The 57,671-nt window shown below is 71.9% G+C and carries 44 protein-coding genes (2 of these 44 cut by a window edge); 23 read left to right on the forward strand and 21 right to left on the reverse strand.

All coding sequences use genetic code 11. The features are described 5' to 3' along the window. From ABEB03_RS17065 to ABEB03_RS17080, 4 genes are all read left to right on the forward strand, one after another. Positions 1–1,725, forward strand: the 3' portion of a protein-coding gene (locus ABEB03_RS17065) for an AMP-dependent synthetase/ligase (protein WP_345649018.1). 102 nt of this gene lie to the left of the window's left edge; 1,725 of the gene's 1,827 nt are visible here — the last part of the coding sequence; its start codon lies beyond the left edge, outside the window; the stop codon is at positions 1,723–1,725. Between the two features lie 186 nt (positions 1,726–1,911). Beyond that, the gene (locus tag ABEB03_RS17070; RefSeq protein WP_345649021.1) at positions 1,912–3,165 is read left to right on the forward strand and encodes an ABC transporter substrate-binding protein; all 1,254 of its coding nucleotides are present in this window, start codon (positions 1,912–1,914) and stop codon (positions 3,163–3,165) included. Positions 3,166–3,187: 22 nt separating this feature from the next. Then, positions 3,188–5,884, forward strand: coding sequence for an ABC transporter permease subunit (locus ABEB03_RS17075; RefSeq protein ID WP_345649024.1), 2,697 nt, complete (start codon positions 3,188–3,190; stop codon positions 5,882–5,884). Further along, the gene (locus tag ABEB03_RS17080) at positions 5,881–6,717 is read left to right on the forward strand and encodes an ABC transporter ATP-binding protein (RefSeq protein WP_345649027.1); all 837 of its coding nucleotides are present in this window, start codon (positions 5,881–5,883) and stop codon (positions 6,715–6,717) included. Before ABEB03_RS17075 ends, ABEB03_RS17080 begins: the two co-directional genes overlap by 4 nt. Positions 6,718–6,792: 75 nt before the next feature. Here the strand turns inward: ABEB03_RS17080 and ABEB03_RS17085 are convergent, their stop codons facing one another. After that, positions 6,793–7,578 carry a heparin lyase I family protein gene (locus tag ABEB03_RS17085; RefSeq protein WP_345649030.1) on the reverse strand — a complete coding sequence of 262 codons (786 nt, stop codon included), beginning with the start codon at positions 7,576–7,578 and terminating at the stop codon, positions 6,793–6,795. A gap of 354 nt (positions 7,579–7,932) precedes the next feature. On the opposite strand from ABEB03_RS17085, the gene ABEB03_RS17090 reads away from it, so the two are divergent. Together ABEB03_RS17090 and ABEB03_RS17095 are read left to right on the forward strand one after the other, a co-directional pair. Continuing rightward, positions 7,933–8,724: an aldo/keto reductase gene (locus ABEB03_RS17090; RefSeq protein ID WP_345649526.1), complete on the forward strand. Its 792-nt coding sequence runs from the start codon at positions 7,933–7,935 to the stop codon at positions 8,722–8,724. A 205-nt stretch (positions 8,725–8,929) separates the two neighbouring features. Further along, positions 8,930–9,622 carry a glycoside hydrolase family 75 protein gene (locus tag ABEB03_RS17095; protein ID WP_345649033.1) on the forward strand — a complete coding sequence of 231 codons (693 nt, stop codon included), beginning with the start codon at positions 8,930–8,932 and terminating at the stop codon, positions 9,620–9,622. Between the two features lie 81 nt (positions 9,623–9,703). Here ABEB03_RS17095 and ABEB03_RS17100 read toward each other — a convergent pair whose 3' ends face one another. Next, entirely contained in the window at positions 9,704–10,405 is a 702-nt protein-coding gene (locus tag ABEB03_RS17100) for an SDR family oxidoreductase (RefSeq protein ID WP_345649036.1), read from the reverse strand. 329 nt (positions 10,406–10,734) lie between these two features. Between ABEB03_RS17100 and ABEB03_RS17105 the strand changes: the two genes are divergently transcribed. Next, a complete protein-coding gene (locus ABEB03_RS17105) occupies positions 10,735–11,148 on the forward strand; it encodes a hypothetical protein (RefSeq protein ID WP_345649039.1) in 414 nt (137 codons plus the stop codon). A gap of 27 nt (positions 11,149–11,175) precedes the next feature. On the opposite strand, the gene ABEB03_RS17110 is transcribed toward ABEB03_RS17105, so the two are convergent. From ABEB03_RS17110 to ABEB03_RS17120, 3 genes are all read right to left on the reverse strand, one after another. After that, positions 11,176–12,093 carry a class I SAM-dependent methyltransferase gene (locus tag ABEB03_RS17110; RefSeq protein WP_425589253.1) on the reverse strand — a complete coding sequence of 306 codons (918 nt, stop codon included), beginning with the start codon at positions 12,091–12,093 and terminating at the stop codon, positions 11,176–11,178. Between the two features lie 212 nt (positions 12,094–12,305). Then, entirely contained in the window at positions 12,306–14,021 is a 1,716-nt protein-coding gene (locus tag ABEB03_RS17115; protein WP_345649042.1) for a glycoside hydrolase family 6 protein, read from the reverse strand. 34 nt (positions 14,022–14,055) lie between these two features. Further along, positions 14,056–15,534, reverse strand: a complete 1,479-nt coding sequence (locus ABEB03_RS17120) for a cellulose binding domain-containing protein (protein WP_345649045.1) — start codon at positions 15,532–15,534, stop codon at positions 14,056–14,058. Between the two features lie 252 nt (positions 15,535–15,786). Between ABEB03_RS17120 and ABEB03_RS17125 the strand changes: the two genes are divergently transcribed. Further along, positions 15,787–18,702, forward strand: a complete 2,916-nt coding sequence (locus ABEB03_RS17125) for a glycoside hydrolase family 48 protein (RefSeq protein ID WP_345649050.1) — start codon at positions 15,787–15,789, stop codon at positions 18,700–18,702. 134 nt (positions 18,703–18,836) lie between these two features. Next, positions 18,837–21,512 carry a cellulose binding domain-containing protein gene (locus ABEB03_RS17130; protein ID WP_345649053.1) on the forward strand — a complete coding sequence of 892 codons (2,676 nt, stop codon included), beginning with the start codon at positions 18,837–18,839 and terminating at the stop codon, positions 21,510–21,512. 91 nt (positions 21,513–21,603) lie between these two features. On the opposite strand, the gene ABEB03_RS17135 is transcribed toward ABEB03_RS17130, so the two are convergent. Together ABEB03_RS17135 and ABEB03_RS17140 are read right to left on the reverse strand one after the other, a co-directional pair. Next, entirely contained in the window at positions 21,604–23,478 is a 1,875-nt protein-coding gene (locus ABEB03_RS17135; RefSeq protein WP_345649056.1) for a rhamnogalacturonan lyase, read from the reverse strand. Between the two features lie 88 nt (positions 23,479–23,566). Further along, entirely contained in the window at positions 23,567–24,511 is a 945-nt protein-coding gene (locus ABEB03_RS17140; protein WP_345649059.1) for a helix-turn-helix transcriptional regulator, read from the reverse strand. A gap of 138 nt (positions 24,512–24,649) precedes the next feature. Between ABEB03_RS17140 and ABEB03_RS17145 the strand changes: the two genes are divergently transcribed. Both ABEB03_RS17145 and ABEB03_RS17150 read left to right on the forward strand, forming a co-directional pair. Continuing rightward, complete coding sequence (locus tag ABEB03_RS17145) at positions 24,650–25,183, forward strand: hypothetical protein (protein ID WP_345649532.1); 534 nt, start codon at positions 24,650–24,652, stop codon at positions 25,181–25,183. Further along, positions 25,180–25,650, forward strand: coding sequence for a hypothetical protein (locus tag ABEB03_RS17150; protein ID WP_345649062.1), 471 nt, complete (start codon positions 25,180–25,182; stop codon positions 25,648–25,650). Before ABEB03_RS17145 ends, ABEB03_RS17150 begins: the two co-directional genes overlap by 4 nt. A 12-nt stretch (positions 25,651–25,662) precedes the next feature. On the opposite strand, the gene ABEB03_RS17155 is transcribed toward ABEB03_RS17150, so the two are convergent. From ABEB03_RS17155 to ABEB03_RS17165, 3 genes are all read right to left on the reverse strand, one after another. Further along, a complete protein-coding gene (locus ABEB03_RS17155; RefSeq protein ID WP_345649065.1) occupies positions 25,663–26,388 on the reverse strand; it encodes a class I SAM-dependent methyltransferase in 726 nt (241 codons plus the stop codon). 5 nt (positions 26,389–26,393) lie between these two features. Continuing rightward, complete coding sequence (locus tag ABEB03_RS17160; RefSeq protein ID WP_345649068.1) at positions 26,394–26,699, reverse strand: 4a-hydroxytetrahydrobiopterin dehydratase; 306 nt, start codon at positions 26,697–26,699, stop codon at positions 26,394–26,396. 759 nt (positions 26,700–27,458) lie between these two features. Next, positions 27,459–28,577 carry an ADP-ribosylglycohydrolase family protein gene (locus ABEB03_RS17165; RefSeq protein WP_425589254.1) on the reverse strand — a complete coding sequence of 373 codons (1,119 nt, stop codon included), beginning with the start codon at positions 28,575–28,577 and terminating at the stop codon, positions 27,459–27,461. 165 nt (positions 28,578–28,742) lie between these two features. Here ABEB03_RS17165 and ABEB03_RS17170 point away from each other — a divergent pair, with 165 nt between their 5' ends. Continuing rightward, a complete protein-coding gene (locus ABEB03_RS17170) occupies positions 28,743–29,615 on the forward strand; it encodes a helix-turn-helix domain-containing protein (protein ID WP_345649071.1) in 873 nt (290 codons plus the stop codon). Between the two features lie 12 nt (positions 29,616–29,627). Here ABEB03_RS17170 and ABEB03_RS17175 read toward each other — a convergent pair whose 3' ends face one another. Continuing rightward, positions 29,628–30,044 (reverse strand): hypothetical protein, encoded by a 417-nt coding sequence (locus tag ABEB03_RS17175; RefSeq protein WP_345649073.1) that lies wholly within the window; start codon positions 30,042–30,044, stop codon positions 29,628–29,630. 1,131 nt (positions 30,045–31,175) lie between these two features. Here ABEB03_RS17175 and ABEB03_RS17180 point away from each other — a divergent pair. From ABEB03_RS17180 to narI, 7 genes are all read left to right on the forward strand, one after another. Further along, entirely contained in the window at positions 31,176–31,508 is a 333-nt protein-coding gene (locus tag ABEB03_RS17180; protein ID WP_345649075.1) for a hypothetical protein, read from the forward strand. Between the two features lie 135 nt (positions 31,509–31,643). Then, entirely contained in the window at positions 31,644–32,507 is an 864-nt protein-coding gene (locus ABEB03_RS17185) for a helix-turn-helix domain-containing protein (RefSeq protein ID WP_345649078.1), read from the forward strand. Positions 32,508–32,546: 39 nt separating this feature from the next. Further along, the gene (locus ABEB03_RS17190; protein ID WP_345649081.1) at positions 32,547–33,359 is read left to right on the forward strand and encodes an SAM-dependent methyltransferase; all 813 of its coding nucleotides are present in this window, start codon (positions 32,547–32,549) and stop codon (positions 33,357–33,359) included. A gap of 78 nt (positions 33,360–33,437) precedes the next feature. Then, the gene (locus ABEB03_RS17195) at positions 33,438–37,136 is read left to right on the forward strand and encodes a nitrate reductase subunit alpha (protein ID WP_345649086.1); all 3,699 of its coding nucleotides are present in this window, start codon (positions 33,438–33,440) and stop codon (positions 37,134–37,136) included. Continuing rightward, complete coding sequence (gene narH, locus ABEB03_RS17200) at positions 37,136–38,728, forward strand: nitrate reductase subunit beta (RefSeq protein ID WP_345649089.1); 1,593 nt, start codon at positions 37,136–37,138, stop codon at positions 38,726–38,728. Before ABEB03_RS17195 ends, narH begins: the two co-directional genes overlap by 1 nt. Beyond that, complete coding sequence (gene narJ / locus ABEB03_RS17205; RefSeq protein WP_345649092.1) at positions 38,725–39,375, forward strand: nitrate reductase molybdenum cofactor assembly chaperone; 651 nt, start codon at positions 38,725–38,727, stop codon at positions 39,373–39,375. The genes narH and narJ overlap by 4 nt, the downstream gene beginning before the upstream one ends. After that, a complete protein-coding gene (gene narI / locus ABEB03_RS17210; RefSeq protein WP_345649095.1) occupies positions 39,372–40,094 on the forward strand; it encodes a respiratory nitrate reductase subunit gamma in 723 nt (240 codons plus the stop codon). The genes narJ and narI overlap by 4 nt, the downstream gene beginning before the upstream one ends. A gap of 102 nt (positions 40,095–40,196) precedes the next feature. On the opposite strand, the gene dnaK is transcribed toward narI, so the two are convergent. From dnaK to ABEB03_RS17230, 4 genes are all read right to left on the reverse strand, one after another. Next, positions 40,197–42,071, reverse strand: a complete 1,875-nt coding sequence (gene dnaK, locus ABEB03_RS17215; RefSeq protein WP_345649098.1) for a molecular chaperone DnaK — start codon at positions 42,069–42,071, stop codon at positions 40,197–40,199. A 221-nt stretch (positions 42,072–42,292) separates the two neighbouring features. After that, positions 42,293–42,718: an OsmC family protein gene (locus ABEB03_RS17220; protein WP_095937620.1), complete on the reverse strand. Its 426-nt coding sequence runs from the start codon at positions 42,716–42,718 to the stop codon at positions 42,293–42,295. Between the two features lie 244 nt (positions 42,719–42,962). Then, entirely contained in the window at positions 42,963–44,699 is a 1,737-nt protein-coding gene (locus ABEB03_RS17225) for a vWA domain-containing protein (protein WP_345649538.1), read from the reverse strand. A gap of 65 nt (positions 44,700–44,764) precedes the next feature. Further along, positions 44,765–45,826, reverse strand: a complete 1,062-nt coding sequence (locus ABEB03_RS17230) for an ATP-binding protein (protein ID WP_345649104.1) — start codon at positions 45,824–45,826, stop codon at positions 44,765–44,767. Positions 45,827–46,117: 291 nt separating this feature from the next. Between ABEB03_RS17230 and ABEB03_RS17235 the strand changes: the two genes are divergently transcribed. Next, positions 46,118–47,740 carry a DUF6345 domain-containing protein gene (locus ABEB03_RS17235; RefSeq protein ID WP_345649107.1) on the forward strand — a complete coding sequence of 541 codons (1,623 nt, stop codon included), beginning with the start codon at positions 46,118–46,120 and terminating at the stop codon, positions 47,738–47,740. A gap of 123 nt (positions 47,741–47,863) precedes the next feature. On the opposite strand, the gene ABEB03_RS17240 is transcribed toward ABEB03_RS17235, so the two are convergent. Together ABEB03_RS17240 and ABEB03_RS17245 are read right to left on the reverse strand one after the other, a co-directional pair. Continuing rightward, positions 47,864–49,939, reverse strand: coding sequence for a phage holin family protein (locus ABEB03_RS17240; RefSeq protein ID WP_345649110.1), 2,076 nt, complete (start codon positions 49,937–49,939; stop codon positions 47,864–47,866). A 105-nt stretch (positions 49,940–50,044) separates the two neighbouring features. Further along, positions 50,045–50,440, reverse strand: a complete 396-nt coding sequence (locus ABEB03_RS17245; RefSeq protein ID WP_028801830.1) for a hypothetical protein — start codon at positions 50,438–50,440, stop codon at positions 50,045–50,047. Between the two features lie 246 nt (positions 50,441–50,686). Between ABEB03_RS17245 and ABEB03_RS17250 the strand changes: the two genes are divergently transcribed. Together ABEB03_RS17250 and ABEB03_RS17255 are read left to right on the forward strand one after the other, a co-directional pair. Beyond that, positions 50,687–51,460 carry an MBL fold metallo-hydrolase gene (locus tag ABEB03_RS17250; protein ID WP_345649113.1) on the forward strand — a complete coding sequence of 258 codons (774 nt, stop codon included), beginning with the start codon at positions 50,687–50,689 and terminating at the stop codon, positions 51,458–51,460. A gap of 82 nt (positions 51,461–51,542) precedes the next feature. Continuing rightward, positions 51,543–52,166 carry a DedA family protein gene (locus tag ABEB03_RS17255; RefSeq protein WP_345649116.1) on the forward strand — a complete coding sequence of 208 codons (624 nt, stop codon included), beginning with the start codon at positions 51,543–51,545 and terminating at the stop codon, positions 52,164–52,166. Positions 52,167–52,345: 179 nt separating this feature from the next. Here the strand turns inward: ABEB03_RS17255 and ABEB03_RS17260 are convergent, their stop codons facing one another. From ABEB03_RS17260 to ABEB03_RS17275, 4 genes are all read right to left on the reverse strand, one after another. Continuing rightward, positions 52,346–53,533, reverse strand: a complete 1,188-nt coding sequence (locus ABEB03_RS17260; RefSeq protein ID WP_345649119.1) for an MBL fold metallo-hydrolase — start codon at positions 53,531–53,533, stop codon at positions 52,346–52,348. Next, positions 53,530–54,777: an aminotransferase class I/II-fold pyridoxal phosphate-dependent enzyme gene (locus ABEB03_RS17265; protein WP_345649124.1), complete on the reverse strand. Its 1,248-nt coding sequence runs from the start codon at positions 54,775–54,777 to the stop codon at positions 53,530–53,532. Before ABEB03_RS17265 ends, ABEB03_RS17260 begins: the two co-directional genes overlap by 4 nt. Positions 54,778–54,907: 130 nt before the next feature. Beyond that, entirely contained in the window at positions 54,908–56,071 is a 1,164-nt protein-coding gene (locus tag ABEB03_RS17270) for a hypothetical protein (RefSeq protein ID WP_345649128.1), read from the reverse strand. Positions 56,072–56,275: 204 nt separating this feature from the next. After that, the gene (locus ABEB03_RS17275) at positions 56,276–57,001 is read right to left on the reverse strand and encodes an ANTAR domain-containing response regulator (RefSeq protein WP_345649131.1); all 726 of its coding nucleotides are present in this window, start codon (positions 56,999–57,001) and stop codon (positions 56,276–56,278) included. A gap of 127 nt (positions 57,002–57,128) precedes the next feature. On the opposite strand from ABEB03_RS17275, the gene ABEB03_RS17280 reads away from it, so the two are divergent. Next, on the forward strand, positions 57,129–57,671 hold the 5' portion of the coding sequence (locus ABEB03_RS17280) for a PAS domain-containing protein (protein ID WP_345649134.1). It continues 585 nt past the right edge of the window; the window shows 543 of its 1,128 coding nt (coding positions 1–543); it begins with the start codon at positions 57,129–57,131; its stop codon lies beyond the right edge, outside the window.

Consider the following 57,671-nt stretch of genomic DNA (forward strand, 5'->3'; position numbering starts at 1 on the left):
CTCGGACGCAAGGACGACCAGGGTCAGTGGCGCGACGTCACGTCCGCGGAGTTCCGCGACGAGGTGCTCGCGCTCGCCAAGGGCCTGCTGGCCCACGGCATCCGCTTCGGCGACCGGGTCGCGATCATGTGCCGCACCCGGTACGAGTGGACGCTCTTCGACTTCGCGCTGTGGACGATCGGCGCCCAGGTCGTGCCCGTCTACCCCACCTCCTCCGCCGAGCAGGTCTTCTGGATGCTGCACGACGCCCAGGTGTCGGCGATCATGGTGGAGCACGAGGACCACGCGATGACCGTCGCGACGGTCGTGGACCGGCTCCCGCAGCTGCACCAGCTCTGGCAGCTCGACGTGGGCGCGGTCCAGGAGCTGTACGAGGCGGGCGCGCACATCGACGACGAGGTGGTCCACCGGCACCGCCGGGCGGTCACACCGGAGTCGATCGCGACGATCATCTACACCTCGGGCACCACCGGGCGTCCCAAGGGCTGCGTCCTATCCCACTCGAACTTCATGTTCGAGGCGGACACGGTCATCGAACGCTGGGAGCCCGTCTTCCACTCCAAGCGCGGCGACCAGGCGGCCACCCTGCTGTTCCTGCCGCTCGCGCACGTCTTCGGGCGCATGGTGCAGGTCGCCGCGTTCCGCGGGAAGGTCAAGTTCGGCCACCAGCCGCAGCTGAACGCGGCCGCCCTGCTGCCCGACCTGGCCGCCTTCCGGCCGACGTTCTTCCTCGCCGTCCCGTACATCTTCGAGAAGGTCTTCAACGCCGCCCGCCGCAAGGCCGAGAAGGAAGGCAAGTCGGGGCCGTTCGAGAAGGCCGTCGAGGTGGCGGTGCGCTACGCCGACGCGATGGAGGCGAAGGCGTGGGGCATCGGCCCCGGGCCGTCCGCGAGTCTGCGGATGCAGCACCAGCTCTTCGACAAGCTCGTCTACTCCAAGGTGCGGGCCGCGATGGGCGGGCGGGTCAAGCACGCCATGTCGGGCGGCTCGGCGATGGACCGGCGGCTCGGACTGTTCTTCGCGGGCGCCGGCGTGTTCATCTACGAGGGATACGGGCTCACCGAGTCCACGGCCGCCGCGACGGCCAACCCGCCCGAGCGCACCCGGTTCGGCACCGTCGGGCAGGCGATCCCCGGCACGACGGTGCACATCGCCGACGACGGCGAGATCTGGCTGCACGGCGGCAACGTCTTCCAGGGATACCTGAACGACCCCAAGGCCACCGACGCCACCCTGCACGACGGCTGGCTCGCCACCGGCGACCTGGGCTCGCTCGACGAGGACGGCTACCTCACCATCACCGGGCGCAAGAAGGAGATCCTCGTGACCTCCGGCGGCAAGAGCGTCTCGCCGGGGATCCTGGAGGAGCGGGTGCGCGACCACCCGCTGGTCGCGCAGTGCATCGTCGTCGGCAACGACAAGCCGTACATCGCCGCGCTGGTCACTCTCGACTCGGAGGCCGTCGAGCACTGGCTCGGGATGCGCGGAAAGCCGCAGTTGTCGCCCGCCGAGCTGGTGCGCGATCCCGACCTGGAGACCGAGGTGCGGCGCGCGGTGGTCGCCGCGAACACGCTGGTCTCCCAGGCGGAGTCCATCCGGACGTTCCGGATACTGGCCCACCAGTTCACCGAGGAGCACGGGCTGCTGACGCCGTCGCTGAAGCTGAAGCGGAAGGCGATCGAGAAGGCGTACTCGACCGAGGTCGAGGCCCTGTACCAGGCGTAGACCGATCCCCCGGCGGGCCGCGACCTCGTACCGGCGAGGCCTGGGCCCTTGCGCGCCCCTGCCCGGGAGGGCGTCCGTCGCACACCCTCTCCTTTCTGACGGTTCGTCATTTGCGGATGCGTCAGATATTGACGGTCCGTCAGATTCCACGGACACTTTCGGTCATTCCCAGGAGGGGGACCGACCGTGTCGCGACCGATCCGCACCATGACCGTCGCCGTGGCCGCACTGCTGCTCGCCACCGCCTGCAACTCGGCCGCCGGCGGCGGGAGCTCGGACAAGGCGGGCGGTTCCGTCCGCGGGGTGACCGCGGACTCCGTCAAGGTCGGCGGGATCGTCTCGATGACGACCGCCACCGGGTACTCGAAGAAGGACACCGACCTCGGGGCGAAGGCCCGCTTCGACCGCGCGAACGCCGAGGGCGGAGTCAACGGCCGCACCATCGACTACCTCGGGGCCGAGGACGACGGACAGGACCCGGCCAAGAACCTCGCCGCGGCACGCAAACTCGTCCAGCAGGACAAGGTGTTCGCCGTCGCTCCGATGAGTTCGACGACCTTCTCCGGAGCGGACTTCCTCCAGAAGGAGAAGGTCCCCACCTTCGGCTGGGGCACCCTGCCCTCCTTCTGCGGGCCGACCTACATCTACGGCTTCGGCGGCTGCATGGTGCCGATGCCCGGCGGCACCATCTCGCAGACCTGGCCGGAGGGGCTCAAGCAGGTCACGGGCGGCGCGCGGGGCAAGTCGGTGGCGATCCTGGCCAACGACAGCGACGCCGGCACCTTCGCCATCCGCACCTACCGGCAGAGTTTCGCGTCGGCCGGCTACAAGGTCACCTTCGCTAAGTCGTCCGTGCCCGCCGGGGCCGTGCCGAGCGACTGGTCGGCGTACACGAAGGAGATCCTGCGCAGCGACGGCGGCAAGGCCCCCGACGCGGTGGTGTCCGTGATGCAGACCCCGTACAACATCGGCCTGTTCACGGCTCTCAAACGGACCGGGTACGACGGGGTGCTCACCGATCCGACGGACTACGACCCCTCTCTGCTCGCCAAGAGCGCCACGAAGCAGGCGCTCGACGGGGTGCACATCCTGCTGTCCTTCCAGCCGTTCGAACAGGACACGCCGGCGATGGCCCGGTTCAAGGAGGACATCAGGAAGGCGGCGGGCAAGGACGTCCCGCTCAACATGCACATGATGACCGGCTACATGTCGGCCGACCTCTTCCTGGCCATCGCGGAGAAGGCGGGCAAGAACCTGACGGTGGCCTCCTTCCAAAAGGCCGCGAACTCCTTCTCGGACACCGGCACCATGGTCGGCGACCGGGCCGAACCCAGAGGCCGCAAGGAGTCGTTCGGCTGCGGGGCCCTGGTCCAGCTGAAGGACGGCCGGTACGTCGTGTCAGCGCCCTTCAAGTGCTACGCGCCCATCCCCTTCAAGTAGCCGACGCAGAGGGGGGTTGGGAATGTCCGACCTGCTGGGGTTCGTCCTGAGCGGGCTGGTCTCCGGGGCGCTCTACGCACTGCTGGCCACGGGACTCGTCCTGTCGTACTCGGCTTCGGGGCTGTTCAACTTCGCGCACGGCGCCACCGCGTACCTGTGTGCGCTCACCTTCCACGAACTGCACTCCGGATTCGGCTGGCCGGCCGTGCCCACGGCCCTGCTGCTGGTGTGCGTCCTCGCCCCCGCGCTGGGCTGGGGCCTGGACCGGCTGATGTTCCGCAAGCTGGCCAGGGTCGGCGAGACCGCCCAGATCGTCGCCACCATCGGACTGTTGGTGGCTCTGCCCGCCCTCGGTCTGTGGATCGTCGAACTCCTGGCGGACGCGGGCGTGTCCGTCGCGCCCGCGGAGAACCAGTTCGGGCTTCCCGGAGTCGGCCCCAGCCCCGCGAAGTCCTGGCAGCCGGTCGACGGAGTCGGTGTCGACTCGGACCAGTTGATCACCTGGGTGACGACCGCGGCGGTCGCCGTCGGCCTGTGGGTCCTCATGCGGCACACCTCGCTCGGCCTGCGGCTCCGCGCGACGGTGGACAACCGCTCGCTCGTCGAACTGCGCGGCATGAGCGCCGACCGGTTGTCGTCGGTCGCGTGGATGCTGTCCTCCGCGCTCGCCGGACTCGCCGGCGTCCTCGCCACCCCCCTGCTCGGCCTGTCCGCCCACGACTTCACCCTCTTCCTCTTCGTCTCGGCCACCGCCGCGGTCCTCGGCCGCTTCGCCTCCGTGCCGCTCGCCTTCGCGGGCGGCCTGGGCCTCGGCGTCCTGCAGAACCTGGTCGCCGGATACGCGTCCTTCGCCGACGGCATCACGGGATTCCGCACGGCCGTCCCGTTCCTGATCCTCTTCGCCGGGCTGCTGGTGCTGACCCGGCGGCAGCGGACGGCGGGCACCGCCGCCGCCGACGCGCCGCCCGCCGACTATCTCGCGGGCCGCTCGTGGGCGCGGCGCTGGGGCCCGTGGACCGTCGCCGGGATCCTGCTCGCCGTCTCCTTCTACACGGTCACCACCCCGTTCTGGAGCGGCCTTCTCGCCCAGGGCCTCGCCCTCTCCCTGGTGTTCGTGTCCTTCACGGTGGTGACCGGGCTCGGTGCGATGGTGTCCCTGGCGCAGGCCACGTTCGTGACCGGGGCGGCGCTCGTGGCGGGCCTGCTGATGAGCCACGGTTGGCCGTTCGCGGCGGCCCTCGCCGCGGGGACCTGTGCCGCCGCCGTCCTCGGCGCCCTGGTGGCCCTGCCCGCGCTGCGCCTCGGCGGACGTGCGCTCGCCCTCGCGACGCTGGCGCTGGCCTTCCTCGCCGACCAGGTCCTCTTCCAGACGGGTCTACTGCGCAACGGCGACACGGGGTGGGCGGTTCCCCGACCGGTCGTCGGCCCGGTGGACCTCGGCGACGACCGGGCGATGGGGGTGGCGATGACCGCGCTCGTCGCCCTGGCCGTCGCCGGGCTCAGCGCACTGCGTCACTCGCCGTCGGGGCGCGCGATGCTGGCCGTGCGCTCGGCGCCCGCGGCGGCCATGGCCTCGGGCGTGTCGGTGATCCGCACCAAGCTCCTGCTGTTCACCCTGTCGGCCGGGATCGCCGGGTTCGGCGGAGTGCTGTACGCGTCGTACAGCACCCGCGTCACGGCGACCGACTTCACCGCGATGACCGGACTGATCTGGCTCGCGGTCGTCGTGGCGGCGGGCGTCCGGCGCCCCCAGTTCGCCGTCGTCGCCGGGCTCGTCTACGTCGTCGTACCGCATCTGCTGGCGGACCACGTCACCGAGTCGGCACAGCTGCCGGTGGTCCTGTTCGGTCTGGCGGGTCTGGCGCTCGCCAACGACCCGGACGGGTACGCGGCGGCCGTGTCCACCCGTCTCCACCGCAGGCGCACGGCCGCGGCACCCCCCACTCCGGCCGGGTCCGCTTCTCCCCCGTCGCCCGGTGCCGTGCTCGAACTGCGCGACGTCCGGGCCGGATACGAGGGCGCCGCCGTCCTGCACGGCGTCGACCTCGCGGTGCGCCCCGGCGAGATCCTCGTCCTGCTCGGCCCCAACGGTGCCGGGAAGAGCACCACGTGCGGCGTCGCCGCCGGACTGCTGACACCGTTCACCGGCTGGGTGTACGTGGCCGGGGTCGAGGTGACGCGGGAACGGGCCCTGGGACGGTCGCGGGCCGGGGTGCTGCTGGCGCCCGAGGGACGCGGGATCTTTCCGTCGCTCACCGTCGAGGAGAACCTCGCGCTGCACCTGACGGCGAAGGAGGCACGCGAGGCCGTGTACACGCGCTTCCCCGCCCTCGCCGCGCGCCGCGGCGTCGGCGCCGGTTCCCTCTCCGGCGGTGAGCAGCAACTGCTCGCCCTCGCACCGCTGCTGCAGAATCCGCCGCAGGTGCTGATCGCGGACGAGCCCTCGCTCGGACTCGCCCCGCGCCTGGTCGCCGAGGTGTTCCGGCTGCTGACCGAACTGAAGGAGCGGGGCACCGCGGTCCTGCTGGTCGAGGAGAAGGCCTCCGAGGTCCTCGACGTCGCCGACACGGTCGCCCATCTGAGCCAGGGGCGGGTGACCTGGTGCGGTCCGCGCGAGAAGGTGCGGGCCGACCGTCTCACCGAGGCCTACCTCGGGGCCGCCGCACCGGAGGCCGGCAGGACGCCCCCGACCGACGCCGAGGAGGTGCCCCGGACATGAACGCCCCGGTACTCGAAGCGGTCGGCATCGGCGTCCGCTACGGCGGTGTCCGCGCGGTCGACGACGTCGGCCTCACCCTGCGGCCCGGTGAGATCTGCGGGCTCATCGGGCCCAACGGCGCCGGGAAGACCACGCTCTTCGACGCGCTGTCCGGGATCCGCCGCCCCCACGCGGGGCGCATCCTGCTCGACGGAGCGGACATCACACGCCGGTCGCCGGTCTGGCGGGCCCGTCACGGCGTGCGCCGCACCTTCCAGCGACAGCAGCTCTTCGGCCGGCTCACCGTGGCCGACAACCTTCTGGTGGCGCAGGAGTGGCACGGCGGGGGCGGTGGCCTGGCGGCCGATCTGCTCGCGGCGCCGACGCGCCGCAGATACGAGATGGCCCGCCGGGAGCGCGCTGCGGCCGTCCTGCACGAGTGCGGGCTCGACGACGTCGGCGCGGTGTACGCGGGCACTCTCCCGGTGGGCCGGGCCCGGATGGTCGAGCTGGCGCGTGCGATCGTGGAGCCGCCCCGGGTGCTGCTGCTGGACGAGCCCACCAGCGGGATGACCGCCGGCGGGGAGGACCAGCCGCCGGACGGCGGGCGTCCGGCGGACGGCACCGGTCGGCCGGTGCCGGACGTGCGACTTCTGACGTCGGTGGTCCGCCGACTCGCGGAGGAGGGCGCGGCCGTCCTCCTCGTCGAGCACGACGTCGGTTTCGTCATGGATCTCTGCTCCCGTGTCGTCGTGCTCGACCTCGGGCGGGTGCTCGCCGAGGGTACGGCCGCCGAGGTGCGCGCCGACCCGAGGGTCCGGGACGCGTACCTCGGCACCGCGACCACGCACTGACCTCCCGTCACCGGACGTTCCTCGCACGGAGATTCCCGGCAGGCGTGCACTCTGTGCGTACAAGTGACGCCGCGCTCAGACCAGTTGGTAGCCGCGCAACTTGGTGAGCAGCAGGTAGCAGTCCTGGAGGGATCCTGAGGTGTCGCCGAGGGAACGGTAGATGCCCCACTTGGGCCGCACCCGGTCGGCGAGGAAGGTGTCGACGCCCGCCCTCGACGCGTCGACGACCGTGGTCGCGCCGTTCTTGAGGATCCAGCGCACGGAACCCGCCGAGCCGTTGCCGACCTTGATCTGGAAGTCGACGTCGATCCACCGGTTCTGGAGCGGCTCCAGGTCGGTCCGGCCGACGAGGACGTCGGCGACGGCCAGTTTGAGCTCGACGGTCTGCACGCCGTTCACGCGCCGCAGGGACTGGACGACGATGGGCGAGGTCCCGTTGCCGGGCTGCTTCATCTGCATGATGTGGGTGAAGGTGGTCGTCGCCTTGAGCGAGCTCGGGATGTACATCGAGTACGTGACCCGCCAGGTCTGGCCCTCCTGCCACGTGAGGTAGTTGCTGCCGCTCGTGCGCAGTCCGGTGACCTCGTGGCGCTGCCGGTCCGTGGAGGTGTCGCGGTCGACGGTGTGCATGGTGAACCGCCAGTTGTCGCCGCTCGTCCGGATGTGCGGCCGGCCTGCCGGGTGCGAGTCGGCGCGGTCGTCCTCGACGGTCTCGAAGGCGCCCAGGCCGTCGGCGCTCGCCGACGGGGACCACTTCAGCTGCCAGGAGGCGGCGTGGGCGGTGCCGGCGGGCAGGCCGGCCGCGGCCGCCGCGGTGGTGCCGAGCGCCGCGCCCAGCAGGGCTCTTCTGGATGTGCTCATGACTGACTCACCTCGTCCTGAGTGGGGGTGTGCGCGTCGGGTCGGGCCCGGACGCACGCGAGGGTCGTTCACATGCATGCACGTTGTTCGCCGACGTGTTCAGCGATGCGTACAGAGTCGCGGGATGACGGGTTCCGGTCAATGGTCCGGACCGAGGGACCGGATCCCTTTCCGGCCAACCTCCGCCGACGCGCGGCACCGGCACCCGGCCCGCACCATGGATCCACAGGGAATCCACGGGTCAGGAATGCATCACGGCGCGTGATCGTTGACCATGGGAGTACCACCCGACGACTGAAGGATCGAGAGCTCGTGAGCAAGGTCCCCCCGATCATCCTGAACAACGGCGTCGAGATGCCGCAGCTGGGCTTCGGCGTCTGGCAGGTGCCGGACGACGAGGCGGAGCGGGCTGTCGCCACCGCGCTGGAGGCCGGGTACCGCAGCGTCGACACCGCCGCGATCTACGGCAACGAAGAGGGCACCGGCAAGGCCATCGCCGCCTCCGGCATCTCCCGCAAGGACCTCTTCGTCACCACCAAGCTCTGGAACGGCGATCAGGGGTACGACGCGACGCTGCGCGCCTTCGACACGTCGCTGGAGAAGCTCGGCCTGGAGTACGTGGACCTGTATCTGATCCACTGGCCGCTGCCGTCCCGGGGCACGTACGTCGACACGTACCGGGCCTTCGAGAAGATTCACGCGGACGGCCGCGCGAAGGCCATCGGTGTCTCCAACTTCCTTCCGGAGCACCTGGAGAAGCTGATCGAGGCGACGTCCGTCATCCCGGCGGTCAACCAGATCGAGCTGCACCCGCACCTCCAACAGCACGCGGCCCGTGAGTACCACGCCGAGCAGGGCATCGCCACCGAGGCCTGGTCCCCGCTCGGCCAGGGCAAGGGCCTGCTGGAGGTCCCGGCGATCGTCGCGATCTCCCAGAAGCACGGCCGCACTCCGGCTCAGATCGTGCTGCGCTGGCACCTCCAGCTGGGCAACATCGTGATCCCGAAGTCCGTGACCCCGGCCCGGATCGAGGAGAACATCGACGTGTTCGACTTCTCCCTGGACGCCGAGGACATCGCCGCGATCAGCGCGCTCAACGAAGACCGCCGTCTGGGCCCCAACCCGGCGACGTTCGACATGGGCTGAGCCGTCCCGGAACACCTGTCGGCCCGGACGCGCACCGTGCGTCCGGGCCGATGTTCTTTCCAACTCCCCCGCCCTCCGGGCGCTTTGAGTCATGGCGGCTTGGACCGGACCAAGTCCCCCGCAGGGGTTGACGCGGTCATGCAAGCGGGTCCACCTTGTACGGCAACCCGGTAAGGAAAGTTTCCTAACAGAAGGGTCCCCCACAGTGCGTTCTCGAACACTGACCCTCGCCGCGGCCGCGGGCGCCGCGCTCCTGGCCGCCGCGGCACTCCCGGCCAGTGCCTCCGGCACCACCCCCCGATCGGCGCAGGAGGGTTCGGTCAGCGCGGCCGACCTGCTCGCCAAGGTGACGTCCTGCTCGCAGATCTCGAACGGCAAGTACCGGACCGACGAGGAGACCTCGGCCACCGTGCCCGTCTGCGGCAAGAACGGCGCGGTGTTCTGGAAGGCCGACATGGACATCGACTGCGACGGCCAGGTCACCACCAAGTGCAACGGCGACACCGACCCCTGGTTCCAGGACGACACCGCCTTCCACCAGTCCGACGGCAAGCCGCTGCGCGCGGACTCGCTGCCCTACGTGGTGGTGCCGAGCTCCAGCAGCATCTGGAAGTACACGAGCGCGGGCATCAAGGGCGGCGGCGTGGTCGCCGTCATCTACAACAACAAGGTCGAGTACGCGGTCGTCGGCGACACCGGCCCCACGCAGATCATCGGCGAGGCCTCGTACGCCACCGCGAAGGCGCTCGGCATCGACCCGGACCCGGAGACCGGGGGCACCGACTCCGGCGTGACCTACATCCTCTTCAAGAACTCGCAGGTGTCCCCGATAGAGAGTCACAGTGCGGCCGTGTCGCTGGGTGACTCGCTGGCGAAGCAGTTCCTGCAGAACAACTGACCTGCCCTGGAAACGCGTCGGGGGGAATCGCGGGCCGTGCGCGGCCGGTCGCGCGATTCCCCCTGACGCTCGCGCGGCGGGTCAGACGGGCTGGCCGACCGGTCGTACGACCACGGTGTTCACATCGACACCGCTCGGCTGCCTCATCGCCCAGACGATCGACTCGGCGAGCTGGTCCGCGGTGAGCAGGTGGCCCGGCGGCAGGCTGCCGTAGGCGTCCCAGAACGGGGTCTCCACGCGGCCGGGCGAGATCAGTGTCACGCCGACGCCGTGTTCGGTGACCTGCCGCCTGGTGTTCTCGGCGAGTCCGGTCACCGCCCACTTGGTCGCGCCGTAGATGTTGCCGGGCGTGAAGACGTGTCCGGCGACGCTGCCGATCAGCACGATCCGGCCCTTGCTCTCCTTCAGCGCCTCGATGGAGGCCCGGATGAGGAGCGCAGGACCCAGCACATTGGTCAGCACCATCTCGGGCCACCCCGCCGGGTCGCCGTCCGCGACCGTGTCGTGCGTGGCGAAGCCGGCGTTGGCGACGACGGTGTCGAGCCGCCCGAATTCCTTCAGCGTCGCCTCGACCGCCCCTGCCACGTGCTCGTAGTCGGACGCGTCGCCGGGAATCGTCAACAGGCTGTCGGGGCGCCCGAGTTCCTCGGCGAAGGCGTGCAGGCGCTCCTCGCCGCGGCCGGTCACGGTCACCCGCCGCCCGGCGTCGAGCAGCCGCCGCGCGACCGCGGCGCCGATACCGCTCCCGCCCCCGGTGATGAGCGCGGCAGGAGAGTCGGTCATGGTTACCCCCATAAGAGTTCGGTGAACGCCGCGAGTTCATCACTTGGAGCACTCTCGAAGTCAAGGCCCCCAGCCCCGGCCCGGCGCCGGACGACTGGCCCGGCGTGCACACGACGCAAGGCCCCTCGTGGCGCCGCACACCTCAACACGTCCGCCGGAACGGCACGTCGGGCAGGGCGTGACGGCACCCTGTGGCGCGACGAGGCGGTCACGTACGACATGGCGCGGCGCGACCTGCCGGACCTCTGGGCGACGCTGGCCGGTGCCGACGCCGTGCACGGCCTGTACCGGCCCGGCGCCGGGTGTGGTCGCTGCCGGATCCCGGTTCGGTGCGCGGGCTGCGCGACCTGGCCCTGGACCGGGGGCCCGTCGCCTCGCACACCCTGTACGGCACGGAGGTGCCCGCGGAGGTGATCCGGGCACGCATGCTGGCGACTCCCCGCATCGTGGCCGTCCGCGACCCCGCGGGTCAGCCGCTCGACGCGACGCCGGGCGAGGCCGTCAAGCGGCGGACCCTCGCGGCGCACTTCGTGGAGTGCGGCACACGGCGGGTGCGGGGCGCGCGGATCACGGTGTTCGCCCGCCCCGGCCGGTGCCCGGGTCGTGTCTTTCGGATCAGGTCGGGTCAGCCCGCGGCGTCCGGTGCCGTGCATCGCAAGGCCGAGGAGGGAGTCCATGCGGAGCATCGGCGACTGACGAGAACGCCGCGAGGTGCGGTGCCGGGCGTCGCGGGCCCGGCATGATCCGACAGACACGGCCCAGTCCCGTGATCACGCGGGCTTCACGCCGACGTGGACGGTCATCGCCGTCAGCAGGAACGCGTCGGGGCGGTGGTGCACGCTCGCCTTGTCGTCCGGGTCGACCAGCCGGTCGAGGGTGGCGACGTCGTCGGCGTCCAGGGCCTCGGCGAGGCCGTCGCGGCGCCGGGTGAGGGAGCTGACGACGAAGGCGCGGGCCTCGTCGGAGAGCGGGGCGGGCAGGTCGAGGAGGAATGTGCGGGTCGCCGTGTGGCGCAGCCCGGCGGCGGTCAGCAGCGCGGGCCAGTCCTCCGTCTCGGTCACCGCGCCGGGCAGGTCGGCCCGCATCCTCGCGAACCACTCCTCCTGCGCCGCGTCGACCCGGGCCTGGAGACCGGGTCGGCCGAGGCCGAAGTCGCGCGGCAGGAACCGGCTGGGCAGGCCGCCTTCGAGGAGGGCGAGCACGCCGCCGGGCGCGAGACCTTCCGCGAACCCGGCGAGAGCGGCGCGCTGGTCGCCCACGTGGTGCAGCGACCTGCTGGCCCACACCAGGTCGGCCGGGTAGTCCAGGAAGCCGAGCCCGTCGGCGAGTTCGGCCTCAACCGTGCTGAACCGGTCGGCGACACCGAGCCGCTCGGCGCGGACGCGGGCCTCCGCCAGCAGGGATCCGGCGACGTCCACGGCGACCACGCGCGCCGCCGGGAAGGCGTCGGCGAGGAGGCAGGAGATGACGCCGGGGCCGCTGCCCGCGTCCACGACCAGTTCCGCTCCGGGGCGCACCTCCCGCAGCCAGGCCGCGGCCTCGACGTAGGCCGGGGCGTACAACTCGGCCTCCTGCACCAGCAGCGGGAGCATGTCGGCGAAGTCCACATGGGTGTGGTCGTGCGGGGCGTGCCCGTGCGAGCTGTGGTCGTGGTGCTGTGGCATGGTCGCAGGCCTCTCGTTCGGCATGCCGACAGCGTGCGCCACCGCTCCCGGAAACGGCCAGGCGTATTGCTCGAACGGCAAAATCCCGGTCCGCCCGTCCCCCGGCCGTCCGGGGCTGCCCCATGAGTGGCGGCGCGGTGCGGCGCCGCGTCTCGGAGGACCACCGCGGTGGGTGTGCGATCCACCGGGGCCCGGCCGTCGCGGCCCGACCCCGGCGGATCATCCGTACGCCGGAACTACAGCGCCGGGTAGGCGTTCGCCATCAGCTGCTGGAACTGCGCGGAGAACCAGTGCCCGGACAGCGGGGCGTTCGGCAGGGCGCCGGACAGGTTGTTCCCGTTGCGGGCGTTGCCCGTGTACGTCGGGTCGCACATGCGGTCGAAGCCCTTGCCCTCGTCGTTCGAGATCGCCGAGCTGGAGCCGTCGGACTCACCCGGGGGCTTCATCCACACGTAGGCGTCGATGCCCGTCGCCGGGGCGGCCTGCGGACGCTCGCCGAGGCCGGCACCGGACTGGTTGCACCAGTTGCCGATGTGGATGCGACGGTCGTAGCGTCCGCCGTCGACGTAGGTGTCCACGCTGGTCGTCGCGCCGGGACCGGTGGGCCGTGCGCTGCCGCCCCAGCCGTTCCTGGAGGTGTCGATCAGCATGCCGATGCCGGAGTTGAAGCCGACCGAGACGAGCTGGTTGCGGAAGGCCTGCGCGTAGGACAGCTCGTCGACGTACCGGTTCCAGTCGACCCACTTGGACTGGCGCACGGTGGTGCCGTTCACCGAGTCGTTGACGGTGAAGTTGTTCTCCTTGAGCGCGCTGTAGTTGGCGGTGTTGGTGATGAAGCCGTGCACGTCGTCGACGGTCGCGCCCTCACTGGTCGCCGCCTGCTTGAACAGGGTCGCGGACGGGCCGAAGTTGTCGTCCCAGCCGAGCCAGCCGTGGTGTCCGGCGTCGATGTAGTTGTAGACGTTGGGGATCGCGCCGAGCTTGGCCAGGGCGTAGCCGACGCCCTTCACGTAGTTGCCGTTGGCCTGCATGGTGTCGCACTGCGGGGTGGCGGTGGCGCGGCTTCCGGTGTTGGTGACCAGGTTGGGCAGCGAGTCGATCTCGATGGTGGTGACGATGCGCAGCGAGGCGTACTTGCTGTCGGAGAGGATCGCCGCGATCGGGTCGATGAACTGCGTCTTGTACTTGTCGATCTCCGTCGGGCCGAGTTCGCCGTTGGACGCGAGGGCCGCGCAGTCACGTCCGGGCAGGTCGTAGACGACGAGTTGGACGACCTCTTCGTTGCTGCCCTTCTGGGCGAGCGCCGCGTCGAGGTGGGCGCGCAGGCCCATGCTGCCGCCCGCGCCGTCGATGGCGGCGATCCGGTCGAGCCAGACGCCCGTGGGCTGGTTGGAGATCCGGCTGCCGCCGGGTTCGGCCGCGGCCTTCGCGGACCACTCGGGGTTCACGTACACCTTGGCGCCGGCGTAGGGGTTGTCGACCCTGCCGGAGGGGTCCGGACCAGGGTCCGGGTCGCCGCCGCCTCCGTCGTCGACGTTGCAGGTCACGCCGTCGAGCGTGAAGCTGGTCGGCAGGGCGTTGGTGCCGCTGTAGGAGGCGTTGAAGCCGAAGCTGACCGAACCGCCGCTCGCCAGGGTGCCGTTGTAGCTCTCGTTGGCGGCGGTGACGGCCGTGCCGCTCTGGGTGATCCTGGCGTTCCAGCCGGAGGTCACCTTCTGGTTCCCGGCGTACGACCACTTCACCGACCAGGACGACTTCGCGGCCGAGTTGTTGGTGACGGTGACGGCGGTGGTGAAGCCGGTGTCCCACTGGTTCTGCACCTTGTAGTCCACGGTGCAGGGGACGGCTGCGATGCCGGGCTCGGGGGCGACGACGGCGGCGGCGGTGCCGGTCGTGGTCGCGCTGCCGAGGAGGACCAGGCTCGCCAGTAACGCTGTTCTGGTGCGACTCATGAGTGCGGGTGTCCTATCCGTTGACGTGTGTGTCTCATCCGTTGAGGGCGCGCAGGTGGTCGCGCAGCCCGATGCCGTACGAGGTGGGGGTTCCGTCGTAGTCGGAGATCAGGGAGGGGCCCGAGGAGCAGTCCCAGGTGTTCCAGGTCCAGCCGAGGTAGGAGAGGTTCCGGTCGTCGAACCACTTCATGACGGTGTCGACGAAGCCGTGGGAGCAGGTGTTCTCGCCGATCTCCCCGGCCACGAGCGGGACCTGGGCCGCCACCGGGGCGAGTGTCGAGTTCCAGCAGCTCTCGCTCGCACAGGTGTTGAAGTTGTAGACGTGGTAGGCGGCGACCAGATTGCCGGTGGGATCGGACGGCCTGTACGTGAGCCACTGGCTGAGGTCGTTGGAGTACGCGAGACCGCCGGCCAGGATGATGTTCCTGGCGCCGGTGCCGCGGACGGCGTCGACCAGGTCCTGCATCCCGGCGACCTCGTAGGAGATGCCGGGGCAGGTGCCGCCGTCCCGCCAGCAGGTCCACGCCTGGGTGGTGGTGGACGTCGCGCGGTCCGGGTAGGGCTCGTTGAACAGGTCGAACGCGACGGCCGGGTCGTCCTTGAAGGTGCCTGCGACCGAGGACCAGAACGACGGGGTGTACTGCGCGTCCGGCATCGGCTTCTGGCAGGTGGCGTGCACGTCGGAGCAGCCGGCGGAGTTGCCGGTGTACTGGCCGTAGCTCCAGTGCAGTTCGACCAGCGGGGTCATGCCGTGCGCCTCGACCTTGGCCACCAGGTCCTTGACGGCGGCGATGTAGTCGGCTCCGCCGTACTCGGGTTTGATGTTGGACAGGCCCAGCCAGCACTCCTCGTTCAGCGGGATGCGGACCGTGTTGGCCTTCCAGTCGGCGATCGCCTCGACGGCGGCGTCGTCGACCGGCCCGTCGAAGATGCCGTAGCCCTGGACGCACATGAACTCGCCGCCGGAGCGGTTGACTCCGAGCATCCGGCGGGTGGCGCCGCCGGCGTCCACGAGCTTGTTCCCGGACACGTGGAGCTTCGGCGCCTCGCCGGTGGGGGATGGATCGGTGGGCGGCGGATCGGTGGGGGTCGGCTCGCCGTCCACGTTGCACGCCGTGCCGTTGAGCTTGAATGCGGTCGGTGCCGTGTTGCTCCCGGACCAGGAGGCCAGGAAGCCGGCGCTGACGCTCGCGCCGGAGGCCAGCGAGCCGTTCCAGCTCTCGTTGGCCGCGGTCACCGACGTGCCGGACTGGGACCACTCGGCGTTCCAGCCCTGGGTGACCTTCTGGCCCTGGGCGAAGTCGAAGGTGAGCCTCCAACTACTCACCGAGGCCATGTTGTTGGTGATTTTCACGGCACCCTGGAAACCGGAGTCCCACTGGTTGGTGACGGAGTACTCCACCGTGCACGCGGGAGTGGCTCCCGAGGCCGTGACCGTCGGCGCGATCGCCGTGCCCACGAGGGCGACGGCGGCGCCGACGAGTAAAAGTCCTGAACGCGGGGGGTGTCGCATGAGCGACTCCTTGCAGCTCGGGCGCGTCGTGACGGACGCGTCGACTGATGGAATCGCTCCCACTGGTGCGGTTGAAGCTAGCGCCAAGTGTCCGCAAAGGACAGAGGTGTTGCGTTGTTGATCAATCGAATCATTTCGACTCACCGAGCACCTTGACCGCTCACAGCCCGCTCTCCACTATGGGAGCGCTCCCACTGGTTCAAGGCTTGTTGCTCCTCCCCCATTCTCCGAGCCGCAAGGAGGAACCAGCACATGCTCCCCAGACCGGGACGTCGCACGTCGCGACGTCTGTGGACCGCTGTCGTGGCGGCCCTGACACTCCCCCTGACGACCCTGGCGACGGGTACAACTCCCGCACACGCAGCGGCAGTTCAGTGCAGCGTCGACTACAGGACCAATGACTGGGGCTCCGGATTCACCGCGGATCTGACGATCACCAACCGCGGCACGGACGCGATCGCCGGCTGGACCCTCAGCTACGCCTACGCGGGCAACCAGACCCTCACCAACGGCTGGAACGGCACCTGGTCCCAGTCCGGCAGGACGGTCACGGTGAAGAACGCGGACTGGAACGGGACGATCGCCGCCGGGGCCGCCGTCACCACCGGGGGCCAGTTCACGTACAGCGGCACCAACACCGCCCCCACCTCCTTCACGGTCAACGGCACCACCTGCGCCGGCGCGCACCAGCCGCCGGTGACCGTGCTGACCAGCCCCACCGCGGGAGCCGTCTACTCCCAGGGCGACGCCGTGCCACTGGCCGCGACCGCGGCCGCCGCCGACGGAGCGACCGTCAGCAGGGTCGAGTTCTACGACGACACCACACTGCTCGGCGCCGACACGAGCTCGCCGTACACGCTGTCGGCCAATGGCTTGACCGTGGGCAGTCATTCGCTGATCGCGAAGGCGTACGACAGTCTCGGCGCGTCCGCCGACTCCACGCCGGTCGGCATCACCGTCGCCTCGGGTCCCGCCGTGGTGGCCTCGCCGTCCCAGCTCGGCGTCCAGCAGGGCAGGACGGGCACCTTCGACGTGAAGCTGTCCACCCAGCCGTCGGCGAACGTGACGGTCGCGGTGGCCCGGACGGACGGCAACAGCGGCCTGTCGGTCACGGGCGGCTCCTCGCTCACCTTCACACCGTCGAACTGGAACACCGCGCAGAAGGTGACGATCACCGCCGACTCCTCCGGCACCGGCGCCGCCACCTTCACCGCCTCGGCGACCGGCCACACCAAGGCCACGGTCACCGTGACGGAACTGGCCGCCTCCAAGGCGTACGACGCACGGTTCCTGGACCTCTACGGCAAGATCACCGACCCTGCGAACGGCTACTTCTCCCCCGAGGGCATCCCCTACCACGCGGTGGAGACGCTGATCGTCGAGGCGCCGGACCAGGGACACGAGACGACGTCGGAGGCGTACAGCTATCTGATCTGGCTGCAGGCCATGTACGGGAAGGTCACCGGCGACTGGTCCAAGTTCAACGCCGCGTGGCAGACCATGGAGACGTACATGATCCCCACGCACGCCGACCAGCCGACGAACTCCTTCTACAACGCCTCGAAACCGGCGACGTACGCCCCCGAGCTGGACACCCCCGACGAGTACCCGGCCAAGCTCGACACCGGCGTCTCCGTGGGACCGGACCCGATCGCCTCCGAGCTGAAGAGCGCGTACGGCACGGACGACGTGTACGGCATGCACTGGCTCCAGGACGTCGACAACGTCTACGGCTACGGCGACGAGCCCGGCAAGTGCGAGGCGGGCCCGACCGCGACCGGCCCCTCCTACATCAACACCTTCCAGCGCGGCGCGCAGGAGTCGGTGTGGGAGACGGTGCCGCAGCCGACCTGTGACGCGTTCAAGTACGGCGGAACCAACGGGTATCTGGACCTGTTCACCGGCGACTCCTCGTACGCGAAGCAGTGGAAGTACACCGACGCCCCCGACGCCGACGCGCGCGCGGTGCAGGCCGCCTACTGGGCCGACGTGTGGGCCAAGGCCCAGGGCAAGGGCGGCGACGTGTCCACCACCGTCGGCAAGGCCGCGAAGATGGGCGACTATCTGCGCTACGCCATGTACGACAAGTACTTCAAGAAGATCGGCAACTGTGTCGGCCCGTCGACCTGCGCGGCCGGCTCCGGCAAGGACGCCTCGCACTACCTGCTGTCCTGGTACTACGCGTGGGGCGGCGCCACCGACACCTCCGCGGGATGGGCCTGGCGGATCGGCTCCAGCCACACGCACGGCGGCTACCAGAACCCGCTGGCGGCCTACGCGCTGAGCTCGAACGCCGACCTGAAGCCCAAGTCGGCCACCGGACAGGCGGACTGGGCCAAGTCGCTCGGCCGGCAGCTGGAGTTCTACCGCTGGCTCCAGTCGGACGAGGGCGCCATCGCGGGCGGCGCGACCAACAGCTGGGCGGGCCGCTACGCGACCCCGCCGGCCGGCACACCGACCTTCTACGGCATGTACTACGACCAGCAGCCGGTGTACCACGACCCGCCGTCCAACCAGTGGTTCGGCTTCCAGGCGTGGTCGATGGAGCGGGTCGCCGAGTACTACCAGCAGACGGGGAACGCGAGCGCCAAGGCGATCCTCGACAAGTGGGTCTCCTGGGCGCTGTCCAGGACGACCGTCAACCCGGACGGCACCTACCGGATCCCGTCCACCCTCCAGTGGTCCGGCGCCCCGGACACCTGGAACGCGTCGAGTCCCGGCGCCAACAGCGGACTTCACGTCACCGTCGCCGACTACACGAACGACGTCGGGGTGGCCGCCGCGTACGCCAAGACCCTGTCGTACTACGCCGCCAAGTCCGGCAACACCCAGGCGAAGACGACGGCGAAGGCGCTCCTCGACGGCATGTGGAGCAACTACCAGGACGGTCTGGGCATTGCCGTCCCGGAGACACGCGCCGACTACAACCGCTTCGACGACGGCGTGTACGTCCCGAGCGGCTTCAGCGGCACGATGCCGAACGGCGACAAGGTCAACTCTTCCTCGACCTTCGCCTCGCTCCGGTCCTTCTACAAGAGCGACCCGGCCTGGTCGAAGATCGAGAGCTATCTGGCGGGCGGCGCCGCGCCCTCCTTCACGTACCACCGTTTCTGGGCCCAGGCGGACATCGCACTCGCCATGGGCTCGTACGCGGAGCTGCTCGAATAGTCCCCGCTGAGGCTCCGTGTACACGGCCCTGCTCCTGACGGCAGGGCCCCGGCCGGGCGGTCCCTCACCCGCACTGAGGGCCGCCCGGCCTTCGCGCCTTTCCCTCCCCCGCATTCCCCGGAGAGGACCCCACCGTGCGCAGAACCCGCATCCTGACGGCCGTGCTCGCGGCCGGATTACTGGCCGGCACACCGCCCGCACTGGCCGCGGACGCCCCGACGGCCGCCGGATCCACGGACACCGCGAAGACGACGGTCGCCGCGGACACCTATACCTGGAAGAACGCCCGGATCGACGGCGGCGGATTCGTCCCCGGCATCGTCTTCAACCGCTCCGAGAAGAACCTCGCCTACGCCCGTACCGACATCGGCGGCGCCTACCGCTGGACCGAGTCCACCAAGAGCTGGACGCCGCTGCTCGACTCGGTCGGCTGGGACGAGTGGGGCCACACCGGAGTCGTCAGCCTCGCCTCGGACTCCGTCGACCCGGACAAGGTGTACGCCGCGGTCGGCACGTACACCAACAGCTGGGACCCGACGAACGGCGCGGTGCTGCGCTCCTCGGACCGGGGCGCCGGCTGGCAGAAGGCCGACCTGCCGTTCAAGCTGGGCGGCAACATGCCCGGTCGCGGGATGGGCGAGCGGCTGGCCGTCGACCCCAACAGAAACAGCGTGCTGTATCTCGGCGCGCCCAGCGGCAAGGGGTTGTGGCGCTCCACGGACTCCGGGGCGAGCTGGTCGCGGGTCACCGCGTTCCCCAACGCCGGCAACTACGTCCAGGACGCCACCGACACCAGCGGCTACGCGTCCGACAACCAAGGGATCGTCTGGGTCACCTTCGACGAGTCGACCGGCACGAAGGGCAGCACGATGCAGACGGTCTACGTGGGCGTCGCCGACAAGGACAACGCGGTCTACCGCTCGACGGACGGCGGCACGACCTGGTCCCGGCTCGCGGGACAGCCCACCGGCTACCTCGCCCACAAGGGCGTGCTCGACGCGGCGAACGGCTACCTGTATCTCGCCTACAGCGACAAGGGCGACCCGTACGACGGCGGCAAGGGCCGGCTGTGGCGGTACGCGACCCGCAGCGGGACCTGGACGGACATCAGCCCGGTCGCGGAGGCCGACACCTACTACGGGTTCGGCGGACTGACCGTCGACCGGCAGCACCCCGGCACCGTGATGGCGACGGCGTACAGCTCCTGGTGGCCGGACACCCAGATCTTCCGGTCCACGGACAGCGGCGGCACCTGGACGAAGGCCTGGGACTACACCTCGTACCCGAACCGCTCGAACCGCTACACGATGGACGTCTCCTCCGTGCCCTGGCTGACCTTCGGCGCGAATCCCGCACCGCCCGAGCAGACCCCCAAACTCGGCTGGATGACCGAGGGGTTGGAGATCGATCCGTTCGACTCCGCACGGATGATGTACGGAACGGGCGCGACGGTCTACGGCACCGAGAACCTCACCGACTGGGACAGCGGGGGCACGTTCACGGTCGAACCCATGGTCCGGGGCCTGGAGGAGACGGCCGTCAACGACCTCGCCTCTCCCCCGTCGGGTGCTCCACTGCTCAGCGCGCTGGGTGACATCGGCGGATTCCGGCACACGGATCTCACCAAGGTCCCCTCGATGATGTACACCTCGCCGAACCTCACCACCACGACCGCCCTGGACTACGCCGAGACGAACCCGAACACGGTGGTCCGGGTCGGTGACCTCGACTCCGGCCCGCACATCGGCTTCTCGACCGACAACGGCGCCAACTGGTTCGCGGGCACCGACCCTTCGGGCGTCACCGGCGGCGGCACGGTCGCCGCGGCCTCGGACGGCAGCCGCTTCGTGTGGAGCCCGTCCGGCACCGGGGTGCAGTACACCACCGGGTTCGGCACGTCGTGGTCGGCGTCCTCCGGCATCCCGGCCGGTGCCCGCGTCGAGTCCGACCGGGCCGACCCGAAGACCTTCTACGGCTTCAAGTCCGGCACGTTCTACGTGAGTTCGGACGGCGGCGCCACCTTCACCGCGTCCCCGGCGAGCGGACTGCCGAGCGGCGACAGCGTGCGCTTCAAGGCGCTGCCCGGCACGAAGGGCGACGTGTGGCTGGCGGGCGGCGCGAGCGACGGGGCGTACGGGCTGTGGCACTCGACGGACGGCGGCGCGAGCTTCACCGGGCTGGCCGGAGTGGAGCAGGCCGACACCATCGGCTTCGGCAAGGCCGCCACCGGCGCCTCGTACCAGACGCTCTACACCAGCGCGAGGATCGGCGGAGTCCGCGGGATCTTCCGGTCCACCGACAAGGGCGCGACCTGGACCCGCATCAACGACGACGCCCACCAGTGGGGCTGGACGGGCGCGGCCATCACCGGCGACCCGCGGGTCTACGGGCGGGTGTACGTGTCGACGAACGGTCGCGGGATCGTCTACGGCGACACCTCCGACACGAGCGGCGGCGACGGTGGCGGTGGCACCGATCCGGCACCGGTGGGTGCCTGCGCGGTGACCTACCGGATCACCAACCAGTGGTCGGGCGGCTTCCAGGCGGACGTGACCCTGACGAACACCGGCACGAGCGCCTGGAACGGCTGGACGCTCGGCTGGACGTTCCCGGACGGCCAGCGGATCACCCAGCTGTGGAACGCGGACCACACCCAGGACGGCACGGCCGTGACCGTGAGGAACGTGAGCTGGAACGCCACCGTGGCACCGGGTTCGTCGGTGGGCTTCGGCTTCACGGGCAGTTGGACGGGCACGAACACGAGACCCGCGTCGTTCCGGCTCGACGACCGGACCTGCACGGTGACCTGACCGGCCGGGGATCAGGACACGTACGGGGCAGCCGCGCGACGGGGTCGCGCGACTGCCCCGGCGCGTTCTCCGCGGGCGCCGCCTCAGCGGATCACGGCGCGTACACCGCCGGCCGTGGCGCGGTCGGCATGCCGTCTCCCAGGAAGAAGCTCGGGTGCGGGGGCTGGTTGTAGGCGGTGTTCTGCCAGGCCAGCGCGGTGCGGTACTGGGTGTCGTGCAGCAAGGTGGTGATCTTCGTCGTCGTCTCGTACGGCGTCGAGTAGATACGCAGCGCCGTGTTGTCGGTCGTCGGCCAGACGACCTCCTCGCGCCAGTCGCCGAACAGGTCTCCGGACAGCGACGGGGTCGCCTTGGTGCCGTTGTTCGAGTGGACGCCCGCGCCGGTCAGCAGGCGGGTGTCGGCGGACGTGCCGTACTTGTCGACGTGGGTGCCGTCGAGGAGTTCACGGACCGGGTCTCCGTCCCACCAGGACAGGAAGTTGACGCTGCCCGGCTTGCGGCTCGCCACCACGGTCCCCTTCGGATTGCGGACGCCGTCGACCTTGGAGGACCAGGACTCGGCCCCCGCGCTGCCCGCCCAGACGTCCCCGGACACACCCCTGCCGTTGTCGCCGTCGGCGGCCGTCGACCACAGGACGGCACCGGTCCTCGCGTCCGCCATCCACGACGACGGCTTGCTGGAGTCCTCGTCCACCTTGAACTCCTCCAGGCCCGCGCGGGACGGATCGAGGTCGCCGACGTGCATCGCGTCGCCGTGGCCGTTCTTCGTCGTCCACAACCCGGAGCCATCGTCGTCCACCGCCATCGAGCCGTACACGATCTCGTCCTTGCCGTCGCCGTCGACGTCCGCCACGGACAACTGGTGGTTGCCCTGGCCGTCGTACCCCTTTCCGCTGTTGGTCGAGGAATTGGTGTCGAAGGTCCAGCGCCGGGTGAACGCGCCGCCGCGCCAGTCCCAGGCCGCGACGACGGTGCGGGTGTAGTAGCCGCGCGCCATGATCAACGAGGGCCGGCTGCCGTCCAGATAGGCGGTCCCGGCGAGGAACCGGTCGACGCGGTTGCCGTACGAGTCGCCCCAGGACGAGACGGTGCCGCGGGCCGGGACGTAGTCGACGGTGCCCATGGCGGCTCCCGTCAGGCCGTCGAACATGGTCAGGTACTCGGGTCCGGACAGGACGTAGCCGCTGGAGTTGCGGTGGTCCGCGGAGGAGCTGCCGATCACCGTGCCCCGGCCGTCCGTCGTGCCGTCCGCCGTCTTCATGGCGACCTCGGCCTTGCCGTCGCCGTCGTAGTCGTACACCTGGAACTGGGTGTAGTGGGCGCCCGAGCGGATGTTCCTGCCCAGGTCCACGCGCCACAGACGGGTGCCGTCGAGCTTGATGCCGTCGACGATCGTGTCGCCGGTGTAGCCGGACTGGGAGTTGTCCTTGGCGTTCGTCGGCTGCCACTTGAGGACGAAGTCGAGCTGTCCGTCGCCGTCGAGGTCGCCGACGGAGGCGTCGTTGGCCTCGTAGGTGTAGGCGACCCCGTCGGGTGTGGTGCCGCCGGCCGGCGGGGTGAGGGGCACGTCCTTGTAGCCGGTGCGGAACTGGACGGCGTGCACCGAGTCGCCCTGCTCCACGCCGTTCACGATCGCGCGGACCGTGTAGTCGGCCTGCGCGGGCGCGCCGGAGTGGAAGTAGTTCGTGGAGCCGCTGACCGGGGACGGGTTCACCTTCGTGCCGGCCCGGTAGACGTTGAAGGACACGTCGTTCGGGTCGGTGCCCAGCCAGCGCCAGCTGACCAGGTTGCCGCTGTCGGTGTGGACGCTGACGACGCCCCGGTCGAGGCCCTCGACCTGCCGGGCCGTGGCGGCCTGGGCCGATCCTGTGCCGAGGGCGGTGAGTCCGGCGGCGACGAGTGCCGCCGCGGCCGCCGTCGCCGAGCCGATCACGCGTCTGCGGTGCTGCCTGTGCGGGTGCTGCACGGTGGGTACCTCCTGGGAGGACAGACGGATTCCGTCCCCTCAGTCGCCGCCGCCCGCAAGGGAGTTGCCGCTCATCAGCAAGCGCTCTCTACCCGTACCGGCGTGCCAGCTCCCGCACCGTCGCGGCGATCCGCTCGCGCAGCTCCGGCGGCTCCAGGACCTCGACCGCCGCACCGAGCCGCAGGAAGTCGTCGTGCGCCTGGTCGACGGACTCGATGGACACGGTCACCAGCGTCCAACCGTCCTCGTCCGTACGGCCGTCGGCGGCCACCGCGTCGGCCAGCGGTCCGCTCGGACGGCTTCCGGGAGCCAGCCGGACGACGGCCCGGCCACGACGCAGCCGCCGGTGGAACTCCTGCTGGTAGGCGGTCCAGTACGCGGCCAGGTCGAAGTCCTCGGGGCGGGTGAACTCCTCCTCCGTCGAGGCCAGTTCGAGGATCTGGTCGACGCGGTAGGTACGCGGGCCCGGTCCCGCCACGACGTACCAGCGGCCCGCCTTGAGGACGAGACCGTACGGCTCCAGCCGACGCTCCACGTCGGTCGGCTCGCGCCAGCGGCGGTACAGGATCCGCAGGACGCGCCCGTTCCACACCGCGTCCGCCACCGCCGGCAGGTACGGGGTGTCGTCGGCGTCCGCGTACCAGCCGGGCGCGTCCAGATGGAAACGGCTGCTGATCCGGTCCGCGTGTCCCCGCAGTTCGTGCGGGAGGGCGGCGCGCACCTTCAGCCGGGCGGCGGCGAGGACCGGGCCGAGACCGAGTTCGGCGGCCGGTCCGGGGACGCCCGCGAGGAAGAGGGCCTCGGCCTCCCCGGCGGTGAGGCCGGTGAGACGCGTCCGGTAGCCGTCGAGGAGCCGGTAGCCGCCGGCGTGGCCCGCGTCCCCGTACAACGGCACGCCGGCCGCGCCCAGCGCCTCGACGTCGCGGTACACGGTCCGCACCGAGACCTCCAGCTCCTCGGCGAGCTGGGCGGCGGTCATCCGGCCGCGGGTCTGCAGCAGGAGGAGGATCGAGACGAGTCGGCCGGCTTTCACTGACACAGGATGTCAGTGGAGCGGGCCTAGCGTCCGGTCATGGCTTCGACGACCTTCTCGGCCTCCCCGGACCCCCGGGAGACCGCCCCGCACCCCGGGGAGACAGCCCCGCACGCCATGGCGACCGCTCCGGACGCCATGGCGACCGCTCCGGACGACCGGGGGACCACCCCTGACGTGCCGGGGACCTCCGCTGGCTTCCGCGAGAAATACCTGACCGTTCCGCCGCCCATCGAGGTGGCGGGACGGCACATCAAGCGCTACCACGTCACCGCGGACCCCGCCGGCATCGCGCCCGAGGTCGAGCGGGCGGCGTACGCGATACTGCCGCGGCTGCTCCCCGAAACGGACGGCACCCCGCCGGCCGGCTTCGTCGTGCTGCACCGCGGCGGCGACGACGGCGCGTACCTCAACGTCTACAGCTGGGTGTGGGACAACGTCCTGCAGTTCGGCGGCGCGGCTGCGGGCCAGCCGGTACTGGGCTGCCCCGATCGTGACCCCACGCACTTCGTCGTGCCCGGCCGGCCCTGGATCGGCTGTGTCTGGGAACTGCCGCCGATCCTGCACGAACGCGACGCCTGGGTACGGCACCTGCTCGCCCCCGACACCCCCGATCTGAAGGCCTACCTGGCCGACTCGCTGCCCGAGGGAACCACCGGAGACCGCTCATGAGCACCCCGCACGACTTCGACTTCCTGCTCGGCGACTGGGACGTCCACAACCGCCGGCTGACCGACTTCCTCGACCCCGACGGCGGCTGGGAGGAGTTCCCCGCCACGAGCCACTGCCGAAGCCTGTTCGACGGGGCCGCCGACATCGACGAGATCGACGTGCCGGACCTCGGCTGGCAGGGGCTCACCCTGCGGCTCTTCGACCCGGAGGCGCGCCGGTGGTCGCTGCACTGGTCCAGCAGCCGCAGCGGCAGGCTCTTCCCTCCGGTGTACGGGCGGTTCGGGCCCGACGGGCGCGGCGAGTTCCTCGGGGACGACACGCACGACGGGAAGGACGTACGGGTCCGCTTCGTGTGGTCGGGGATCTCGGCGACCACAGCCCGCTGGGAGCAGGCCTTCTCGGTGGACGGGGAGCGGACCTGGGTGACCAACTGGGTCATGGAGTTCACCCGCCGCCGGCCGGCGTGACGGCGGTCCGGCTCAGACCCGGCGGTACGCCCGCAGGGTGTACTCGGGGTCCGGGCGCGGCGAGTCCGGGTCCGGCAAGGCCTCTACGCGGTCGGCGAGTTCGGAGCCGCCTGCGGGGTAGATCTCGCCGTCCCGGATGCGGCGGGCCAGCCGACGCGGTACGCGGCCCTGGCCGTGCCCCGGGAAGCGGGCGGTTCCGCTCGGGAGAAGACCGTGCGCGGCGGCGTACGCCGTGACGAGCGCGGCCCCGTCCGTGGCGTGCCCGGTGCGGTAGGGCGCGGCCAGCACGTCGATGTCGCTGTCCACGTGGTGCGCGGCGTCCTTGTCCACGGTGGTGACGAGGACGCCGCCGGGCCGCAGGACACGTGCGGCCTCGGCCACCACGGCCACCACGGCTTCCGCGTCGGCCAGCAGGTGCAGCAGCCAGATGACCGTGAGCGCGTCGAACGAGCCGTCCGTGAAGGGGAGTCGACGGGAGTCGCCGAGGACGACGGCACCCGGGAGGCGCGCGGCGGCCGTGCGGGCCATGCCCGCGGAGGAGTCGACGCCCGTCACGCGCAGTCCGGGCCGGCCGGCGGCGAGGCGGCGCGTGACGATCCCCGTGCCGCAGGCGACATCGAGCAGGCTGCGCGCGCCGGCCGGCACCAGCCCGAGGGCCGAACCCGCCGCCGCGGCGGCGCGTGGCTCGCCGCCCCGCGTCGCGTCGTAGTCGTCCGCTTCCTTGTCGTAGTCCAGCACGTGGGTCAGTGTGCCCCGTGCCCCGGTGCGAGGTCCTCCACCCTGCGGGCGAGACGGAAGTCGAGTTCGGTGACCGCGCCGCCGATGCTGTGCGTGTTCACCGTGAGGGAGATCGTGTTGTAGCCGAGGGTGAGGTCGGAGTGGTGGTCGAGCTCCTCCTGCACCTGTGCGATGTGCACCACCATCGCGGTGGCCGCGAAGTGCGAGCCGAGCCGGTAGGAGCGGGCGAGGCGGTCGCCCTCCAGCGACCAGCCCGGCAGCTCGGCCAGCCGGTCCTCGATCTCCTTCTGCGACAGTGGCTCGACGGCCATGACCTCGCTCCTCTCGGGGGAAGGGCTGCGGATTCCCGCATTCCTCAGCGTGCCACAGGGGCTCGCGCCCGGCTCCGCGGACACCGGCGGTTGTCGGCCCGCCGGGCTCGGGCCGGCGTCGGTCCCCGGGTTCGGGCCGGCCTCGGTCCCCGGGTTCGGGCCGGCCTCGGTCCCCGGGTTCGGCAGGACCGGTCTCACTCCCCGGGTTCGGCAGGACCGGCCTCACTCCCCGGGTTCGGGAGGGACCCGCCGCGCTCCCAGGGGTTCGGGAGGGACCCGCCGCGCTCCCCGGGGTTCGGCAGAGGCCGGTCTCACTCCCCGAGCTCCGGAGGGTCGACCTTGTCCCCGGGGCTCCGGAGGGGTCGACCTTGTTCCCGGGGGCTCCGCAAGGGTCGACCTTGTTCCCGGGGCTCCGCAAGGGCCGACCTCGTTCCCGGGGCTCCGCAAAGGTCGACCTTCCCGGGGCTCCGGAAGGGCCGACCTCGTACCCACGCTCCGCAAGAGCCGCAGGGGCCGACCCCGCTGCCCCGAACGGCGGAACGGCGGGGGCTGCCCCGACCGGGGCCTCCGCCGACCGGGGCCTCCGCCGACCGAGCTCTTCCTCGACCAGAGCTCTCCCCGCCTGGGGCTTCCCCTTGCCGGGGCTTCCCGTGGCCGGGGCCTTCCCCGGCAAGGACGCCTGCCGGAGAACGAATTCCGCGGCGGTGCCCCGCACGGGTCGCCTGCCCGGGGCTGAGTACCGGCGGCACCCGGCACGGCTCAGCGGCGCACGCACTCCGCCGCGAAGTCGTCGGCGGTCGCTGCGATCCATGCCCGTCCCTCGACCCGCTCCAGCCACTCCTGCGGAAGCCCGTGGTCGCCGTGGCGGGCGCCGAGCAGGTTGCCGCAGATGGCGCCGGTGGAGTCGCTGTCACCGGAGTGGTTGACGGACAGCAGCAGTGCGTCGGCCACACGGGGACGGGCCAGCGCGCAGTACACCGCGATGGCGAGGGCCTCCTCGGCGACCCAGCCCGCGCCGAGCCGCTCCACCTGCTCCGCGCCGGGCTCGCCCGCGTCGGCCAGCTCCAGGGCGCACCGCAGGGCGGCCGACGTCTCCTCGTGGCCGGGGTGCCGGGCGAGCAGCCTGAGCGCCCGCAGGACGGAGCTCTCGACGGACTCCCCCGCGACCAGGTGCACGACCATCGCGGCCAGCGCCCCGGCCGCGTAGTACCCGGTGGGGTGGCCGTGGGTCATCTGGGCGCAGCGGGCCGCGAGCCCGAAGGCGACGTCCTCCGTCACGGGGCCGAGCCCGAAGGGCGCGGAGCGCATGACGGCACCGCACCCCTTGGACTGGGGGTTCACCGCCCCCGGCGGCCCGAGCCGCAGAGCGGGGTCGGGGACGTGGTCGTGTTCGAGCCCGGAGAGGCAAGCGTTGCCGGGGGCGCGGCGGGCGTAGAGCCAGGGCTGCGCGGCGAGACCACCGGTGGGGCCGGCGTATCCGCCGGGGCCGTGCCCTCCTGAGCCGGAGAACGCGCTGTCCGCGGGGCCGGGCCTGCGCTGGGTGTCCAGCCACCGCTCGTAGGCCCAGCGCACCAGCCGTGGTGCGCCGCCGCCGATGCCCTTGCGGCGCTCGCGTGCGTGCGCCTGCCCGAGCCCCTCGACGGTGAACAGCGTCATCTGGGTGTCGTCGCTGACCCGTCCCACGACTCCGTCCGCGTCGGGTACGAGACCGGTCACGCCCCGGGGACCGTGCGCGGAGCGGATCCCTTCGAGGGAGACGAACTCGATCGGATAGCCGAGGGCGTCGCCGATCGCGCCGCCGAGCAGGCAGCCGCGCACGCGTGCGCGGTAGACCGCCTCGGTCTGCCAGTCCGGACGCCCGATCCCGGTCACGCTCACTCGCCGCCCTCCGTACCGCTCACTCGCCGCCCTCCGTACCGCTCACTCGCCGTCCTCCGTACCGCTCACTGCGCCGATCTCCGCCCCGCTCACGAGCCGTTCCTCGGCCGGCCCGCGGTGGCTGCTGCCCGGCCGCCGTCGCCGTTCCTCGACTACGGTCGTCGTATGAGGATTGTCGCGTCCGGAGCCGCCATGCTTCCCAGTGCCCCCGCCGGCAGAGGCGCCGTGCACGGCGCCGGCAAGGAGCGCCGTGCCGAGCAGGGCGTCGGCCCGCTGCTGCGCGGCTGGCGGGAACAGCGGCGGGTGAGCCAGCTGGAGCTCGCGCTGCGCGCGGGATCCTCGGCCCGTCACATCAGCTTCATCGAGACGGGCCGCTCCCGCCCCAGCGAGGAGATGGTGCTGCGTCTCGCGGAGCACCTGGACATCCCGGTGCGGGACCGCAACGCGCTGCTCCTCGCGGCCGGTTACGCGCCGCACTACCCGGAGACACCGCTCGACGACCCCTCGATGGACGCCCTGCGCGAGGGCGTGGAACGGCTGATCCAGGGCTACGAGCCGTATCCGGCGCTGGTGGTGGACGCCACGTACAACGTCCTCGCCGCGAACCGGGGCATCGCCATGCTCCTGGACGGCGTTCCGGAGCACCTCCTCGAACCCCCGCTGAACGCGATGCGGCTCACCCTCCACCCGGAGGGGCTGGCACCGCGCATCCGCAATCTGCGCGCGTGGCGCGATCATCTGCTCGCCCAGACGGACCGTCAGATCGCCCTGCGCCGCTCGGAACCGCTGCGTGCCCTGTACGAGGAGGTGGCGGCGTACCCGGTCCCGGAGCCGGAGGAGGACGACGAACCCATCGGCCCGGTCCCGTACTTCGCGCTGCCGATGCAGATCGAGCACGAGGGCCGGACCCTGTCGTTCATCTCGTCCATCTCCACCTTCAACACGCCGATGGACGTGACCGTCGCCGAGCTGGCCATCGAGACGTTCCTCCCGGCCGACCCGGCGACGGTCAAGTACCTCCGGTCGATGCTGTCCTGAGGCTCACCCGGCTCAGGCTTCGCGGGCCCGCAGTGCCGCGTACTGGAGCGCCGCGAAACCCGCCACCGTGAGCGCCTGCAGCACGCCCCACACGGCGCCCGCGGTGCTCGGCGACAGCCACAGGGCGACGGCTGCGAAACTCAGCAGCGTCCAGGCCAGGTTGGTCTCGATCACGGCACGCACGGCCCACGTGGACGGCTCGGCCCGCGAAGCGAGCAGACCGACGGCCGCGGCGTACACCGCGAGGACGAGGCCGAGTTCGAGCAGCAGGCCGGACCCGACACCGAGCAGCCTCCCGAGCGGCCCGGAGGCGGCCAGGTAGGCGACCGCGTTGGCGCCGGTGACCAGGGCGTCCAGCACCAGGAACCGGCGCAGCGCGGTGCGCGGCTCGGTCGTGCGGGCCAGGGCTGCGAACTGGGTTGCGGACATGGCGGATCACCCTCCGTCGAGGTCGGATTCCAGCGGGTCGCCTGCAGGGAGTCCTGCAGTGGGGACTGCCTGGCCCCGGACCGGAGTGCGCCGGCCCGGGAACCAGTACGCCCACCATGCCGGGCGGCCCGGGGGCCGGTCGATTACGTCGGAGGTAATGACGACGGGGCGCGCCGAGGACGCTCCGTTCCAGGTCACGAGCGGTGACTTCAGAACAGGATGTGTGCTGGGGAGCCATGGCCGCAGCACTCGCGGCCGGCGGACGCCTGGTGAACGACTCCGACGCGCCGTCGAACTGGGTGCTGGCCGGCCCCGAGGGGAACGGGGCGTGTGACGGCGTGGCATGCCTTTCCGAGAATGTCGCTGCTCGACGGGACCAGGCCGCCGGTTGAACACATTCGGAACTACTCGTCCAGAGGCCCCGTTCGGGTACGCGTCGCTGCCTTTTGGTCGCCCCCGAAGACTGTGTCCATAGCTTCGACTCCTTCGGTGATCACTGGACGAAGCTGCTTCCGGTACACCCTCTCGGTCGTGGCAGTACCCCTGTGGCCCACCACCCGGGCGATCACCTCGATGGAGGCCTTCCCGTACTCAGACATGAGTGACACGAAGCTCGTCAGGAGCTCTCGTACAGTCCACTCGGCAGGTTTCGCGAGCCCAGCGGCTTTGAGGAGTCCGCCCTCTGAGCCGACCGGTTGGACGAGTCCTGGAGACGGCGACACGGGGTGGTGGAGTGCGTATGGGCCTCCCCGAATACAGGAAACCGCCCTAGCTGTCTGAAACTTCAGTCCTTTTCCCAAGGGCACGTGTGAGCGGCGGTCCGCTCCACGCGGATTGCCGCGATCACGACAGCGCCTTCGATCGGACCACTGAGATCCATGATGGGCAACTTCTCGTCCCCGTCGGGCCGACACCGGCGGTTGTCGGCCCGCCGGGCTCGGGCCGTGAGAGTTATAGGACCTTTTGAGCACCGAGAAGTACCTCATTCACCCTGATGAGGGAATTTCTCCAGGACCTGCGCTGATCGTCAGTTGGGCCCGGTCTCCGAGACCTCCATGACCGGGCAAGGAATATGGAACGCTTCGCAACAGACACACGGTGCGATCGCGGGCGTTCCGGTTGACGTCTTGAGTGATCCGCGTCGGCCCGGGCGGGCCGCGGGAATACGCGGACGCGTTCCTGCGGTCCGCCCGCCGGGTCGTCCAGGACCTGTGCGAGCGGCGGGGCGCCGAACTGGATTCGCTCACCTGCGAGGTCGTGCCCGGCGCCACGAGCGACGTGGTCGTCGCCGCCACGACCGTGGTGCGCTTCCGCGGTCGCCGGTGTGTCTTCCGCCGCGGGATCTGGCCGTCGAGCCACCCCGCCGCCACCCGAGCCGCCATCTACGCGTCCGTACTGGAGGAGTGCCTGCTGACGCGGCTGCGCCCCCGGCCCCGCGACGACGCGTCGCCGGTCGGCCTCTGAGCGCCCGTTCACCGGTGCCCGCACCCTGGGTGCCACAAAGCCCTTTGTCCACCGCCGCGTTGCCCCGGACCCCCTGAGGGTTGTCCGCGAACATGACACACTGCACGCAGACTTCGGCGCGTGGGGAGGCGTGGCGTGAGTGAGCGGCGGGCTGCGCCCACCGTGGGGCAGGTGGTGCTGGGGCGGCGGTTGCAGGAGCTTCGGGAGGCCGCCGGGCTGAAGCGCGAGGAGGCGGCCCGGGTGCTGCGGGTCGCCCCGGCGACGGTACGGCGCATGGAGATGGCCGAGGTCGCCCTCAAGATCCCTTACGTGCAGATGCTGTTGGAGACGTACGGGGTGGCCGACGGCGAGGTGAGCACGTTCGTCGCGCTGGCCGAGGAGGCGAACCGGCCGGGCTGGTGGCAGCGTTTCCACGACGTGCTGCCCGACTGGTTCAGCATGCACGTCAGTCTCGAGGGTGCCGCCCGGATGATCCGCTCGTACGAGCCGCACTTCGTTCCCGGTCTGCTGCAGACCGAGGACTACGCGCGCGCCGTGCTGGAGGCCGGGACGGTCGGCCAGACCGGCCCTGAGGCCATAGAGCGGCATGTCGCGCTGCGCATGAACCGGCAGAAGCTGCTCACCCGCGAGAACCCGCCGCACCTGTGGGTGATCATGGACGAGACGGCGCTGCGCCGGCCCGTGAGCATCGACGGCGGGGTCATGCGCGACCAGATCGACCGGCTCCTCGTGGCCATGGAGGGCGATCACGTCACGCTCCAGGTCGCCGAGTACGCGAGCGGCCCGCACCCGGGGACGTACACGTCGTTCGCGCTGTTCCGCTTCGCGGAGCCCGAGCTGCCGGACATGGTGTACAGCGAGTACGTCACCGGCGCCCTGTACCTCGACTCGCGCCCGGAGGTGTCGCAGCACCTGGAGGTCCTCGACCTCATGTCCGCCCACGCGGCGTCCGTCCAGCGCACCAGGAAGATCCTCCAGGAGTTCCGCGAGAGCTTCTGAGACGCGTCGCACCCATCGAGCACCTTGAGGAGCAGCCGCATGACCGAACGTGAAGCCGCGCCCACCCGCGTGGACACCAGCCGGCCCCACCCCGCTCGCGTCTACGACTGGTGGCTGGGCGGCAAGGACAACTACCCGGTGGACGAGGAGCTGGCGCGCAGGATCCTCGCGGCGGACGGCACAGCGGTGCGCGGGGCGCGCGCCAACCGCCGGTTCATGCACCGGGCGACGCGGGCCGCCGCCGAGGCGGGGATACGGCAGTTCCTGGACGTCGGGACGGGCATCCCCACGGAGCCGAACCTGCACCAGGTGGCCCAGGGCAGCGCGCCGGAGTCGAGGATCGTCTACGCCGACAACGACCCGATCGTGCTGCGTCACGCGCAGGCGCTGCTGCACGGCAGCGCCGAGGGTTCCACCGAGTACGTGCACGCCGACGTCCGGGACCCCGAGACGATCCTGCGGCTGGCCGGTGAGTCCCTGGACCTCACCCGGCCCGTGGCGCTGTCGCTGGTCGCGCTCACCCACTATCTGGGCGACGCCGGCGAGGACGACGTGTACGGGCTGCTCAAGGGGTACGTCGACGCGCTCGTGCCGGGCAGCTTCCTGGTGCTGTCCCAGGTGACCTCCGACATCAGTCCGGAGGGTGTGGCGAAGGCCGCCGAGCTGTTCCGCCGGAGCGGGACGCCCTTCTATCCCCGTTCACGGGCCGAGTTCACCCGGTTCTTCGACGGTCTGGAGCTGGTCGATCCGGGCGTGGTGGCGGTCTCCGAGTGGCGCCCGGAGGAGGAGGACCTGGCGGCGCAGGCGGAGGGTCCCGTCCCGGTGTACGCGGGGGTCGCCGTCAAGTCCTGACCCGTACGGGTGCCGTGAACGGGTGCGCTCCCGCGCCCGCCCCTAGGTTCGAGACACGGGGTGAGCAAGGGAGCGCACGTGACGGACACGCGGACACCGCCCACCGAACCGGGCGCGGCGCTGCTGCGTGCCGGACGGTTCTTCCGCCACGGCACAGCGGCACCCGACCTGCACAGCATCGGTCTGACCGGCGGCCGCGAGGCGGACTCCTTCTACCGGGACCGCTGGAGTCACGACAAGGTCGTGCACTCGACGCACGGGGTGAACTGCACCGGCTCCTGCCGCTGGAAGGTGTACGTCAAGGACGGCATCATCACGTGGGAGACCCAGGAGACGGACTATCCGTCGGTGGGGCCCGACCGTCCCGAGTACGAGCCGCGCGGCTGTCCGCGGGGCGCCGCGTTCTCCTGGTACACGTACTCCCCCACCCGGGTCCGTCACCCCTACGTCCGGGGCGTCCTGCTGGAGATGTTCCGGGAGGCGAAGGGGCGGCTGGGTGATCCCGTGCTGGCCTGGGCGGACATCCAGGGAGACCCGGAGCGCCGCCGTCGCTACCAGCGGGCGCGCGGCAAGGGCGGCCTGGTGCGGGCCGGCTGGGACGAGGCGGTCGAGCTGGTCGCCGCGGCGCACGTCCACACGATCAAGGCGCACGGCCCGGACCGCATCGCCGGGTTCTCCCCCATCCCCGCGATGTCGATGGTGTCGCATGCGGCCGGTGCACGATTCATGAGCCTGATCGGCGCGCCGATGCTCTCCTTCTACGACTGGTACGCCGATCTGCCGGTCGCTTCGCCACAGGTGTTCGGCGACCAGACCGATGTGCCGGAGTCGGGCGACTGGTGGGACGCCGCGTACCTGATGATGTGGGGTTCGAACGTCCCGGTGACCCGGACGCCGGACGCCCACTGGATGGCGGAGGCCCGTTACCGCGGCCAGAAGGTGGTGGTGGTCGCGCCGGACTACGCGGACAACGCGAAGTTCGCGGACGAGTGGCTGCACCCTCATCCCGGCACGGACGGCGCACTCGCTCTCGCGATGGGGCATGTCGTCCTCAAGGAGTTCTTCGTCGACCGCCGGACGCCCTTCTTCACCGACTACGTACGGAAGTTCACCGATCTGCCGTTCCTGGTGACGCTGACGGAGAAGGAGGACGGCGCGTACGTCCCCGGGAAGTTCCTGCGCGCCACCGAGGTGGGCCGGGCCGGCGAGGGCGCCGAGTGGAAGACGGTGGTGCTGGACTCGGTGACCGGCCGGGCGGTGGTGCCGGGCGGCTCCCTAGGCTTCCGCTGGACGGAGTCCGGCAAGGGCAGGTGGAACCTCGATCTGGGGGAGATCGAGCCTGAGTTGACACTGTACGGGCACGAGGCGGCGGGCGGGGTCGAGGTGCTGCTGCCGCGTTTCGACACCGAGGGCGGCGAGCACGGCCAGGGCCGTGGCGACGTCGTGCGCCGGGGTGTTCCGGCGACGCAGCTGGGCGGGCGCGGGGGTCCGCTGGTGACGACGGTCTTCGATCTCCTGCTCGCGCAGTACGGGGTGGGACGGCCCGGTCTGCCGGGCGACTGGCCGTCCTCGTACGAGGACGCCGGGACGCCGGGGACGCCCGGCTGGCAGGAGGTCCACACCTCGGTCCCGGCGGCCAAGTGCGTGAGGATCGCCCGGGAGTTCGCGCGCACGGCCGAGCGGTCGCGGGGCCGCTGCATGATCCTGATGGGTGCGGGGACCAATCACTGGTTCCACTCCGAGACGATCTACCGGGCGTTCCTCGCGCTGCTCCAGCTCACCGGCTGCCAGGGCCGCAACGGCGGCGGCTGGGCGCATTACGTGGGCCAGGAGAAGTGCCGCCCGGCCACCGGCTGGGCCACGCTCGCGGGGGCCGGCGACTGGAGCCGGCCGCCGCGGCAGATGATCGGCACCGCGTACTGGTTCCTCAACACCGACCAGTGGCGCTACGACCGGTTCACGGCCGACGTGCTCGCCTCCCCGCTCGGCGAGGGCCGTTTCGCGGGCATGACGGCGGCGGACTGCCTGGCGCTGTCGGCTCGCGTGGGGTGGATGCCGTCGTATCCGACGTTCGACCGCAATCCGCTGGAGCTGGGTGCGTCGTTCGGCGATCCGGTGGCCAACGCGGTGGCCGAACTGCGGTCGGGCACCTTGAAGTTCGCCTGCGAGGACCCCGACGCGCCGGAGAACTGGCCGCGCGTGCTCACTCTGTGGCGCGCCAACCTGCTCGGCTCGTCGGCGAAGGGCGCCGAGTACTTCACCCGGCATCTGCTGGGCACCCATTCGTCGCTGCGCGCCGAGGAGGCGGAGCTCGAGGTCCGCCCCCGGGACGTGACCTGGCGGGAGGAGGCCCCTGAGGGCAAGCTCGACCTGCTGCTCTCCCTCGACTTCCGGCAGACCTCCTCGACGCTGTTGTCGGACGTGGTCCTGCCCGCGGCGACCTGGTACGAGAAGCACGACCTGTCGACCACCGACATGCATCCCTACGTGCACTCCTTCGCCCCGGCGGTGGACCCGCCGTGGCAGGCCCGCACCGACTTCGAGACGTTCAAGGCGCTGGCCGAGCGGCTGAGCGAACTCGCCGTCGACCATCTCGGTGTGCGCAAGGACCTGGTGGCCACCGCCCTCCAGCACGACACCCCCGGCGAGGTCGCCCAGCCCGGTGGGGTGGTGCGCGACTGGAAGCGCGGCGAGTGCGATCCGGTGCCCGGCGAGACCCTGCCGAACCTGGCGGTGGTGGAGCGCGACTACACGGCGATCGGTGCCAAGTTCACGGCGCTCGGCCCGCTGGTGGAGCGGCTGGGGCTGCCCGCGAAGGGCATCGTCCTGCGGCCGGACGAGGAGGTCGAGCGGCTGCGGGAGCTGAACGGCGTCGTGCGCGGCGGCCCCGCCGACGGGCGGCCCGCGCTCGACACGGCGGTGAGGGCGGCGAACACGATCCTCGCGCTGTCCGGGACGACCAACGGGCGGCTGGCCACCCAGGGGTTCCGCACCCTGGAGGCGCGCACGGGGCAGGACATGGCGCACCTGGCCTCCGAGCACGAGGGCAAGCGGATCACGTACGCGGACACCCAGGCCGCGCCGGTGCCGGTGATCACCTCGCCGGAGTGGTCGGGCAGCGAGTCGGGCGGCCGGCGCTACACGGCGTTCACCCTCAACACCGAGCACCTCAAGCCCTGGCACACGCTCACCGGACGTCAGCACTTCTTCCTGGACCACGACTGGATGCACGAACTGGGCGAGGCACTGCCGGTGTACCGGCCGCCGCTGGACATGCACCGGCTGTTCGGCGAGCCGCGCCTCGGAGCCGACGGACAGACGGAGGTGACGGTCCGTTATCTGACGCCGCACAACAAGTGGTCCATCCACTCCGAGTACCAGGACAACCTGTTCATGCTGTCGTTGTCGCGGGGCGGCCAGAACATCTGGATGTCCCCGAAGGACGCGGCGGCGATCGGTGTGCGGGACGACGACTGGGTCGAGGCGGTGAACCGCAACGGCGTGGTGGTGGCCCGCGCGGTGGTCTCGCACCGGATGCCGGCGGGCACGGTCTACATGCACCACGCCCAGGAGCGCACGGTGAACGTCCCGAAGGCGGAGGCCACCGGCAGGCGCGGCGGGATCCACAACTCGCTGACCCGGCTGCTCCTCAAGCCGTCCCATCTCATCGGCGGTTACGCCCAGTTGTCCTGGGCGTTCAACTATCTGGGCCCGACGGGCAACCAGCGCGACGAGGTGACGGTCGTCCGCCGCCGCAGCCAGGAGGTCGAGTACTGATGCGCCCGATGGCCCAGATCGCGATGGTCATGAACCTCGACAAGTGCATCGGCTGCCACACCTGTTCGGTGACCTGCAAGCAGGCGTGGACCAACCGCAACGGCATGGAGTACGTCTGGTTCAACAACGTCGAGACCAGACCGGGCCAGGGCTATCCCCGTCGCTACGAGGACCAGGAGAAGTGGCGCGGCGGCTGGGAGCTCAACCGGCGCGGCGCGCTCAGGCTCAAGGCCGGCGGACGCCTCCACAAGCTCGCGGGAATCTTCTCCAACCCCGAACTCCCTGAGATCAAGGACTACTACGAGCCCTGGACGTACGACTACCGGAACCTCACCGAGGCCCCGCTCGGCGACGACTTCCCGGTGGCGCGGCCCGTCTCGCAGCTGACCGGGAAGCCGATGAAGATCGAGTGGTCCTCGAACTGGGACGACAACCTGGCGGGGGCCCCGGAACTCGCCGAGCAGGACCCGATGGTGCAACGCCTGCGCGAACAGGCCTCGGAGAAGGTGAGGTTCTCCTTCGAGGAGACCTTCATGTTCTATCTGCCGCGCATCTGCGAGCACTGCCTCAACCCGTCGTGCGTGGCGTCCTGCCCGTCGGGCGCCATGTACAAGCGGACCGAGGACGGCATCGTCCTGGTCGACCAGGACCGCTGCCGGGGCTGGCGCATGTGCGTCACCGGCTGCCCGTACAAGAAGGTGTACTTCAACCACCGGACCGGCAAGGCCGAGAAGTGCACGCTGTGCTACCCGCGGGTGGAGGTCGGGCTGCCGACCGTCTGCTCCGAGACGTGCGTGGGCCGGCTGCGCTACCTCGGGGTGATGCTCTACGACGCCGACCGGGTCACCGCCGCCGCGTCCACCGCGGACGACAAGGCCCTGTACGAAGCCCAGTTGGGCGTGTTCCTCGACCCCGAGGACCCCGCCGTGCGCGGTGCCGCCGAGGAGGCCGGGATCCCGCACGACTGGGTGGAGGCGGCCCGGCGCTCCCCCGTGCACGCCCTGATCAGCAAGTACCGGGTGGCGCTGCCCCTGCATCCGGAGTACCGCACGATGCCCATGGTCTGGTACATCCCGCCGCTGTCCCCCGTCGTCGAGGCACTGACCGGGACCGGGCACGACGGGGAGGACCTGGACAACCTGTTCGGCGCGATCGACACCCTGCGCATCCCGCTCGAGTACCTCGCCGAACTCTTCACCGCGGGCGACGTCGGGCCGGTCCGCGCCTCCCTCGGCAGACTCGCCGCCATGCGCTCCCACATGCGCGCCCTCAACCTCGGCGACCCGCCCGACGCGTCGATCGCCGCGTCGGTCGGCATGAGCGGCACGGAGATCGAGGAGATGTACCGGCTGCTGGCGATCGCCAAGTACGAGGAGCGGTACGTGATTCCGACGGCCGCCGTCGGGGACGCCCGGCGCCTGGAGGAGTCCGCGCTGCCCGACGGATGCAGTCTCGACTACGAGGGCGGGCCCGGCATGGGCGGCGACGGGCCCTTCGGCCAGGACTCGGGCCGCAGACGGCTGCCGCTCGTGTCCGTGGAGAACTTCCATGTCCTGCGCCGGCGGCAGACGACGGACCGGGAGGACACATGAAGCCGCACGCCGTGCTCTACCAGGCCGCCGCGTACTGCCTGTCGTACCCGGACGAGACGTTCCGCGAGCGGCTCGGGCTGTTGCGCGCGGCGGCCCCGGAACTCGCGGAGTTCCTCGGTCACGCGGCCGCCGAGCCGGCCCAGGACCTGGCCGCTCACTACGTCCAGGTCTTCGACTTCAAGAACCGGCACAGCCTCTACCTGAGCTGGTGGCGCGACGGCGACACCCGGCGGCGCGGCATGTCGCTGGTGCGCTTCAAGCAGGTGTACCGGGAACACGGCATGGAGTTCACCGGTGAGGAGCTGCCGGACTTCCTCCCGGCGGTCCTGGAGTTCTCCGCGCATGCCGGTCCGTTCCTGCTGCGCGAGCACCGCGCCGGGCTGGAGCTGCTGCGTCTCGCGCTCACCGACTTCGGGACGCCGTACGCGTCCGTGCTCGACGCGGTGTGCGCCACGCTCCCCGGTCCCTCCCCCAAGGACCGTGCCGAGGCCCTCGCGCTGGCCCGGTCGGGGCCGCCGCGCGAGGAGGTCGGCCTCGAACCCTTCGGCGGTCTCGAACCGTCCGGCGGCCTCGATCCCTTCGGCGGCCCGGCGCCGTCCGCCCCCGCCGCTGCCGAACCCCTCGCCGGCATCGGAGAGAACTCATGAGCACGCTCCTGTGGGGCGCCCTGCCGTACATCGCCCTCGCACTGCTCGTCGCGGGACTCGTCTGGCGCCACCGCTACGACAAGTTCGGCTGGACCACGCGCTCGTCCCAGGTCTACGAGTCGAGGTTGCTGAACATCGCCTCCCCCGCCTTCCACTACGGGATCCTGTTCGTGCTCGCCGGGCATCTGGTGGGGCTGTTCGTCCCCGAGTCCTGGACGCGGTCGCTCGGCGTCAGCGAGCACACGTACCACCTGTTCTCGTTGTACGGGGGCACGGCGGCCGGTGTCCTCACGGTGCTCGGCATCGTGCTGCTGATCTACCGCCGGCGCACCAACTCGCCGGTGTTCCGCGCGACGACCGTCAACGACAAGCTGATGTACGTGGTGCTGCTCGGCGCCATCGTGATGGGCATGATCGCGAAGCTGACGCACACCTCGGGCGACGGCTACAACTACCGCGAGACCATCGCGCCCTGGGCGCGCAGTCTGTTCACACTGCGGCCCAGGACGGGGCTGATGGAGGGGGTACCGGTGCTGTACCAGGTCCACGCGGTCATCGGGATGGTGCTCATCGCGCTCGTCCCGTACACGCGGCTGGTGCACATGTTCAGCGCCCCGGTGCAGTACCTGTTCCGGCCGTACGTCGTGTACCGCTCCCGCGACCCGCGGCAGCTCGGACCACGGCCCCCACGGCGCGGCTGGGAACGGACGGACGCCTGACCGGCACGCGCCCGCGCCCGCACACGTGCCCGCACCCGCACCCGCACACGCACACGCACACGCACACGCACACGCAGCGAGGCTCGCTCGCCCGGCGGCCGGTCAGGCGGCGCCGCCCTTCGCCTCGCCGTCCCTGGTCTCGTCGACGATCTCCGCGTCCACCACGCCCTCCTCGTCCCCCTGCGCCTGCTCCGTGGGGGGCGCATCCTGCGGGGGCCGGTTCTGCTGGGCCTGCGCGTACATGGCCTGGCCCATCTGCTGGCTGACGGTGGCCAGCTTCTCGATGCCTTCGCGCAGCACGGCCGTGTCGGTGGAGCCCTCCAGGAGGCTCTTCAGGTCGGCCGCCGCGGCCTGCACCTCCGTCCTGGTGTCCGGCGGAACGCGGTCCTCGTTCTCGCGGAGGAACTTCTCCGTCTGGTAGACGAGCTGTTCGGCCTGGTTGCGGGTCTCCGCCTCCTCCCGGCGCCTGCGGTCGTCCTCGGCGTACTGCTCGGCCTCGCGCATCATGCGGTCGATGTCGTCCTTGGGCAGGGCGGAGCCACCGGTGACGGTCATCTTCTGTTCGCGACCGGTGGCGAGGTCCTTCGCCGCGACGTGCATGATGCCGTTCGCGTCGATGTCGAAGGCGACCTCGATCTGCGGGACCCCGCGCGGCGCGGGCGGCAGCCCGGTGAGGTCGAAGACGCCGAGCTTCTTGTTGTACGCGGCGATCTCCCGCTCTCCCTGGTAGACCTGGATGCCCACCGAGGGCTGGTTGTCCGCGGCCGTCGTGAAGATCTCCGAACGCCTGGTCGGGATCGTCGTGTTGCGCTCGATGAGCTTGGTCATGATGCCGCCCTTGGTCTCGATGCCGAGGGACAGCGGGGTCACGTCGAGCAGCAGCACGTCCTTGACGTCGCCGCGGATCACTCCGGCCTGCAACGCGGCGCCGACCGCGACGACCTCGTCGGGGTTGACGCCCTTGTGCGGGTCCTTGCCGGTGAGCTCCTTCACCAGGTCGGTGACGGCGGGCATACGGGTGGAGCCGCCGACCAGGATGACGTGGTCGACCGTCGACAGTTTCACGCCCGCGTCCTTGACCGCCTGGTGGAAGGGGGTGCGGCAGCGGTCGAGCAGGTCCGCGGTGAGCTCCTGGAACTGCGCCCGGGTCAGCTTCTCGTCGAGGTGCAGCGGGCCGTCGGCGGTGGCGGTGATGTAGGGCAGGTTGACGGTCGTCTCGGTCGAGCTGGACAGCTCGATCTTGGCCTTCTCGGCGCCCTCGCGCAGCCGCTGGAGCGCCATCTTGTCGCGGCCCAGGTCGATGCCGTGCCCGGCCTTGAAGCGCTGGGCGAGGTGTTCCACGATCCGCTGGTCCCAGTCGTCGCCGCCGAGCCGGGTGTCGCCGTTGGTGGCCTTCACCTCGATGACGCCGTCGCCGATCTCCAGGAGCGAGACGTCGAAGGTTCCTCCGCCGAGGTCGAAGACCAGGACGGTCTGCTCCTCGCCCCGGTCCAGCCCGTACGCCAGGGCCGCCGCCGTGGGCTCGTTGATGATGCGCAGGACCTTGAGCCCCGCGATCTCGCCGGCCTCCTTGGTGGCCTGGCGCTGCGCGTCGTCGAAGTAGGCGGGCACCGTGATCACGGCGTCCGTGACGTCCTCGCCGAGATACGCCTCGGCGTCGCGCTTCAGCTTCTGCAGCACCCGCGCGGACAGCTCCTGCGCCCGGTAGCGGGTGCCGTCGACGGAGCCGCTCTCCGGGAAGCGCCAGCTCACGTCGCCCATGTGCCGCTTCACGGAGCGTGCCGTGCGCTCCACGTTCGTGACCGCCTGCCGCTTGGCGACCTCGCCGACGAGCACGTCGCCGTTCTTGGCGAAGGCCACCACGGACGGTGTGGTGCGCGCACCCTCGGCGTTCGCGACCACGGTGGGGTCGCCGCCCTCCAGGACGGCCACCACCGAGTTCGTCGTCCCGAGATCGATCCCGACCGCACGTGTCATGTCCGTCCCCTTCCGCGAACTCTGCCCGATATCCAGCACAAAACTCGAGTGCCTGGTTGTCAATGGGACGGATGCCCGCTGCCGGGGGTCGCCGCGGCCCGGCAGGACCGCACGGGGCCGTCGCGGCGGCCCTCCCGGCGGGCCGCGCGGCGGCACGGCGGCCCGGACACGGCGCTGCCGCGGCCCCGGGAGGGGAGCCGCGGCAGCGGTGCGGACGGCTGTCAGGCGAGCTTCGCCGACAGGGTGATCGTCGTGCCGGTCAGCGCCTGGCTGACCGGGCAGTTCTTCTTGGCCTCCTCCGCCGCCGCGACGAAGCCGTCGTTGTCGAGGCCGGGCACCGTGCCCTCGACGGTGAGGTGGATGCCGGTGATGCCCTCGCCGGGCTGGAACGTGACGTCGGCGTTGGTCACGAGCTTGGCGGGCGGGGTACCGGCGCCGGCCAGGGCGTGCGACAGCGCCATGGAGAAGCAGCTGGAGTGGGCGGCGGCGATCAGTTCCTCGGGGCTGGTCTTGCCGTTCGCGTCCTGGGCCCGCGACGCCCACGTCACCGGCTGCTGGCCGATGCCGGAGGAGTCGAAGGTGACGACGCCGTTGCCTTCGAGCAGGTTGCCTTCCCACACGGTGTGTGCGGTGCGCGTGGTTGCCACGATGATTCCTTTCGCGTGTGGTCCCCCTCCCGGGGGCCGTGCCCTCATCCGATCACACCCGGGCCCCCCGCACCCACCCGATACGACGCCGACCTGCCGGACCGTGCAGGTGATTCCCCCGGCGGGGGTGAGGGGCGGGCCCGTCGGCCCGAGCCGGTCCGGGCCCGGTCAAGTGCTCGGGGAATCAGGGGATTCGGCGGGGGCGCCTCCCGCAGCGGGCATGCCGCGGCCCACGGCGGACACGTCACCGCACCCGGAAGACCGGCCCGCGTGCGGTGAAGGGGAGCCGTGCGCCCTGCGGGATCAGATACGCGTGCTCGCGGCGCACCCGCAGCACGTCGCACTCGCCGTCCGTGATCACCAGCACGGGTGCGCCCGGCGGGAAGTCGTCGGCGCGGTGCAGCAGGTCGATGCCGGGCTGGAGCACCGTGCCGCCGCGTCCGTGCACGCGGACGCGTCCGGCGATCTCGGTGACCGGCAGATAGCCCGCGTCGTGCGGCGCGGCGTCGCAGAAGACGACCCGGGCGGCGGGTACGTCACGGGCGTCGGCGTACGAGGCGATCGCGCCCAGGGCCTTGCCGAGCAGCGTGCGGTCCATGGAGCCCGAGGTGTCGAGGACGACGCCGAAGGTGCAGCGGGCGATCTCCTCGGGCGGGAAGTGGCGCCCCGCGCGCGGGATGTCGGGGGTGGACGCCTGGCGGCGGGCCGGACGCGCGTAGCTGCGCACCGGCTCGGGACGGGGCACGAACTCGTCGAACCAGCGGGCCAGTCGGGCGTCCCAGGGCAGCGGCGGGTGGCTGAGCGCGCGGATGTCCTCCACCAGTCCGCCCGGCAGGTATCCGCGCTCCTGCTGCTTGTGGAGGTCGAGGCCGTGGGCGAGTCCCCGGCGGTAGAACTCGTCGAGGTCGACGTAGTCGCGCGGTGCGCCGAGCGGGCCGCCGAGGATGTCGCCCGCGCCCTTGCCGCGCAGCGTGGACAGGCGGCGGGCCCGTCGCAGGTCCCCGGCGATCCGGTCGTAGACCTCCTCCGCGGACAGGTCCTTGAGGTCCGGGTCGTACAGCAGCCCTTCGGGCATCGTGCCGATCTGCATCTCGCACAGCCAGCCGTTGACCACGTAGTCGGCGGCGACGTTGAAGAGGTAGGGGTCGCGGGGGCCGCAGCGGTCGCCGTGTCTGAGGGCGGCGTGCAGCATCTCGTGGGCGAGGACGAACCGCCACTCCTCGTCGTCGAACCGACGGAGCGGGTTGATGTAGATCTCGGCGGCCTCCGCGTCGACGGCGGCGACGGAGATGCCGTGGGCGCGGGCGAGTTCGGCGTCGGCGACCAGGGTGATGCCGGCGGCGATCCCGCCGAGCAGCGGGTAGGAGGAGACGAACCAGCTCAGCGCTCTTTCCCAGGGCTGGAGCCGGACGGGTCCGCCGCGCATGGAGGCCCGCCGGCCGCCGGCCATGTCCATGGCCGCGGACACGGTGCGGGTCAGGGCGTGCGCGAAGGCGGTCGGCCAGTCCGGCGGGCTGCCGCCGGTCCAGCTGTTCCACGGCACGAGCACCTGGTCCGGCGCGCCGCCGGCCGTGCCGCAGTGCTCGTACATGGGCGGGATGCCGTCCCGGCGCCAGCGCGTGGCGAGCTTCTCCTCGTCGCCGTCGGGGTAGGAGGCCGGCAGGTCCTCGGGGGTGAGGCCGATCGGGAACCCGAGCAGGAAGCGGTTGACCACGACGCAGCGGGCGGCGAGGGCGCAGCGGTCGGGCTGTTCACGCTCGCCGGTGGCGGCCGGTACGTGGCCGAAGCCGAGGTGGATGACGGCGTGGGCGACGGCCCAGGCCCAGGCGGCGGGTTCGGCGCGGCGGGTGGGGTGGACGTGCAGGACCCCGTCGGAGTCGACACGCACCAGTCCGTCCTCGGGCGCCCGCGCGCAGCTCTCCTGACGGCAGGTGCTGAATCCGACGGCGGCCAGCGCACGGTTGGCGCGCACCAGCCGCATGCCCTCGGCGAAGGCCTCGGCGGCCGGGTCCGGCTTGTCCTCGGGGTCCTGGGCGTGGCGCCGGCTCACTGCCGGGCCTCGACGAGGCGCGGCATGTCCCGGGCCGCCTCCACCAGGAACCACGCGGGCAGGACGGGATTGCCGTCGGCGTCGCCGGTGATGACGGTCTGGGCGACCTCGACGGAGATCTCGGCGAGCTGGACGAGGAGGGACTTGGCCCGGTACGCGGTCTGGCGGCCGTTCTCGGAGAGATGCTCCCGGTCGGCGGGCAGTTCCTTGACGAGGCGGCCGCGGAAGGACTCGGCGAGGTAGTAGAGCAGGTCGCGGTCCTCGGGGCGGTGGGGCCAGCGGGCGTCGCCCTTGACGATCGCCTCGATGCCGAAGCGGCTGCGCACGATCTTGACGTAGCCGCAGAAGGCGACGGCGTGCGCGGGGGTCAGCGTGCCGTGCGCGATCACCTTCAGCGTGGCTTCGTCCAGGGCGGCGCCGAAGGAGTGCAGGGCGTCGGAGAGCATGTGCCAGGAGCGGGGCGTGGAGAAGGGCTCCTCCGTCTTCGGCGGTCTGGACCACAGGTGGTCGGGCCGGTCGGCGAGGTGGTCGAGGACCCAGGGGTGGATGTCGTGGGCGGCGGCCCAGGCGAGCCAGTCCTTCGGCGACGCCTCCAGGTGCACATGGGTGAGGCGGTTGACGAGGGCCGAGGCGATGGGCCGGGCCAGCGCGTTGTCGGTCGCTCGGTTGCCCGCGCCGATCACGATGGAGCCCTTCGGCAGTTCGTAGTTGCCGATGCGGCGGTCCAGGATCAGCGAGTAGAAGGCCTTCTGCACGTCGGGGGTCGCCGCGTTCAGTTCGTCGAGGAACAGGCAGTACGGCTCGTCGCGGGCGATCGCCTCGGGCGGGCAGAACACCGAGCGGCCGTCGCGGATCTGCGGCACGCCGATGAGGTCCTCGGGGGCCAGCTGGGTACCGAGCAGGCTCACGCACTCCAGGCCCAGCGATTCGGCGAACTCCCTTACGAGGGAGGACTTCCCGATGCCGGGCGCGCCCCAGATGAAGACCGGCCGTACGGTCGCGAGACCGAGCAGCAGTTCCGGTATGCGGGCGGGGGTGACGGTGACGGCTGCCTGCACGCGCGGGCTCCTCGGGGTTGTTCGACAGGGGGCCGCAGGTGCGCGGTGTCCGATGCGAACAGTGTGGGCACCGGTGCCCGGCCGTCGCAGCCCATTTTCTCGTGTGTGGGACCGCTCCCCGCCGCTCGCGGGGCCTTTCCGAAGCGGCACGTGGGGCGTCGTGACATGCCCGGGGCGCTGCCCCGATGGCCGGTATGCGCGCTGGGCAAACCCCTGCCGCGGTGACATTTTGAGGCCCCCTCGCCCCTCCGGGACCGAGCGCGGCGAGGTGGACCATCAGGGGGTTTGACCATGCGCATGATCTACTCGGACCGTGGTCCGTCGCCGCTCGACTCGGGCAAGCCGGGCGCGGCCGGCCGGGATTCGACGTTCGGCTGGTGGGGAGCTTTCAGCATCCAGAAGTTCGTGAACCAGAACCCGCTCTCGCACACGCACGAGGACGCCACCGGGTGGCTCGCCTATCTCCAGCAGTTCTACGACCGCAACTTCTGGTTCGCGGACGGCGGCGCGCAGGTGTGGGCGTACGAGCAGGCGTACGACAACTGGCAGGACCGCTACGGTGTGGACGCCGTCGTCGCCGTCTACCACTCCGGACACGGCGGCATGGACGGCAACGGGGTGTTCTTCGCGCCGCTCGGCGCGGTGTGGGACGGCCGCAGTGACGCCGTGTCCACCAACATGGCGTTCGGCGACGAGAAGGTGAACTACGTCTTCTGGTCGACCTGCAACTCGGTGCGCGTCCTGGACGGGCACACCCCGATCCGCACCTGGGCGGGCCCCAACCTCGGGTCGCGGATGCTCTTCGGGTTCGAGTCGACGAGCATCGACAGCCCCGACTACGGCCGGAAGTTCTGGGAGAAGTGGCGGGCCGGACAGACCTTCTGCGACGCCTGGCTGAACGCCTCGTGGGACATCTACCACGGGCAGGCCCCGTCGGTCGCGGCCACCGGCCCCACGCAGGCCGAGGCGACGAACCGTCTCAACTCCGAGCGGAACTTCTTCCGCGAGCACGTCTCCGACGCGTGGTACGCCTGGCGCTGGTACTACGCCCGCAGCAGCCTGCGCGAGGCGGCGACCGTGGTGCCGGAGCTGACCGTGCAGCTCGCGCCGCGCGACCCGAGCGCCGAACTCGCCCGGCTCGGACGGCTGGCGGACTTCCCGCCGGCCGCCCTCCAGGAGGTCCAGGTCGAGCGGCAGGGCGTGCTGAGCGCGAACTCCGGCGACCGGTACGTGGCGACGGCACCGCTGGCCGCGCGCTGGGTCAGGCTCGCGGAGGCCAACCACCGCAACACCGAGCAGCTGGACACCGGCCGGGCGGTGGATCTGGCGCGCGCCTTCGCCGAGCGGCACGCGGACGGCGCCGAACTGATCGTGGAGTCCGTGCACGACCTGTGGCAGAACTCCGGCACCAAGGACGGCTCGCAGCTCGGTCAACCCGTCTCACTGGAAACACATGTGACGTTCCGTCAAGCATTCGACGGGATCCCGGTGATCACGCCGGGCCGGGGCGAGATCCGGGTGGCGCTGGACAACGACGGGACCGTGGTGCAGGCCCACCTGTCGACGCGTGAGGCCGCGGGATCGACGCGCACGCCCAGTTCGGTGGTGGCCCCGCCGGCCGGTGAGGGGCCACGGGCCGCGGTGGCGCCGCTCCCCCGTGACCCGGCCGAGTCGCTCGCCGCGGCCCAGCTCAGGCTGGTCGAGCATCTCGCCGTGGTGGGCTCGGACGCACAGCGCCCGGCCGACGACGTACGCCGTCGGCTGGAGATCCGCGACGTGCCGGGCACCTCACAGGTGGGCTACGAGATCGAGGGCAACGAGGCGTTCCCGGCGGCCCGCAAGCTCATCGAGATCGGGCAGGCCGACAGCATGTTCAGGACGCGACGCTGGGTGGTCGCACCGCTGGCACGCTGACGGGGCGCAGGACGCCCCGCGGGCCCGGCCGGACGGTGCGCGCGACATCGCAGCCGGCGGCCGGGCCGTCGGGCGGCGCCTCCCACCGGGGGCGCGTCAGGCGGCGCGCTCCTGCGGGGCGCGTCAGGCGGCGCGCTCCTTCGGGGGCGCCGCCAGCGGCACCTGAGGGCCGTCGCACTCGCGCAGCCACCGTCTCAGCACCTGGTGCACCTGCTCCGCCCCGACGAGTTCGGCGCCGTCCCCGACCGGCGCGGACAGCGTGACCGGCGACAGCAGGAAGGGCCGCCCCTGGGCCCCGCCGAGTCCGCCGTGCGAGCCGATCTGCTCCTCGAAGGCCAGCACCTCGCCCTCCTCGGGGTCGTACCAGGAGTTGACCATGATGTCGGCGGTGTGCGGGAACGAGTGTGTGCGCCGTACGGCGTCGGCCGCGCCCGGCCCGAAGTCGGCGAGCGGACCGGGGTGTTCGTCGTCCAGCTCGTCCAACGGCACCTCCGCGCCGTTCGCGGCGAGGACCAGTGCGCCGTACTCCTCGCTGCGCACGAGCACGAAGCCGACGCCGGGGTGGTTGGCCAGCGTGGACAGCAGCGCGGGATGGCGGCGGTCCATCTCCTCCCGGCTCATCCGGTGCGGCACGTCCGGGAAGGAGACCAGGCCGAGATTTCCGGAGGCCAGCACGATGGGCTCGGAGCGGCGCCGGGCGGGCCGGTGCCGCTCGCCGCCCTCCTCGACGGGCCGGCGCAGCGCGGCCCGTACGGCGGCCCGCGCCTCGGCGCCGCTGTGGGTGCGCTGCGCCTTGCGCGGCACGGGCAGTCCGCAGCCGGCGCGCACCAGGTTGCCGAGACTGAGGCCGTAGCGGGTCAGGAAGGTCTCGCCGGGGCTCTGGCCGTGATCGGACAGCAGCACGATCCGGTACGGCCGAGGGGCGTGTTCGGCGACCTTCGCGATCAGCGCGAGCGAGCGGTCCAGCCGTTCCAGCACCTTCTCGGCGTCCCGGCCGCGCGGTCCGGAGTGGTGCGCCACCTCGTCGTAGGCGACCAGGTCCGCGTAGACGGCGTTGCGGCCGGCGAGCATGTCGCCGATCACCGCGGCGACGACGACGTCCCGCTCGACGACGGTCGCGAAGGCGCGGACGACGGGGTAGAGCCCGCCGCGCTTGACGCGTGGCCGCCGCTTCTTCGCCCGCGCCCGGGTGGACTGGCCGATCTCCCGGAAGACCTCGGCGACGAACGACATGGCGGTCCGTACGGCGTTGGCGGGGTCGGAGAAGTAGGCGAAGTACCCGGCCCGCGAGCGGTTCTCCCGGCCTCGGCGCGCGGCCACGGACAGGACGAGGGCGAGTTGGTCGGCGCCACCGCTGAACAGGTTGCCGCGGCTCGCGCCGTCGACGGTGAGCAGCCCTCCGTCGCCGGTGTGCTCCACGGCCCGGCGCTGGAGTTCGGCGGCGCTGGTGGGCCGGTTGCAGACCATGACCTCCTGGCTGTCCTTCTCGTACCACCGGAAGGCCGGGATGTCGTGGTTGCTGCCGTGCAGGATGCCGAGCTGGCTGGCGCCGGTCTGGCTGGACCAGTCGGTGCGCCAGGGCGTCAGCCGGTGGGTGGGGCGGTCGCCGCCGAGCCATCGCGCGACGGTCGGCATCAGACCCTTCCCGGCGGCCTGCACGAGGAGGTCGTGTCCGACTCCGTCGAGCTGGATGAAGACGGCGCCGGGAGTCGAGGGCCCGGCCCGCCCGTCGCCCCGGCGGCGGCGCCGGTCGGCGAGCCGGTACAGCCGGCGCCGGTACGCGTCGTCGTCCCGTACGGCCAGGGCACCGCCCGTGGCGGAGGCGACGGCGGACATCACGGCGGCGACGACCACCGCGGTCTCCGGGGCGACCTCACCCTGGCCGGAGGGGCTGATCCGCAGGGCGAGCAGCAGCAGCGACCCGTTGAGGAAGAACACGAGCAGGCCGAGCACGAGGGCGGGCACCAGCAGCAGGGCCCGCACCAGCAGCGGCCACACCAGCGACGACAGCAGACCGAAGACGCCCGCACCGGCCGCGGCGGTGACGGCGATCTGCGTGGCGCTGTCGCCGTCGTCCGACTGGAGCTGGAAGTCGGGCAGCAGACCGGCGAGGACGAGCATCGTCGCCGTGGACGCGGCCCAGACGGTGATGCTGCGCCACACTCCGCTGAGGAACCGCCGCCAACGTCCTCCACCCACGCCCAGTCCACCTCGCCTCGCGGCCCGCCCGGTCCGCGAGGCCTGCTCCCACCCTGTCACACCGGCGGCACCGGACCGCGGGCCGTTCGGCGCGCGGGACGCACGTCAGCGGCCGTCGTAGCCCGCCGTGGGCATCGACAGGCGGCGGTGGATCCGTGCCTTCATCTGAGCGTCGTACGAGGGTTCGGCGCAGCCGACGGTCTCCACACGCACCCCGCGGCGCACGCACTCGGCGGTGAACTCGTCGACGGAGACGAGCGCGCGCTCCAGGACTCGGCGGCTCGGTGCGACGAACAGGTCGACGAGACCCGCCTCGACGTCCTCCCACAGGGTGCGGTGATCGGTGCGCAGGCCGCCCACGAGCAGTTCCCGCGTGACCACGTAGCCCCGCTCGGCGGCCCAGCGGGCGCAGATCGCGTGCTGGCTGCGGGAGTCGACCAGGAACGGGTCCGCTTCGAGTTCCTCGAGAGGGATCAGGCTGGCGATCGCCGTGACCCGCAGCGCCCGTGCGCGGTCGTCGCGGTCGAGCGGGTGGTCCGGCGTGTGCGGGCCGCGGGCACCGCTCGGTCCGAGCGGACGGTCCGGCGCGTGCGGGCCGGGGCCGCCGTGCTCCAGCGGGAACCGGCCGGCGTGCGGGACCGAGGCACCGCGCGCGTCTCCCATGGCGTCCCCCTCACCTCCGGGTTTCGCCGCCGACCCTACTCCTGCCCGTAGGCTCGGGGGGAGTCGCGCGAAGGAGGCAAAGAAGTGCCGGTGGAGATCACCTGGTGGGGGCATGCCACCTGCACGCTGGAGGACTCCGGGACACGCGTGCTCACCGACCCGCTCTTCGCGCGCCGGCTCGCGCACCTGCGGCGCAGGCGCGGGGCGCCGCCCCCGCCCGAGGCCGCGGTCGCCGACGTGGCGCTCGTCTCCCATCTGCACGCCGACCATCTGCATCTGCCGTCGCTCGCGCTGCTCGCGCCCGGCACCCGGCTGCTCGTGCCCGAGGGCGCGCCGCGCGCGGTGCCCGGGCTGCGCCGGCTGCGTCATCTGCTGCTCACGGAGGTGGCGCCCGGCGACCGGATCCAGGTCGGTGACCTGGTCGTCCGGGCCGTCCCGGCACGGCACGACGGACGCAGGCTCCCGGTCGGACCGCACCGCTCCCCCGCCCTCGGATACGTGATCGAGGGTGAGGCACGCACGTACTTCGCCGGGGACACCGGCCTGTTCCCGTCGATGGCGGAGGAGGTCGGACCGGTCGACGTGGCGCTGCTGCCGGTGGGTGGCTGGGGACCGTACCTCGGTGAGGGCCACCTCGACGCGGGGCGGGCCGCGCAGGCGCTCGCCCGGTTGTCGCCGCGCAGCGCGGTGCCAGTGCACTACGGCACGTACTGGCCCATCGGGATGGATGCCGTGCGCCCCCATGAATTCCATGCGCCGGGCGAGGAGTTCGTGCGCCTCGCCGCCGAACACGCGCCCCTGGTCTCGGTGCACCGGCTCGGTCACGGCGAGAGCGTCCGGCCGGAGGTCGCACGGTGACGGCGGTGACGGTGACGGAGCTGTCCCGGGGCACGGTGCGCCGCCCGGGGCGCGGCGACGGCGCACGACCGGGGGCCGATCGGTGATATCCCTGTCCGCCGCGGCCACCGGCGTGTCGCCCGAGTCCACCCAGCAGGCCATCGGGTATCCGACGCTGTTCCTGCTCGTCCTGCTCGGCGCGCTCGTCCCGGTGGTGCCGACGGGAGCGCTGGTGAGTTCGGCGGCCGTGGTGGCCTTCCACCAGACGGCGCCGTTCGCGCTGCTGATGGTGTTCGCCGTCGGGTCGCTCGCGGCCTTCCTCGGGGACGTCGCGCTGTACTGGCTCGGCCAACGCGGCATGCGGTCCAAGAACGGCTCCCGGTGGCTGGCCACGCTGCGCGACCGCGCCCCCGAGGAACGTCTGGGCCAGGCGCAGGAGAAGCTGAACGACCACGGCATCGCCGTCCTCGTGCTGTCCCGTCTCGTCCCGGCGGGCCGCATCCCGGTGATGCTGGCCTGTCTGCTCGCGAAGATGCCGCTGCGCACCTTCGCCCGCGGCGACGTGCCCGCCTGCCTGGCCTGGGCGGTGACGTACCAGCTGATCGGCATACTCGGCGGTTCGCTGTTCAGCGAGCCGTGGGAGGGCGTGGTCGCGGCGGTCGCGGTGACGCTGGCGATCAGTGCCGCGCCGAGCCTGTGGCGCAGGGTGCGGAAGCCGGCCACGTAAGCCGGGGCCCGCTTCCGCGGGGTCCGCGAGCGCTTCCGCGAGGTCCGCGAGCGCTTCCGCGAGGTCCGCGAGCGCTTCCGCGGGGGCGGACCGGGCCCGGCGTCCGCGGGGCGCACGGGCCCCGGTGTCGCCGGGGCGCGCAGGAGGTCCGGCCTCCGCACGGGCGGTGGCCCGGTGGCTCAGTCGGGGACGCGGGAGGCCTCCAGCACGCGTGAGGCCCCGACCGGCAGGTCCCACAGGTCCTCCCGGGGCAGCCCTTCCTTCTCCCAGGCCGCCCGCACCCGCGTCAGCGGCTCCAGGACGGGCTCGGCGGACAGGACGAACGTGCCCCAGTGCATGGGCGCCATGCGGCGGGCGCCGAGATCCACCGCCGCGCGGACCGCCTCCTCGGGGTCGCAGTGCACGTCGCTGAGCCACCAGCGGGGGTCGTACGCCCCGATGGGCAGGAGGGCCAGGTCGATGCCCGGGTAGCGGTCGCCGATCCGGGAGAACCAGTGGCCGTAACCGGTGTCCCCGGCGAAGTACACGCGCAGGCCGTCGGGCGCGGTCAGGACCCAGCCGCCCCACAGCGTGCGGCAGGTGTCCGCGATGCTGCGCTTGGACCAGTGGTGCGCGGGGACGAAGTCGAAGCGGACTCCGCGCAGTTCGGCCGCCTCCCACCAGTCGAGCTCGGTGACCTGGCCGAACCGGCGGCGCCTGAACCAGCCGCCGAGCCCGGCCGGTACGAACACGGGGGTGTCGCGCGGGAGTCGGCGCAGGGTCGGCGCGTCCAGGTGGTCGTAGTGGTTGTGGCTGATCACGACCGCGTCGATCCGCGGCAGCGCGCTCCAGGCCACGCCGACCGGGGTGATCCGGGCCGGGGTGCCGAGGATCTTGCGCGACCACACCGGGTCGGTGAGGACGGTGAGCCCGCCGATCCGCACCACCCAGCTCGCGTGCCCCGCCCAGGAGACGGCGACCGTGCGGGCGTCGACGCGGGGCAGCGGCCCCGGCTCGAAGGGCAGTCGCGGAATGTCGGCCAACCCGGCGGCCCCGGGGCGCAGCGCCCCCTCGCGCGCGAACCGGGCGAGGGCCCTCAGCCCAGGCAGCGGCGCGGTCAGCCGGTCAGCGAAGGACCGTGGCCACAGCCGCTTCTCGCCCAGCGGGCGGGGCTCGGCGAGGGGGCTGGGGTCGGCGACAGGGCCGGGGGTGGCAGCAGGACGGGGATCGGCGGGGGGACGGGCGTCGACGAGGGGGCCGGCCTCGGCCGGCGCGGCGAGGGGAAGGGGTGAGGACCGGTGCCCGGCCGACGCCGGGCTCGCACAGGACGCCGGGTCGTCGGCGTCCTCGGTGGTCGTGCTCGTGGTCGACTCGGACTGCTGCGTCATCGAGGAGACTCCCATCGCTGAGCGTCGTCGCGGAGATCGTCGAAGGTCGACCCCAACAGGGTCAACGCCTGTTGCACATGCGGCAGTTCCAAAGGCGAGGGGGCGGTGAGGCATTCCGCCCGCTCCTCGTCCGTGGTGCCGAGCAGCGGCCCTGTGCCCAGGCGTACGCGCAGCGCGGCGAGGTCGTCGCCGAACCGGTGGCCGCCCGGCGCGGGCATCCCGAGCCGGGCGGTGAGGAAGTCCTCCAGGTCCTGGGCGTCGCCCACACCGTGCGCGCCGAGCGCGGTGCGGAACGGGCCGAGGTCCACGTAGAGGTGTCTGCCCGCCTGCGGGGGCCGGGCGAGCGCGCCCGCTCCGACCACGGCGCGGTGCGCGGCACGCGCCACGTCCGCGTGCAGGCGTACGGCGGCCGTGAGCCGCTCCGTGACCGCCTCCGGCTCGCCGAGCGCGTACGCGGCCGCCGCGGCGACCGGTTCCGCGACGCGCGCGCCGAGCACGGTGAGCACGTCGAGGACCTGCGAACGCAGCCGCGCCCCCGGCTCGTTGTCGGGGAACCGTGCGACGGCGGCCGGCCAGCCCTGCGGCAGGAACGGGCCCGCGAGGTCGGTGAGGACGGTGACCCGGTCGGGGAGCATCTCGGCCGGGCTGAGCAGCACGGTGTCGTGCGCCCGGTGCAGGGTGTCGCGCCACGTCTCGTCGCTGACGACGTGCAGCCCCTCGCCCGCCGCCGCCTCCACGGTCTCGTGCACCAGTTCGGGCGGTGCGACGGTGGCGGTGGGGTCGTCTGCCACCGAGAGGACGACCAGGCGCGGATCGCCGCCCTCCGTGCGGATCCGGCGGACGGTCTCCAGGAGCGCGTACGGGTCCGGGACGCCGCCGCACTCGGCGGGTGTCGCCACATGGAAGACGGACCGTCCCAGCAGGCGGGCCTGCGGCTCCCACCACGCGGCGCAGGGGCGGGGCACCAGGACGTCGCCGCCGAGCGCGCCGGTCAGGGCGAGGAGCAGCGCGGGAGCGCCTGGCGCGGCGGCCACCAGATCGGCCGTCGCGGGCAGTCCGCGGCGGTTCCAGTAGCCGCAGGCGGCCGCGAGGAGTTCGGGTCCGCCACCGCAGGGCTCGGCGTCGGCCGGGCCGGCGGCAGCGGCGAGCACCGAGCCGAGGGCGGGCAGCACGGGCAGGCCCTGGCCGGGCAGGGGCGGGCCGTAGCGGACCGGCCCGTGGCCTTCCGGATCCGTCCGCCGCATGAGTGCCTCCGCGCAGTCCGTGGTGCCGTGCCCTGTCCGGGTTCCCCTCGCGGCACGGCCCTCGGCCGTCTCCGTACCCACGGTGCCACCGCCCCATGGGCCCCCGGCCGGGCCGGGCCCCGCCGCGGTGTCAGCGCCCCCAGGTCCTGCGCCGGCGGCGCAGGCGGTGCACCGCCGCTCCCACGGCCCCCGCGATGAGCACGCTCCCGCAGATCAGGGCCGGGACGGAATCGGTGAAGGTGCCGCCCGAACCGGCGTCCACCCCGCGCTGGACGGCCGCGGCGCCGTACTCGTCGGTGGTGCCGTGTTCCCCGCCGCTGCCGTCCTCCCCGGTCTTCCCGTGGTCCTCGGTGCCGCCCTCGTCCTCGGCCGTCCCGTGTTCCCCGCCGGTGCCCCGGGCCACGGAGTAGGAGGCGCTCCAGGGCTTCGACCGGCCGCCGGCCGCGGCGGGGCAGGCACCGTCCACGCCCCACTGGGAGTCGGCGTCGGAGGTGCCGTCCCCGGTCGGGATGCGGGCCGTGCCGCGGTACGAGACGGCCGTGGCGCCACCGGGATCGGCCGCGCCGGCCGTGCCTCCGGGGTCCGTCGATCCGGACGTACTGCCCGGATCCGTCAGGCCGTTCGTACCGCCGGGATCCGTCAGACCTGACGTGCCTCCGGAATCAGTCAGGCCCGTCCCGGTACCCGGGTCCGTCAGACCGGCCGCACCGTCCGGGTCGGTGAGGCCCGCCGAACCGTCGGGGTCCGTCAGACCCGCCGAACCGTCGGGATCGGTCAGCCCCGCCGAACCGTCGGGATCCGTCAGACCCGCCGAACCATCGGGATCCGTCAGACCCACGGAACCATCGGGATTGGTCAGGCCTACGGAACCATCGGGATTGGTCAGACCCCTCACGCCTCCCGGATCCGTGAGACCCCCCGCGCCACCGGGGTCCGTCATACCGGGTGGCGTGCCCGGCGCCTGCGTCGGACCGGGCACGCCACCCGGATCCGTGGTGCCCGACGTCGTTCCCGCACCCGGCGCGCGCTGCGGACCTCCCGCTCCGGTCGCGCCCTCCTGGACACGGTGCAACTGGATCTTGCCCTCCTGGAACCCCTTCGAGGTGGCGTCGATGGACTCCGGCGCGGCACCGGTGAGCTCGTCGCAGGTCACGGAGACGGTCACGGTGCCGCCGGGCTCCACGGACCCCGGGCTGACCTTCGCGTCCGGATCCGCGGACGCGGCCGACGCGGAGGCACCCAGGGCGGCACCGGCCAGGGCGAGGGCGGACAGGGCACGGGCGGTGCGGCGCATGGATGGAGCTCCTTCGGCAGGGCGGTTTCCCGAGGAGCACGGCCGTCGCGCTCCTCGGGCCCATCACAGCCCGCCCCGCTGCGGGGCGCGCGCGGCCGGACACCATTCGCGGGAAAACGGGCGTCCGAGCGGGTGACACCGCACGGCCCGCCCGGCGTCCGCCGGCGCCGCGTGGGACAGCCGCCGGCCGGCGGCCACGGCCGCTCAGCCGGACAGGGAGAGCAGCTCCGGCTCCAGCCCGCGGCCACGTCTGTCCACGACCGCGCGGGCGACGTCGGCGAGTTTCCGGTTGGTGCCCTGCGAGATCCGGCGCAGCACCGCGAAGGCCCGGTCCGCGTCGCAGCCGAGGACGTGCATGACGATGCCGCAGGCCTGGTCGACTACGGGCCGGGAGCGCAGCGCCGTGCCCAACTGGTCCAGTTCGGTGAGGGCGGCACGGTAGGAGAGGTCGCGGACCAGGCAGCTCGCGGCAAGGTCGCCGAGCGCGCGGGCGGGGCCGTGCGGGGCGTCCCTCAGGGCGCCGGGACGGAAGCTGTAGAGGCTGAGGGTGACGGTCAGCCCGGACCGCCGGAAGGGGATGGTGACGCTGGAGCGGACGCCCGAGTCGAGGGCCATCGCCCGGTACTCCGGCCAGCGCTCCTCGACGAGCAGGTCGGCCGAGTCGACGGGTGCGCCGCGTTCCACGGCGGTCGGGATCGGTCCGTCGCCGGACCGCAGCTGCACCGAGACGAGCCCGGCGAGATCGGGGTGGGTCACCGCGGCGGGGCGCTCCGCGCCACCGCGGGACACCGTGCTGCTCGCGCCGCAGCAGTCGACGGTGCAGCGCGCGGCCTGCTCGGCGAGTTCCGACAGTCGGCGTCCGGGATGGGCCGAGTCGGGCGACTCCGCGCCCAGACCCCCGAGTTCACCCTTCTCCGGCGTGACCGGCATGATCGCCTCCTCCGCTCCTTCCACTCCTCCCCTTCTGCGGCTTCCCGCTCGCCTGCGCGGAAAACGTGGCCCTGCGGGTTCTCCCCGCGGCCCACCCGGAACGGCAGGTCCGGGTTACGTTCGTCGCATGGCGGAGACGGGCGAATTGGGTGAACAACTCGCGGATTTCGTGCGCCGCGTCGCGGAGTTGAAGGCGGCGCGGTCCGTTCCGGCAGGCGACCTGCCGACCGTGCTGGACGCGGCGCTCTTCGAACTCGACCATGTGGTGGACCGGTTGTGGCCGTGGTTCCAGCGGCTGTCCTCGGACGGCGTGACCTCCATGGCCTCGGTGGACCGTCAGGAGCAGCAGCTCCTCAAGGCGCTCTTCCAGCGGGTGCCGGTGCCCGTCGCGCTGGTGGACCGCGAGACGGTGGTGCGCAGACTGAACTTCGCCGCGACCGCGTTCACCGGTGTCCGCGCCGGTTACGCGACCGGCCGGCCGCTGACCGGGTTCCTGGCGCACGCCGACCGGGCCGCGTTCCGTTCGCAGGCGGCGGCGGTGGCGCGCGGCGAGGGCGACCGCAGTCTCACCGTGCACCTCCAGCAGGAGCCGTCGGTGCCGGTGCGGGCGACGCTCACCGCGCTGCGCCCCGGCGGGGAGCCCCGGACCGCCGTGCTCGTCGTGCTGCAG

It is taken from the genome of Streptomyces siamensis, from assembly GCF_039543605.1.
GTDB lineage: Bacteria > Actinomycetota > Actinomycetes > Streptomycetales > Streptomycetaceae > Streptomyces > Streptomyces siamensis.

What these genes read in the sequence shown, in the direction of transcription:
- ABEB03_RS17075 (WP_345649024.1), top strand. Translation starts at nt 3,188, where the DNA reads ATGTCCGACCTGCTGGGGTTCGTCCTGAGCGGGCTGGTCTCCGGGGCG.
- ABEB03_RS17080 (WP_345649027.1), top strand. Translation starts at nt 5,881, where the DNA reads ATGAACGCCCCGGTACTCGAAGCGGTCGGCATCGGCGTCCGCTACGGC.
- ABEB03_RS17085 (WP_345649030.1), bottom strand. Translation starts at nt 7,578, where the DNA reads ATGAGCACATCCAGAAGAGCCCTGCTGGGCGCGGCGCTCGGCACCACC.
- ABEB03_RS17090 (WP_345649526.1), top strand. Translation starts at nt 7,933, where the DNA reads ATGCCGCAGCTGGGCTTCGGCGTCTGGCAGGTGCCGGACGACGAGGCG.
- ABEB03_RS17100 (WP_345649036.1), bottom strand. Translation starts at nt 10,405, where the DNA reads ATGACCGACTCTCCTGCCGCGCTCATCACCGGGGGCGGGAGCGGTATC.
- ABEB03_RS17110 (WP_425589253.1), bottom strand. Translation starts at nt 12,093, where the DNA reads ATGCCGAACGAGAGGCCTGCGACCATGCCACAGCACCACGACCACAGC.
- ABEB03_RS17115 (WP_345649042.1), bottom strand. Translation starts at nt 14,021, where the DNA reads ATGAGTCGCACCAGAACAGCGTTACTGGCGAGCCTGGTCCTCCTCGGC.
- ABEB03_RS17120 (WP_345649045.1), bottom strand. Translation starts at nt 15,534, where the DNA reads ATGCGACACCCCCCGCGTTCAGGACTTTTACTCGTCGGCGCCGCCGTC.
- ABEB03_RS17125 (WP_345649050.1), top strand. Translation starts at nt 15,787, where the DNA reads ATGCTCCCCAGACCGGGACGTCGCACGTCGCGACGTCTGTGGACCGCT.
- ABEB03_RS17145 (WP_345649532.1), top strand. Translation starts at nt 24,650, where the DNA reads ATGGCGACCGCTCCGGACGACCGGGGGACCACCCCTGACGTGCCGGGG.
- ABEB03_RS17150 (WP_345649062.1), top strand. Translation starts at nt 25,180, where the DNA reads ATGAGCACCCCGCACGACTTCGACTTCCTGCTCGGCGACTGGGACGTC.
- ABEB03_RS17160 (WP_345649068.1), bottom strand. Translation starts at nt 26,699, where the DNA reads ATGGCCGTCGAGCCACTGTCGCAGAAGGAGATCGAGGACCGGCTGGCC.
- ABEB03_RS17170 (WP_345649071.1), top strand. Translation starts at nt 28,743, where the DNA reads ATGAGGATTGTCGCGTCCGGAGCCGCCATGCTTCCCAGTGCCCCCGCC.
- ABEB03_RS17175 (WP_345649073.1), bottom strand. Translation starts at nt 30,044, where the DNA reads ATGTCCGCAACCCAGTTCGCAGCCCTGGCCCGCACGACCGAGCCGCGC.
- ABEB03_RS17190 (WP_345649081.1), top strand. Translation starts at nt 32,547, where the DNA reads ATGACCGAACGTGAAGCCGCGCCCACCCGCGTGGACACCAGCCGGCCC.
- narH (WP_345649089.1), top strand. Translation starts at nt 37,136, where the DNA reads ATGCGCCCGATGGCCCAGATCGCGATGGTCATGAACCTCGACAAGTGC.
- narJ (WP_345649092.1), top strand. Translation starts at nt 38,725, where the DNA reads ATGAAGCCGCACGCCGTGCTCTACCAGGCCGCCGCGTACTGCCTGTCG.
- narI (WP_345649095.1), top strand. Translation starts at nt 39,372, where the DNA reads ATGAGCACGCTCCTGTGGGGCGCCCTGCCGTACATCGCCCTCGCACTG.
- dnaK (WP_345649098.1), bottom strand. Translation starts at nt 42,071, where the DNA reads ATGACACGTGCGGTCGGGATCGATCTCGGGACGACGAACTCGGTGGTG.
- ABEB03_RS17225 (WP_345649538.1), bottom strand. Translation starts at nt 44,699, where the DNA reads ATGCGGCTGGTGCGCGCCAACCGTGCGCTGGCCGCCGTCGGATTCAGC.
- ABEB03_RS17235 (WP_345649107.1), top strand. Translation starts at nt 46,118, where the DNA reads ATGCGCATGATCTACTCGGACCGTGGTCCGTCGCCGCTCGACTCGGGC.
- ABEB03_RS17260 (WP_345649119.1), bottom strand. Translation starts at nt 53,533, where the DNA reads ATGACGCAGCAGTCCGAGTCGACCACGAGCACGACCACCGAGGACGCC.
- ABEB03_RS17265 (WP_345649124.1), bottom strand. Translation starts at nt 54,777, where the DNA reads ATGCGGCGGACGGATCCGGAAGGCCACGGGCCGGTCCGCTACGGCCCG.
- ABEB03_RS17270 (WP_345649128.1), bottom strand. Translation starts at nt 56,071, where the DNA reads ATGCGCCGCACCGCCCGTGCCCTGTCCGCCCTCGCCCTGGCCGGTGCC.
- ABEB03_RS17275 (WP_345649131.1), bottom strand. Translation starts at nt 57,001, where the DNA reads ATGCCGGTCACGCCGGAGAAGGGTGAACTCGGGGGTCTGGGCGCGGAG.